This is a genomic window from Rhizobium sp. BK418, from assembly GCF_004341105.1.
Taxonomy (GTDB): Bacteria; Pseudomonadota; Alphaproteobacteria; order Rhizobiales; family Rhizobiaceae; genus Rhizobium.
In genome coordinates, this window is record NZ_SLZK01000001.1 from 1,119,331 (window position 1) to 1,175,350 (window position 56,020).

General features: G+C 61.3%; 53 protein-coding genes. 21 read left to right on the forward strand and 32 right to left on the reverse strand.

Going from position 1 to position 56,020, the window contains the following annotated elements:
- Positions 1–141 precede the first annotated feature (141 nt).
- Positions 142–669 (reverse strand): DUF4142 domain-containing protein, encoded by a 528-nt coding sequence (locus EV281_RS05665; protein WP_132651915.1) that lies wholly within the window; start codon positions 667–669, stop codon positions 142–144.
- Positions 670–757: 88 nt separating this feature from the next.
- Positions 758–1,342, reverse strand: coding sequence for a glutathione binding-like protein (locus tag EV281_RS05670; RefSeq protein ID WP_132651916.1), 585 nt, complete (start codon positions 1,340–1,342; stop codon positions 758–760).
- A gap of 113 nt (positions 1,343–1,455) precedes the next feature.
- On the opposite strand from EV281_RS05670, the gene EV281_RS05675 reads away from it, so the two are divergent.
- On the forward strand, positions 1,456–1,836 hold the full coding sequence (locus EV281_RS05675; protein ID WP_132651917.1) for a helix-turn-helix domain-containing protein: 381 nt from the start codon (positions 1,456–1,458) through the stop codon (positions 1,834–1,836).
- A gap of 112 nt (positions 1,837–1,948) precedes the next feature.
- Here EV281_RS05675 and EV281_RS05680 read toward each other — a convergent pair whose 3' ends face one another.
- The gene (locus tag EV281_RS05680) at positions 1,949–3,187 is read right to left on the reverse strand and encodes an alpha-D-ribose 1-methylphosphonate 5-triphosphate diphosphatase (protein ID WP_132651918.1); all 1,239 of its coding nucleotides are present in this window, start codon (positions 3,185–3,187) and stop codon (positions 1,949–1,951) included.
- Positions 3,166–3,579, reverse strand: coding sequence for a hypothetical protein (locus EV281_RS05685; RefSeq protein WP_132651919.1), 414 nt, complete (start codon positions 3,577–3,579; stop codon positions 3,166–3,168). The genes EV281_RS05680 and EV281_RS05685 overlap by 22 nt, the downstream gene beginning before the upstream one ends.
- 301 nt (positions 3,580–3,880) lie before the next feature.
- Here EV281_RS05685 and EV281_RS05690 point away from each other — a divergent pair, with 301 nt between their 5' ends.
- On the forward strand, positions 3,881–6,004 hold the full coding sequence (locus tag EV281_RS05690) for a M10 family metallopeptidase C-terminal domain-containing protein (RefSeq protein WP_132651920.1): 2,124 nt from the start codon (positions 3,881–3,883) through the stop codon (positions 6,002–6,004).
- A 133-nt stretch (positions 6,005–6,137) separates the two neighbouring features.
- Here the strand turns inward: EV281_RS05690 and EV281_RS05695 are convergent, their stop codons facing one another.
- Positions 6,138–6,476 (reverse strand): hypothetical protein, encoded by a 339-nt coding sequence (locus tag EV281_RS05695; protein ID WP_165911841.1) that lies wholly within the window; start codon positions 6,474–6,476, stop codon positions 6,138–6,140.
- Positions 6,477–6,718: 242 nt separating this feature from the next.
- On the opposite strand from EV281_RS05695, the gene EV281_RS05700 reads away from it, so the two are divergent.
- Positions 6,719–7,669, forward strand: coding sequence for a PHB depolymerase family esterase (locus EV281_RS05700; protein WP_132651921.1), 951 nt, complete (start codon positions 6,719–6,721; stop codon positions 7,667–7,669).
- Between the two features lie 31 nt (positions 7,670–7,700).
- On the opposite strand, the gene EV281_RS05705 is transcribed toward EV281_RS05700, so the two are convergent.
- A complete protein-coding gene (locus tag EV281_RS05705; protein ID WP_132652024.1) occupies positions 7,701–8,141 on the reverse strand; it encodes a hypothetical protein in 441 nt (146 codons plus the stop codon).
- Positions 8,142–8,461: 320 nt separating this feature from the next.
- On the opposite strand from EV281_RS05705, the gene EV281_RS05710 reads away from it, so the two are divergent.
- Complete coding sequence (locus EV281_RS05710; RefSeq protein ID WP_132652025.1) at positions 8,462–9,523, forward strand: class I SAM-dependent methyltransferase; 1,062 nt, start codon at positions 8,462–8,464, stop codon at positions 9,521–9,523.
- A gap of 392 nt (positions 9,524–9,915) precedes the next feature.
- Here the strand turns inward: EV281_RS05710 and EV281_RS05715 are convergent, their stop codons facing one another.
- Positions 9,916–10,635: a DUF1236 domain-containing protein gene (locus EV281_RS05715; protein WP_132651922.1), complete on the reverse strand. Its 720-nt coding sequence runs from the start codon at positions 10,633–10,635 to the stop codon at positions 9,916–9,918.
- 184 nt (positions 10,636–10,819) lie between these two features.
- Here EV281_RS05715 and EV281_RS05720 point away from each other — a divergent pair, with 184 nt between their 5' ends.
- Positions 10,820–11,023, forward strand: coding sequence for a hypothetical protein (locus EV281_RS05720; RefSeq protein WP_132651923.1), 204 nt, complete (start codon positions 10,820–10,822; stop codon positions 11,021–11,023).
- Between the two features lie 152 nt (positions 11,024–11,175).
- On the opposite strand, the gene EV281_RS05725 is transcribed toward EV281_RS05720, so the two are convergent.
- The 4 genes from EV281_RS05725 to EV281_RS05740 form a co-directional block, all read right to left on the reverse strand.
- Entirely contained in the window at positions 11,176–11,382 is a 207-nt protein-coding gene (locus tag EV281_RS05725; RefSeq protein WP_132651924.1) for a hypothetical protein, read from the reverse strand.
- Between the two features lie 38 nt (positions 11,383–11,420).
- Positions 11,421–11,663, reverse strand: coding sequence for a 30S ribosomal protein S21 (gene rpsU / locus EV281_RS05730; RefSeq protein ID WP_132651925.1), 243 nt, complete (start codon positions 11,661–11,663; stop codon positions 11,421–11,423).
- A 28-nt stretch (positions 11,664–11,691) separates the two neighbouring features.
- Positions 11,692–11,982, reverse strand: a complete 291-nt coding sequence (locus EV281_RS05735; protein WP_132651926.1) for a cold-shock protein — start codon at positions 11,980–11,982, stop codon at positions 11,692–11,694.
- A 133-nt stretch (positions 11,983–12,115) separates the two neighbouring features.
- Positions 12,116–12,325: a cold-shock protein gene (locus EV281_RS05740; RefSeq protein WP_132651927.1), complete on the reverse strand. Its 210-nt coding sequence runs from the start codon at positions 12,323–12,325 to the stop codon at positions 12,116–12,118.
- Positions 12,326–12,739: 414 nt separating this feature from the next.
- Here EV281_RS05740 and EV281_RS05745 point away from each other — a divergent pair, with 414 nt between their 5' ends.
- Positions 12,740–13,252 carry a GNAT family N-acetyltransferase gene (locus tag EV281_RS05745; protein ID WP_132651928.1) on the forward strand — a complete coding sequence of 171 codons (513 nt, stop codon included), beginning with the start codon at positions 12,740–12,742 and terminating at the stop codon, positions 13,250–13,252.
- Between the two features lie 21 nt (positions 13,253–13,273).
- Here the strand turns inward: EV281_RS05745 and EV281_RS05750 are convergent, their stop codons facing one another.
- On the reverse strand, positions 13,274–13,687 hold the full coding sequence (locus tag EV281_RS05750; protein WP_245508221.1) for a hypothetical protein: 414 nt from the start codon (positions 13,685–13,687) through the stop codon (positions 13,274–13,276).
- 461 nt (positions 13,688–14,148) lie between these two features.
- On the opposite strand from EV281_RS05750, the gene EV281_RS31555 reads away from it, so the two are divergent.
- The 3 genes from EV281_RS31555 (at position 14,149) to EV281_RS05765 (ending at position 16,094) form a co-directional block, all read left to right on the forward strand.
- The gene (locus EV281_RS31555; protein ID WP_245508222.1) at positions 14,149–14,403 is read left to right on the forward strand and encodes a hypothetical protein; all 255 of its coding nucleotides are present in this window, start codon (positions 14,149–14,151) and stop codon (positions 14,401–14,403) included.
- Between the two features lie 207 nt (positions 14,404–14,610).
- Positions 14,611–14,985 (forward strand): hypothetical protein, encoded by a 375-nt coding sequence (locus EV281_RS05760; RefSeq protein ID WP_132651929.1) that lies wholly within the window; start codon positions 14,611–14,613, stop codon positions 14,983–14,985.
- Positions 14,986–15,299: 314 nt separating this feature from the next.
- The gene (locus EV281_RS05765) at positions 15,300–16,094 is read left to right on the forward strand and encodes a phosphodiester glycosidase family protein (RefSeq protein WP_132651930.1); all 795 of its coding nucleotides are present in this window, start codon (positions 15,300–15,302) and stop codon (positions 16,092–16,094) included.
- Positions 16,095–16,185: 91 nt separating this feature from the next.
- On the opposite strand, the gene EV281_RS05770 is transcribed toward EV281_RS05765, so the two are convergent.
- From EV281_RS05770 to EV281_RS05780, 3 genes are all read right to left on the reverse strand, one after another.
- The gene (locus EV281_RS05770; RefSeq protein WP_132651931.1) at positions 16,186–16,446 is read right to left on the reverse strand and encodes a YMGG-like glycine zipper-containing protein; all 261 of its coding nucleotides are present in this window, start codon (positions 16,444–16,446) and stop codon (positions 16,186–16,188) included.
- Between the two features lie 463 nt (positions 16,447–16,909).
- Positions 16,910–17,458 (reverse strand): isochorismatase family protein, encoded by a 549-nt coding sequence (locus EV281_RS05775; RefSeq protein WP_132651932.1) that lies wholly within the window; start codon positions 17,456–17,458, stop codon positions 16,910–16,912.
- A gap of 138 nt (positions 17,459–17,596) precedes the next feature.
- The gene (locus tag EV281_RS05780) at positions 17,597–18,505 is read right to left on the reverse strand and encodes a DUF1003 domain-containing protein (protein WP_132651933.1); all 909 of its coding nucleotides are present in this window, start codon (positions 18,503–18,505) and stop codon (positions 17,597–17,599) included.
- Between the two features lie 337 nt (positions 18,506–18,842).
- On the opposite strand from EV281_RS05780, the gene EV281_RS31050 reads away from it, so the two are divergent.
- Both EV281_RS31050 and EV281_RS05795 read left to right on the forward strand, forming a co-directional pair.
- Positions 18,843–19,229, forward strand: a complete 387-nt coding sequence (locus EV281_RS31050) for an oxidoreductase (RefSeq protein WP_165911842.1) — start codon at positions 18,843–18,845, stop codon at positions 19,227–19,229.
- Between the two features lie 200 nt (positions 19,230–19,429).
- The gene (locus EV281_RS05795) at positions 19,430–19,936 is read left to right on the forward strand and encodes a BA14K family protein (RefSeq protein ID WP_132651935.1); all 507 of its coding nucleotides are present in this window, start codon (positions 19,430–19,432) and stop codon (positions 19,934–19,936) included.
- Positions 19,937–19,997: 61 nt separating this feature from the next.
- On the opposite strand, the gene EV281_RS05800 is transcribed toward EV281_RS05795, so the two are convergent.
- Together EV281_RS05800 and EV281_RS05805 are read right to left on the reverse strand one after the other, a co-directional pair.
- Positions 19,998–20,189 (reverse strand): DUF6494 family protein, encoded by a 192-nt coding sequence (locus tag EV281_RS05800; protein WP_132651936.1) that lies wholly within the window; start codon positions 20,187–20,189, stop codon positions 19,998–20,000.
- A 247-nt stretch (positions 20,190–20,436) separates the two neighbouring features.
- Positions 20,437–21,399: a LysR family transcriptional regulator gene (locus EV281_RS05805; protein ID WP_245508223.1), complete on the reverse strand. Its 963-nt coding sequence runs from the start codon at positions 21,397–21,399 to the stop codon at positions 20,437–20,439.
- Between the two features lie 55 nt (positions 21,400–21,454).
- Between EV281_RS05805 and EV281_RS05810 the strand changes: the two genes are divergently transcribed.
- Entirely contained in the window at positions 21,455–22,315 is an 861-nt protein-coding gene (locus tag EV281_RS05810; RefSeq protein WP_132651937.1) for an NAD(P)H-binding protein, read from the forward strand.
- A gap of 303 nt (positions 22,316–22,618) precedes the next feature.
- On the forward strand, positions 22,619–23,245 hold the full coding sequence (locus EV281_RS05815) for a class I SAM-dependent methyltransferase (RefSeq protein WP_132651938.1): 627 nt from the start codon (positions 22,619–22,621) through the stop codon (positions 23,243–23,245).
- Positions 23,246–23,466: 221 nt separating this feature from the next.
- Here EV281_RS05815 and EV281_RS05820 read toward each other — a convergent pair whose 3' ends face one another.
- Together EV281_RS05820 and EV281_RS05825 are read right to left on the reverse strand one after the other, a co-directional pair.
- Positions 23,467–23,889, reverse strand: a complete 423-nt coding sequence (locus tag EV281_RS05820; RefSeq protein WP_132651939.1) for a very short patch repair endonuclease — start codon at positions 23,887–23,889, stop codon at positions 23,467–23,469.
- The gene (locus tag EV281_RS05825) at positions 23,886–25,385 is read right to left on the reverse strand and encodes a hypothetical protein (protein WP_132651940.1); all 1,500 of its coding nucleotides are present in this window, start codon (positions 25,383–25,385) and stop codon (positions 23,886–23,888) included. The genes EV281_RS05820 and EV281_RS05825 overlap by 4 nt, the downstream gene beginning before the upstream one ends.
- Before the next feature lie 147 nt (positions 25,386–25,532).
- Here EV281_RS05825 and EV281_RS05830 point away from each other — a divergent pair, with 147 nt between their 5' ends.
- The 3 genes from EV281_RS05830 to EV281_RS05840 are packed head-to-tail and all read left to right on the forward strand — an operon-like array spanning position 25,533 to position 29,656.
- Positions 25,533–27,818: a sensor histidine kinase gene (locus EV281_RS05830; RefSeq protein ID WP_132651941.1), complete on the forward strand. Its 2,286-nt coding sequence runs from the start codon at positions 25,533–25,535 to the stop codon at positions 27,816–27,818.
- 3 nt (positions 27,819–27,821) lie between these two features.
- The gene (locus EV281_RS05835) at positions 27,822–28,952 is read left to right on the forward strand and encodes a hypothetical protein (RefSeq protein WP_132651942.1); all 1,131 of its coding nucleotides are present in this window, start codon (positions 27,822–27,824) and stop codon (positions 28,950–28,952) included.
- The gene (locus tag EV281_RS05840) at positions 28,949–29,656 is read left to right on the forward strand and encodes a hypothetical protein (protein WP_132651943.1); all 708 of its coding nucleotides are present in this window, start codon (positions 28,949–28,951) and stop codon (positions 29,654–29,656) included. Before EV281_RS05835 ends, EV281_RS05840 begins: the two co-directional genes overlap by 4 nt.
- Positions 29,657–30,898: 1,242 nt before the next feature.
- Here the strand turns inward: EV281_RS05840 and EV281_RS05850 are convergent.
- From EV281_RS05850 to EV281_RS05870, 5 genes are all read right to left on the reverse strand, one after another.
- Positions 30,899–32,362, reverse strand: a complete 1,464-nt coding sequence (locus tag EV281_RS05850) for an HlyD family type I secretion periplasmic adaptor subunit (protein WP_132651945.1) — start codon at positions 32,360–32,362, stop codon at positions 30,899–30,901.
- Positions 32,359–34,503, reverse strand: a complete 2,145-nt coding sequence (locus EV281_RS05855; RefSeq protein WP_132651946.1) for a peptidase domain-containing ABC transporter — start codon at positions 34,501–34,503, stop codon at positions 32,359–32,361. The genes EV281_RS05850 and EV281_RS05855 overlap by 4 nt, the downstream gene beginning before the upstream one ends.
- Before the next feature lie 120 nt (positions 34,504–34,623).
- Positions 34,624–34,932 (reverse strand): hypothetical protein, encoded by a 309-nt coding sequence (locus EV281_RS05860; RefSeq protein WP_132651947.1) that lies wholly within the window; start codon positions 34,930–34,932, stop codon positions 34,624–34,626.
- A gap of 73 nt (positions 34,933–35,005) precedes the next feature.
- Positions 35,006–36,238, reverse strand: coding sequence for a GTP-binding protein (locus EV281_RS05865; RefSeq protein WP_132651948.1), 1,233 nt, complete (start codon positions 36,236–36,238; stop codon positions 35,006–35,008).
- A 126-nt stretch (positions 36,239–36,364) separates the two neighbouring features.
- On the reverse strand, positions 36,365–41,665 hold the full coding sequence (locus tag EV281_RS05870) for a DUF4082 domain-containing protein (protein WP_132651949.1): 5,301 nt from the start codon (positions 41,663–41,665) through the stop codon (positions 36,365–36,367).
- A gap of 305 nt (positions 41,666–41,970) precedes the next feature.
- On the opposite strand from EV281_RS05870, the gene EV281_RS05875 reads away from it, so the two are divergent.
- Together EV281_RS05875 and EV281_RS05880 are read left to right on the forward strand one after the other, a co-directional pair.
- Positions 41,971–42,390, forward strand: coding sequence for a DUF982 domain-containing protein (locus EV281_RS05875; protein WP_132651950.1), 420 nt, complete (start codon positions 41,971–41,973; stop codon positions 42,388–42,390).
- Positions 42,391–42,503: 113 nt separating this feature from the next.
- The gene (locus EV281_RS05880; RefSeq protein ID WP_132651951.1) at positions 42,504–42,695 is read left to right on the forward strand and encodes a hypothetical protein; all 192 of its coding nucleotides are present in this window, start codon (positions 42,504–42,506) and stop codon (positions 42,693–42,695) included.
- Between the two features lie 16 nt (positions 42,696–42,711).
- On the opposite strand, the gene EV281_RS05885 is transcribed toward EV281_RS05880, so the two are convergent.
- The 8 genes from EV281_RS05885 to EV281_RS05920 all read right to left on the reverse strand — a co-directional run bounded on the left by EV281_RS05885 (position 42,712) and on the right by EV281_RS05920 (position 51,328).
- Positions 42,712–43,779, reverse strand: a complete 1,068-nt coding sequence (locus tag EV281_RS05885) for a dienelactone hydrolase (protein WP_132651952.1) — start codon at positions 43,777–43,779, stop codon at positions 42,712–42,714.
- 241 nt (positions 43,780–44,020) lie between these two features.
- Entirely contained in the window at positions 44,021–44,764 is a 744-nt protein-coding gene (locus tag EV281_RS05890; protein WP_132651953.1) for a glycerophosphodiester phosphodiesterase family protein, read from the reverse strand.
- A gap of 32 nt (positions 44,765–44,796) precedes the next feature.
- Complete coding sequence (locus tag EV281_RS05895; RefSeq protein WP_132651954.1) at positions 44,797–45,675, reverse strand: ABC transporter permease; 879 nt, start codon at positions 45,673–45,675, stop codon at positions 44,797–44,799.
- Between the two features lie 111 nt (positions 45,676–45,786).
- A complete protein-coding gene (locus tag EV281_RS05900; RefSeq protein ID WP_132651955.1) occupies positions 45,787–46,716 on the reverse strand; it encodes an ABC transporter permease in 930 nt (309 codons plus the stop codon).
- Between the two features lie 11 nt (positions 46,717–46,727).
- On the reverse strand, positions 46,728–47,711 hold the full coding sequence (locus EV281_RS05905) for an ABC transporter ATP-binding protein (protein WP_132651956.1): 984 nt from the start codon (positions 47,709–47,711) through the stop codon (positions 46,728–46,730).
- On the reverse strand, positions 47,708–48,724 hold the full coding sequence (locus EV281_RS05910) for an ABC transporter ATP-binding protein (protein ID WP_132651957.1): 1,017 nt from the start codon (positions 48,722–48,724) through the stop codon (positions 47,708–47,710). The genes EV281_RS05905 and EV281_RS05910 overlap by 4 nt, the downstream gene beginning before the upstream one ends.
- An 80-nt stretch (positions 48,725–48,804) precedes the next feature.
- Positions 48,805–50,439 carry an ABC transporter substrate-binding protein gene (locus tag EV281_RS05915; protein ID WP_132651958.1) on the reverse strand — a complete coding sequence of 545 codons (1,635 nt, stop codon included), beginning with the start codon at positions 50,437–50,439 and terminating at the stop codon, positions 48,805–48,807.
- A 169-nt stretch (positions 50,440–50,608) separates the two neighbouring features.
- The gene (locus EV281_RS05920) at positions 50,609–51,328 is read right to left on the reverse strand and encodes an HAD-IA family hydrolase (protein WP_132651959.1); all 720 of its coding nucleotides are present in this window, start codon (positions 51,326–51,328) and stop codon (positions 50,609–50,611) included.
- 85 nt (positions 51,329–51,413) lie between these two features.
- Here EV281_RS05920 and EV281_RS05925 point away from each other — a divergent pair, with 85 nt between their 5' ends.
- From EV281_RS05925 to EV281_RS05940, 3 genes are all read left to right on the forward strand, one after another.
- The gene (locus tag EV281_RS05925) at positions 51,414–52,349 is read left to right on the forward strand and encodes a sugar-binding transcriptional regulator (protein ID WP_132651960.1); all 936 of its coding nucleotides are present in this window, start codon (positions 51,414–51,416) and stop codon (positions 52,347–52,349) included.
- A 189-nt stretch (positions 52,350–52,538) separates the two neighbouring features.
- A complete protein-coding gene (locus tag EV281_RS05930) occupies positions 52,539–54,245 on the forward strand; it encodes an adenylate/guanylate cyclase domain-containing protein (RefSeq protein WP_132651961.1) in 1,707 nt (568 codons plus the stop codon).
- A 488-nt stretch (positions 54,246–54,733) separates the two neighbouring features.
- Positions 54,734–55,843, forward strand: coding sequence for a sulfite oxidase (locus tag EV281_RS05940; protein ID WP_132651962.1), 1,110 nt, complete (start codon positions 54,734–54,736; stop codon positions 55,841–55,843).
- Positions 55,844–56,020: the final 177 nt, after the last annotated feature.

The window sequence follows — 56,020 nt, forward strand, 5'->3', positions numbered from 1 at the left end:
CTAGTATTGACCGCAATACACAACGGCCGAAGTCGCCGGCAGACCGACGACAGCTCGGCGCGGTCTCTCTTCACGAGCGAGAAGGGTACGGGGCGGGAAGGATTAGGGCCGGATCTCTATCCCGGCCCCTCACCTCATGCTTTACTTGTTCAAATCCTTCGCCATCTGCAGGTGATGTTCCAGCGCCGGGCGCGTTTTGGCGGCCCAGGCCTTCAGCTCCGCATTCTCGCCCTCATCGCCATAGCGCTTGAAGAGATCGACGGCGTCCTCATGGGCGTCTTCCTGGTCGGAGTGATATTGCTTGGTGAAGTCGTCGCCCTGCAGGCTCTTGAGCTTGTCGAGCATCGACTGCTGCCCCGATGTCATCGTCGGCGGGATCGTCGCATTCACCTTGCCGCCGGAAACCAGCGCCTTCAATTCCTCCGTCGTTTTCTGATGATCCTTGACCATCTGCTCTGCGAAAGCCTTGGTCGGCGCATCGGCGCGCTCGATCGCAAGCTTGCTGGATTCGATCTCGAACATGTCGGATGTCGCGGCCTCTGCCACGAAATCCTCCGTCTTCGGCGCGACGCCGAGGACGGAATTGACACCGGTTTTTTCCGCCGCCGTCTGCGCAAGAACGGGGGATGCGACGAGCATGACAAGTCCGGCAAGAATGATAGGCTTCATGATTGTTCTCCTGATGGGCGCGCCGTCAAGCCAACAATCCACGCGAGCAAAAGTTCCTCATGTCTGCAAATGCCGGAAATCTCCGCACTCAGCCGAGCCCTTCCTCGGCAAGGGCCTGGATCACGGAGGGCAGTGCCCGCATGCGGTCGAGAGACCTGCGAAGCCTGTCCGGCAGCTCGACGCCGCTCCTCGGTGCAACCATCAGCACCCAGAACAGATAACAATCGGCGATCGTCAACTCGTCGCCGACGAGGAATGTCCTGTCACCCATCTGATCGGCGAGGATGGCGAAGGCCTGCGCGAGCTTTTCGCGGGCACGCGCCTTCTCCGGCTCCGGGAAATCCCTGAAGAACGGCTGGTAGCGGGGATGGATCTCGGATGACATGAAGGCAAGCGCTTCCAGCACCCGCCATCGAAGAAGACGATCTTCAGGCAAGAGCCTGCCGCTCGTCTCGGCGATATAGTTGAGGATGACCTGGTTCTCGGTCAGGACCGTTCCGTCCTCCAGCTCGAGGGCAGGAATATAGCCTTTCGGATTGATCGAGAGGAAATCGCGGCCGTCCTGCGTCTTCTTCCCATGATTGATGCTGATGAGCCGGTACGAAAGCCCGGCCTCGATGAGCGCGATATGATCGGCAAGGCTGCAGGCGCCCGGATAATAGATGAGGTTCATGGTGGTCTCCCGGTGGTGACCCGTCTCGGCGAGACCAGGTCCGGATTGTTGACCACAGCCATTTATGTGACCTAAAAATGCCCGTCAAAAGCATATCTTTGGGAGTTGGTCAGATGGATATGACTGGCAGGCCGACGGCAACCGACTGCAAAGGCGTCAGCGAAATTCTGAGCCGGGTCGGCGACAAGTGGACTATCCAGGTGGTGGTCGTGCTTCGCCGGGACGCTCAAAGGTTCAACGGGCTCAAGCGGCAGGTGAGCGGCATCTCCCAACAAATGCTGACGCGCACGCTGAAGACGCTGGAACGCGACGGCATGATCGAAAGAACCGTCCGCCCCAGCACCCCGCCGCAGGTCGAATACAGGCTGACGCCGCTCGGGCACTCCCTGTCGGAAACCGTGCGGCAGCTTGCCGACTGGGCGGCTGAAAACCGGGGAAATATTGAAGACAACCGCCTGCGCTACGACACCGACCACGCCGCCGATCAAGCATGAGCGGTCCGCGACGGCTGACGCCGCCTGCGTGACGATTGCCAGCCGGACAGGCTCACGCATCGCTGCGAGACCGTCGCGACCGGAAACGAATCCTGGCGCTTCGTCGCCGCTATCAGGCCATTGCCGGCTCGCCGGCGGGCGCAGCGCGATAGGCTTCGCGGCCGCCGACCCAGGTGCGGCGAACGGCAGGCGCGCCACCCTCCGGCCAGTCGACCAGCACCAGATCCGCCCGCTTGCCGACTTCGATCACGCCGCGATCGGCAAGGCCGGAAGCGAGCGCCGGATTGCCTGAGACGAGCGGCCAGAGCGCATGGAGCGGCGCCACGCCATCGGCCTTCAGCCGTGCGAGGCCAAGCAGCATGGCCGGATAATAATAGTCGGAGGCGAGAATGTCGCAGAGCCCTTCGCGGATCATGTCGGCCGCCCCGATCGAGGCGAGATGACTGCCGCCGCGCGTGGCGTTCGGTGCGCCGAAGACGATGAAATCGCCGGCATCGCGCGCGGCCCGCGCCACCCGCCGGTTCATCGGGAATTCCGAGATCCGCGCCCCGCGCTGGCGGAAGAAATCGCGCGTTTCGATCTGGCTGTCGTCATGCGAGAGCATCGGCGCGCCGGCAGCCTTTCCAAGCGCGGCCACCTCTTCGATCGCCTCGGGCACCTGCGGGCGGAGCGCCCACATGTCCCGCACCAGCGCCACCATGTCGGCGACCGGGATTTTCGCCCGTTTGGCCCGCTCGCCCATCTTCTCGGCGAAGGCAGGCGTTGTCGGATCGACTGTCGGGAAGGCCGGATCGAGGTCGAAGGGCCGTTCCTGCAATGGTATCGAGGGATGCAGCATCACCATCGACGTGTGGTCGTTGAAGGCGATCGACGGCAGGCGCGGACCGGCAAGCGCCTCGCGAATGAGGTCGATCGCCTCGAAGCAGAAGGTTTCCCAGCGCAGCTGCACGCGATTGTCCACCGTCAGCCGCGGGGTCAGCGCATCGAGCGCCCGCACGATGGCATAACCGGTTTCGACCGAGCGCAGCCCCGGCTCCCAGCTCAGCGTCAGCGCATGATAGGCGGTGGCAATGCCGTTGGCGGCAAGCTGGCGGTCGGTTTCGAGCAGCGCGGCAGCGACCGGCAGCATGGTGCCCGGCCGCGGCATGACCTGCCGCTCGAAGGCGTCGCCATGAATATCCACGAAAGCCGGCCCGAGCAGATGGCCGCGTCCGTCGACGATATCGGCTCCGTCGCGCGCGCCGTCGATCGCGGAGATCCGCCCGTCTTCGACGCGCACGGAGGCGGCTTCCAGACGATCGCCGAATACCACGGTGGCGCCCTCGATGATCACTGGCCTGTTGTTCTGCATGGGTCTGGTTCCAGAAAAGAGAGATGCGGGCAGCCATATCCGCCGAGACGCCGCTGACCGGCTGCGCCGGCGCCCGCTTCTAACCAGCCCATATGACAAATTTGCGAACGTTGCTGTGCATGGATGGACATTGATTTGGAAAGACCGGGAGTTTGGAAAAATCGGCGGCGACAGTGACCTTTCGAGGCCGGCGCGGCGCTTGCCGGATGGGTTGAGCGGGGAGAGCAATTTGACGGGTAATCCGAGCGCAGTGATTCGTTCCGTGCGACGATCAATGCCCCTCCATTGCCGTCTCGATTGGTGCCTATCGTAAGGCGAGGCTGCCCAAAATTGTTAAAAATCTGAAAAAATGTCGATTCCTCATTTGGCGTGAGAAATCCGGTCGCGCCCATCAGATTTTCCTAATGTTTTCAACGGACGCTTGTCGCAATAGTTGCGAAAAGATTAATTCGCGGAGTACGAGACATTTATACTGCCCCATTTTGGGCAAGTCCAATTTCCGCAAATATTTCAAAACGTAACTTCGGAGTGATTTGGATAATGTGGCAGCAATAAGGCTATGATTTCTCAAGCACTTACTGCCCCGTTGCTGTTGCGCCCTCGAAATTGTCGCCCTATAAACCGCCGCCGTAACGACTGATTAACCAAAAATACTAATCAGCAAACACAACGCTAAGGTTGAGGAACAAGAACATGACGACATACTACGTATCAACGGCCGGCAGTAGCGGCGGCAACGGCAGTACCTCGTCTCCCTTCCGCACTATCAGCGAGGCGATGTCGGCTAACCTGAAGCCCGGCGATGAGGTCGTGGTGAAGGCGGGGACATACAACGAGAGCATCAACATCGATAAGAGCGGCTCGGCGGCAGGCGACATCACGCTGCGCTCGGAAGTGCCCGGTGGGGCGCTGATCCGGCCGCCCGCAGGCTCGTACAACGCAATCAGCGTCAACGCCAATTACGTGACGATCGACGGCTTCGACATCAAGGGTGGCCCCGGCGACGGCATCGAAGCGAACAACGTCCATCACGTCTCCGTGCTCAACAACAAGGTTCACGATGCCGGAGAGTCTGGCATTCAGTTCAACGGAGCAGACTTCGTCAGGGTCGAAGGGAACGAGACCTACCATAACGCGTCATCGGGCTGGTTCTCCGGCATCTCGCTCTACGAGAACCGGAACCTTACCGGCGATACCTCGAACACCGGCTACCGGAACATCGTGCGCAACAACATTTCGCACGACAACGTCACGAAGTCGGGCGAGCACACCGATGGCAACGGCATCATCATCGATGATTTCCAGAGCACCCAGACGAGCGGTCATCCGAACTACACGTTCAAGACCCTGGTCGACAACAACCTCGTCTACGGGAACGGCGGCAAAGGCATCCAGGTAACCTGGAGCGACTCCGTCACTGTGTCGAACAACACCGCGTACCACAACAATCAGGACCCGCAGAACACCGGCACCTGGCGCGGCGAACTCAGCAACTCGGCGTCGAGCAACAACACCTGGGTCAACAACATTGCCGTAGCCGACCCGTCGGTGAACAAGAACAACACGGCGATCGATAACACGTCGACCAACGGCTACGTCAACAGCAACGTCGTCTGGGCCAACAACACCACCTACAACGGCACCGCCGGCCAGGCTTCGGTCAAGACCGACGGCGGCAACGCGATGCCAAGCACGGCAAACGGCAACCAGCTCGGCGTTGACCCGAAATTCGTAGGCGCAGCGAACGGCGACTTCCACCTCGCCTCCGGTTCGGCGGCGATCGACCACGGAACCAGCAAGTACGGCGTCAGCTCGGTCGACCTCGACGGCGACCATCGCGTCGTAGGAACCGTCGATATGGGTGCCTACGAGTCGGGCTCCAGCTCGGCACCGTCGACGCCAACCACGCCGCCGACTTCGGGTACGCCAACCACGCCACCGACGTCGGGAACGCCAACCACACCGCCGACTTCGGGTGAACCAACCACACCGCCGACGTCGGGAACGCCGTCCACGCCCCCGACTTCGGGAACGCCGTCCACGCCGTCTCAGCCGAGCACGCCGACCACGGGGACGAAGGTCTATACCGGCACCAGCGGCAACGACACCATGCCGCATACGGGCCAGGCCAATGGCGGCAATGAAACCTGGAAGGGTCTCGGCGGTAACGACGTGTTGAAGGGCGGCGCCGGCGCGGACCTGCTCGACGGCGGTAGCGGCAGCGACACGGCCACCTATGCGGGCTCCGCTGCGGTCAAGGTCAACCTGGCGACTGGAGCTGCATCGGGCGGGCATGCCGCCGGCGACAAGTTCGTCAGCATCGAGAACCTGACTGGCTCCAGCTACGCCGACGTGCTGACCGGCAATACCGGCCACAACGTTCTCAATGGCGGAGCCGGCGCGGACAAGCTGGACGGCGGCGCCGGTGCTGATGTCATCGTTGGTGGTGCCGGAAGGGACGTCATGACCGGCGGCTCCGGCTCGGATGTATTTGCCTTCAAGGCATCGTCTGAAGCCGGCCGCGGAGCGACCCGAGACTTCATCACCGACTTCCGGCACGGCGTCGATAAGATCGACCTCTCGGCGATCGATGCGAACGGCTCTGCGAAGGGCGACGGAGCCTTCCATTTCCAGGCGCAGGAAAACGCCACGTTCGACCATAAGGCTGGCGCGCTCGCCTGGCACTATGACGACAGGGCTGGAACCTCGAACGACTCTACCATCGTCCAGGGCGACCTGAATGGCGACGGCGTTCATGACTTCGAGATCCAGCTGCACGGCCTCGTCCACCTGGGGTCAGGCGATTTTCTCCTGTAATCATACCGGTTGTGGCGGTCGTCCGATCGCCACAACACTTCCAAGACTGTTCTGTTATCCGGGTGGGACCGCACTTGCTTTTGGTTCCACCCGGATAAAGCCCCTGATGGACTCCCTGAGCCTTGCCGAGGGATCAGGTCAAAAAGGGCATGATGTCCACGCCGTCGCCGGGAAAGACGGTAATGTGGGGGTGGTCGATGAAAAGCCTTGCGGCGGCATCGGCGGTTTCCGCCTCAACCACCAGATAGCCGCAGAATTGGTTTACAGCCTCAGCGACGCCGTCCTTGGTGACGCGCGTTGTCTTTCCCACCATGCCGCCCCGATCAAGGATAAACGCAGCGTTTCTTTCCTCCCAGGCCGTCCACTGTGCAATGCCGATGGTATCGACAGCATCCTGCTCGGCTTTAGGCAGACTTCGAAAAGACGCAAGGTCTTCGGGCTCCATGGTGTAAACGGCAAGGAAACGGGGCATGCGTCACCTCTACGATCGTTAATGGGTGTCAGCTTAGATGTCGCGCATCGGAATCTGCCACGATACATGGAATAACCGCTTCTGACCGCCCAAAACCATCATTCAATGATCCGGACTTCAATATCCGCTCTACGCCGGTAGTGACATCACACCTATGGGAGCGACTTCTTTCGATCATTGCCAGCAGTGCGGAATGACTTATGCTCCGCCGCTGTATTTTCATCAGAAAGCGGTGAGATCCAATGTTCTGCGCATTGCGACGCCTGCCATTTGCCGCCTTCCTCTCTCTCCTCGGCTGGACATTTCTCCTCGGCCTGACGGCCGCCCATGCCGATGAAATCCTGACTTACAGTTGGCAGGGAGCAGACCGTACGGCGATCCTGCATATTCCCAAGGGAGCGGCCGGTCGCCCTGCCCCTGTTGTCATCGTCATGTACGGGTCCGACGACAAGGCCGTCAATTTCCAGAAAAACAGCGGATTTGATGCGGTCGCCGATCGCAATGATTTCATCACCCTTTATCCAGAAGCGATCGATGGCGCCTGGAACATCAAATCGAGAAGGCCTGTCATCAATGGCGAGCCGGTCGACGACATCGGCTTTTTCCGCACCATGATCGACGATCTGGTGAACCGGAAGATTGCCGACGGGACAAGGATCTATGCCACCGGCTTCTCCTTCGGCGCGCTGATGACCTATACGCTCGCCTGCGCGCTTCCTGACAGGATATCGGCGATTGCGCCCGTCGCCAGCGCGATCAACGAGAGACAAGTCGAAGACTGCAAGCCGGGTCACCCCATGCCGGTCATGATGGTGAACGGCACGAGCGACGACGTGCAGCGCTACGATGGCTATATCCGGTCCTTCGGAAGACTGCTGTCAGTGCCGGAGGCGACGGAATACTGGCGGCGGATCGACGGATGCACCGGGGAAAATGTCACACCGCTGCCGCATCTCGAGCCGCATGACCTGACCCGCGCGAGCCTGGTTCAGTGGACCGGCTGCCGGCCGGGGACCGCGGTTCAATTGTATCGCATCGAAAACGGCGGCCATTGCTGGCCCCGTCTCGCGAGATCCGATACCGGCTCCGGCAACGACGATCCGGTCGATGGCCCCCGTTTCGGGGGATGCAGCAACGATATCGAGACGGCGGTCGAAGTATGGAACTTCTTCAGACAGTATCACGGCGCATGATCGAGACATGCCGCAAGGCCGAGCGGCGGCCTTACTTCACGCTGATGCTCATACCGCTGATATCGGCGTTGACTTGCAAGCCGACCTGCCTGCCCGTCAGTTCGAGTTGGGCGCCCTTGTTATTGGTCATGACGATCACCTGGGCTCCTTTGCCGACCGCGCCGCCACCGCCCGCCGCACCGTAGACACCCGTCACATCCTGAGCGCGGCGAATGTTGCGCACGGTACCCTGGAAATAGGTCTTGGAAGCACCGAAGGCGAGGCCGCCCGAGATGCCGCCGATCGTGATCGGATATCGGCGACCATGGAAGGTCAGCGTACCGTCGCCGCCGGAGCCGCCGACGAAGAAGGCAGCCTTGTAGACGGAAAAGCGGATCGTACCGCTGTCGGCATGCGCGGCGCCGGCAAAGCCAACTCCCGCGGCGGCGATGGCGGCAATGGCTGCTGAACGAAATCTGGACGAAATCATGATGACAGGCTCCTCAAAAAGCACCGCTGGTCCCGTCAGCCGGGGACTCAGCGTCAACTCGATGTCATAGCTCGAACAGCCTCGCACGTCATTAGTTCCAAGGTACAGGGAGACGGCTCACCGACCGTTTCGCTTCATGCCGTCAAGAATTTTCGAAAGCCGGAGGTCGCGTGTTTCCAATCACCCGCCGCCCTGCAATCACCCGAATGCATGATTGACTGTCCCCCGCCCCGGCCTAAAATCCGCGCAGGTCGATCCATCGGGCTGGGGCGCGCGCATCTATGGAGGGTGCCATGCAGAATTCCGATAGGCAGAAACCTGAAATGCAGCAGCCTGACATGCAGAAAGTCGATGCACTCGTCGGCCGTCTGGTGGGCGATCTCGGCGCCAGCGTATCCGGCGTGCTCGTCGTGCTCGGCGATCATCTCGGCCTGTTCAGGGCGATGATGGACGGGCGGCCGCGCTCCTCGATGGAGCTTGCGGAAACGACGGGGCTCACCGAGCGCAATGTGCGCGAATGGCTGGCGGCGATGGCGGCTGCCGATTACATCACCTATCACGAGGCCTCGAACAAATTCGCCATGACGCCCGAACAGGCGCTGGTCTTTGCCAATGAAGACAGCCCCGCCTTCTTCGGCGGCGCCTTCGAAATCGTCCAGTCGATGTGGATGGACGAGCCGAAGGTGGAAGACGCCTTCCGCACCGGCAAGGGCCTCGGCTGGCATGAGCACAGCACCTGCCTCTTCCGCGGCACGGAGCGCTTCTTCCGGCCCGGCTACAACAGCCATCTCGTCGAGGAATGGATCCCCTCGCTGCAGGGTGTCAAGGAAAAGCTGGAACGCGGCGCTGAAGTCGCCGATATCGGCTGCGGCCACGGCGCCTCGACCATCCTCATGGCGAAGGCCTTCCCGAACTCGCATTTCCACGGCTTCGATTATCATGGCCCCTCGATCGAGCGCGCCAGGCTGGCCGCCAAGGAGGCAGGCGTCGAAGACCGGGTGAGCTTCGAAAAGGCCTCGGCCAAGGAATTCCCGGCCGGCAATTACGATCTCGTCGCCATGTTCGACTGCCTGCACGACATGGGCGACCCTGTCGGCGCCGGCCAGCATATCCGCGAGACCATGGCCGAGGACGGCACCTGGATGATCGTCGAGCCCTTCGCCCATGACGGGCTGAAGGATAATCTCAATCCCGTCGGCCGCGTCTATTACGGCGCCTCGGCGATGATCTGCACCCCGGCATCGATGGCCCAGGAAGTCGGCCTCGGGCTCGGCGCGCAGGCGGGCGAGATGAAACTGCGCAAGGTGGCGATGGATGCCGGCTATCACCACTTCCGCCGCGCGAGCGAGACGCCGTTCAACATGATCTTCGAGGTTCGGAACTGAGTTGGGAGTTTGGATCGAAGATAGTAGGGCGCGGTCATCTTGACTCCCTCACTCCTGTGCTTGTCAGAGGAATCTAGCCTGCCCAACTCCTTGGGCAGGAAAGATTCTTCGTTTCCGTGAGTCATCCTTCGCGCCGCCGGCTCGCATAGATACGAAGCCCGAAAAGTAGTGTGGACCGTCGTGAAGACCCCTCCCCAACCCCTCCCCACAAGGGGGAGGGACTAACCCGGAGCACCACTTCGCTCCTTCGGAAATGTCGAATACGGCGAAACGGGTGCAGCAGGTTAGGTCCCTCCCCCTTGTGGGGAGGGGTTTGGGGAGGGGTTTTGGGGAGGGGTTTGGGGAGGGGTTGGGGAGGGGTCTTCCTTTTGTCATTTTCATCTGCGGTCGACCTAAGCCGCGATGATATAGACGATCTGCAGACTGCTCGGATCGACGATGACGATCCGGCCGTCCGCCAGCACGAAGTAGCGATAGCCCTTGTACTCCGGCACGATCTTGACGATGCGCGCCGGCAGGGTCGCAAGGTGGACCTTCTTCGGCACCGCTGTTCCGACGGCGATGTCGAAATCCGTCTCCTTGACGGGGGCGACGTGAACGTCCTTCAGGCTCTGGCGAATTTCGGTCTGCTGTTCCGTCGTGATGTTGACATTCGCCGTGGTGTTCGACGTCTGGTTCTTGGTCGTGGTGCTGCCCGTCGTTTCACCGCTGGGCTGCGTGGTCGACTTCTGCTGCGTCATCGAGCTGCCGGAATTCTGTTGCGATCCGGGTTTTTTTATCGTGGTTTCACCCGATGCCTGGCCTGTGATGGTTCCGCCGGCCGAGGGATTGGTTTTCGGGGGCTGCTGCGCGTTCTGCTGCATCTCCGTGCCCTTGCCCGAATTCTGCTGTACCTGTTTGCCCTTCTCGGGTGTCGGGCAGCCGCCCGATGCATCGGGTGTCGGGCAAGCCGTCGTGCCCGACTGCGGCTGACCGGATTGCGACTGCCCGGGATCGGATTGCGGCTGGCCGCCGCCCTGCATGTTCTGCTGGGCCGAGGTCGGGAATGCGGCAAGCGGCGACACGCTGATCGACAGGGCCGCCAGCATCATGGTCAGATGAGTGGTTTTCATGCTGAATCTCCTCGGAGTACGGGCGCGCCATACCATCCGCGTCGTCACCAAACCGAAAAGCAGAGCAACTGTTCCCGACGCCGGGAACTAATTCGAAAGAACTTAAGTCTTCTTCCAATATTAAACTGCAACGAGGGAACAATGATCAGTCATGCCGGTTATAATCGCAGCAAAGGATAAGGCCATGACAAAGGTCCTACATTCACGCCCGATCATTATCTCGTCAGATCGTCTTGACGACTGCAAGGAATACCTCGGAGACGAATTTCATCTGATGATCGATCATGCCCTCAGCGTCGGTTGGTCCCTTGATGAGGTTGTCGTCGCCCTCAGCGGCCTTGCAGAGGAGGAAATCTCGGTGCCGGAGCGTGCGGTCACCCTGCATTGAAATCAACAGACAGAAAAAAGGCCGGGGCTATGAAACCCGGCCTTTCTGCGATTGCAATGGTGTGAGAGGCCCCGACCCATCCTCCGGCCTCGTCAGTCCGAAGACGAGCAAGATACGCGCCGCGGCAAGGCCGCAGTGCCTCACCCGGCTAGCTAGCGCTTCTTCGCTGCCTTGACCTTTTTCACCGGTGCCTCGGGAACCGGCTGGGCGAGCCTTAGGGCGCGCAGCTTTTCCGTCTTCTTCTGCCGGGCGGCAACTTCGCTGGCGAGGATGTCCCTGGCAACCGAGGTCGTCTGATCGGCCTTCGCCTGCGGCGAAAGCTTCTCGGGCTTGAAGAATGTGTTTTTCGTCTCGGTCATGTCGCCTCCTTTTCAACGGATCCCTGACCGGGAAAGCCTCAGCGGCCGCGCGCAATCACCTTCTTCTTCGGCGCCGGCAGCAGGCCTTCGCGCTGCGCCTGTTTGCGGGCGAGCTTACGGGCGCGACGGATGGCTTCGCCCTTTTCGCGGGCGCGCTTTTCCGACGGCTTCTCATAGGCGCTGCGTTCCTTCATTTCCCGGAACACGCCTTCGCGCTGCAGCTTCTTCTTGAGCACGCGCAGCGCCTGCTCGACGTTGTTGTCTCGGACGAGTACCTGCAAGTTTTCTCCTTAATCAGCGCTGTTGCTGTTACTTCCTGGTGCGGATCGAATTCGAATTGATCCAGCTCGATGTCGAACTCTCGGGTGCCGCCCGCGCCTGGGATGGCGGGGACGACGAAGGCGATGCAAGCCCGTCTATATCATCCTGGCGGATGCTGCGCTCGAAATTCTCGCTCTGGAACCGGACGCGATAATGGACGAAGCCCTGCGCAGCCGGCAGAATGGATAGGACCTTGCCGGAGCCGGAGGGCTGGGCGCTGCCCAGTACGCCATGCTTCAGCACGACTGTATCACCCGGCCCGTAACGACGATATGTCATGTCGTCCTATTCCTCGTGAAATGAAAAATAAAAGGCCGGGACTGCTCCCGACCTTTCCCGGCCAGCACCTGGCCCTCGTCATCGGCCTCTGCGCGCCAGTACATCCGTGGTCGCGCGAAACCGTGACTTATCCTCAGACAGCCCGCAGGTTGTCGGCCGAGCTCTTGCCCGAGCGGCGATCCTGCACGATGTCGTAGGTGATCTTCTGGCCATCGGCCAGCGAGCGCATGCCTGCGCGTTCGACTGCGGAAACATGGACGAAAACGTCCGTGCCACCATTGTCAGGCTGGATGAAACCAAAACCCTTGGTAGCATTGAACCACTTGACTGTACCTGTATTCATAACGATCTCCTTTCAAAGCAACCGTTTAAATTCCCGCGATACCCTGCGAGCTTGGGGTCGATTATTTGGAAGGAAATCTGACGAGAGCAAAACGCTCTTGAATGACGTCACAAGCAATGGTCGATCAGCACAATATAAGGTCAATTTTAGATTTGGCAACAGACGTAAGCGGAAAAACTTCGAATCGGCTGTAGGTTTTTTCTATAAATGACTCATTTTTCGGGTTGAATTATTCGCGCAAGACGAGCGGCGGCGGCCGGTGTGTCCCATTATATCCCCGCGCAGCACAACCATAAAGACCGATCACCCCTGCCGGCAGCTCGCCGCTCGCACAGCATATGGCCTTACACCCGGCGGCGATGTAGAAAGCATCTGCGCCCTCGGGCGCCACGATCGCAAGCCACTGGAACCACCATGCCGACGAAGCCGGTTGAACACGCAGTCAAGATCCGCCCTGCCATATCAGGCGACATGGAAATCCTCGGCAGCTTCGGCGCCATGCTCGTGGCGCTCCATCACAAACTGGACAGCAAGCGCTTCATCGAGGCGGCAAAAAGCACGCCCGCGCGTTATGCGCATTTCCTTGAAAGCCAGCTCGCCCGGCCCGAGGTCATCGTCATGGTCGCCGAAGAGAACGGCGCCCTGCTCGGCTATGCCTATGCGGAGCTGGAAGGCTTCGACTACATGGCCCTGCGCGGACCGGCCGGCGTCATCCACGATCTCTTCGTCGATCCGGGCCGCCGGCGCGAAGGCGTGGGCAGAATGCTGCTCGAAGCGGCGATGGCCAGGCTGCAATCCCTCGGCGCCGACCGCTTCGTGCTCTCGACCGCCCACCGCAACGAGACCGCCCGCAGCCTCTTTGCCGCCATAGGCTTCCGCCCGACGATGATCGAGATGACCCGCGAAGCGGATGAGGCGGCCGGCTAAACGCCCGCCCGCCCTAACCGCCTAGTTCAGCACCAGTACATTGAACGTGGTGTCCTTGATCAACCCGTCGCCGTGAGGAGCCCGCAGGACAAACTTGTCTTTGCCGGTATATCCGCCCTTGGCGGTGTAATAGAGAACGAGACCCGGTACCTCGACATTCCGGCAGTGGGCATACGATCCGCTCGCATCTGGAAATATACGCTCACGCGCAATCTCGACACGACCGTGCTTCGGAGCCTCGACGATGCGGGTGACCGGCACATCTGCCAGCTTGCAGTTATTTTTGATGTGCCAGTGCTGACCGAGCTTCGACCGCACCCCCGTCATGACCGTTCTGGATACGGATTGCCGTTGATAGCTGTCGGCCGCCTCCGCCGGACCGGACGCGCTTGCGGCCAAAGAAACGAGAGCCAGAGTTGCAATGAACTTCTTCACGATATCTTCTCCTGCGTGTGGCCACTGGCGTAGCCGAACCCTAGGGAAAGTCAATTCTGAATTGTGAAATTGCGACTTGCCGTAATGTCGCAGATTCAGCCGGAGCGAAAGAAGACAGCTGTTACAGCAAAGTAACGGCCAGTAAGACAGCCCCTTCAGAAAGATCAGCCGGGCGGCCTCTTCCGCCATCGACCCGCCATTTTCTGCAATCATGCCTAGAAGCGGCCGGATTGGTGCATTCTTTCAAATGGGTTTTCGATGAAGTCATGTCATGTTGCAGCCGCAGTCTTTGCATCGCTTTTCCTGGAGCTGACAGCCTCGGAGGCTCTCGCTTGCAGTTGCGCTAAAATGTCTGAAGAGCAACAATACTCCGACGCCGATCTCGTGGTGAGAGGCCGCATGAAGCTGGTGACTTACGGCGTCGAGCTGCCGGCTCCCAAGGGCGAGCGCCGCCACCAAGGATGACACGCGGCGATTTCGAGATCGAGAAGGTGGTGAAGGGGAAGTTCAAGGACAAGACCCTATCCATCTACACGGGCACCGGCATGGGCGATTGCGGCCGGCTCGACGCGTTCCTGGGTGCTGCCATCTATTACCATGACGACAAATTCGCCGTCTGGGAATTTGGCCTATCGAAAACCGACTATGACGGGCAGACCTATTATTCCACCAGCATCTGCGAATACATGAAACCGCCCACACCGAAGCAGAAGTGAACCTCCGGCGCCCTCTACCGGTATCACGCTACCGGTCTGCGGCATCCGGACGCTCGCCTATATGCGCCATTGCGAATAAAATTGTGCAGTGGTGCTTTCGCGCCTTGCTCTTGCCTCCGGTTGGCGATTTTAGGGAACCTCCGGCTGCATGGAGAATTCATAGGATGACGCACCCCTCGCCCCTTCCTCATATGGCAGGAGTGGACCATGGCAAAGGTAATTGAGTTCAAGGCCATCCGGGCGCTCGCCATTGCGCTGAGCGCCGCCCTGCTCTTCGGCGGCGCCGCCAAATGGCCCGCCCTGCCAAGCTCGGGCTACCTCACCGGCCGGGGTGCCGCACCCGAAGATGTCGATAACGGCACCGCGGTCTTTGCCACCGGCCAGGATGGCGAAGCCTACGGAAAACCCCTCGGTATCGAAATCCCGCAATACGGCTATTTCCGCCAGGAAAACAAATATGTGATCATCCTGCAGGCCGAGAAATATGATGGCAAGAGCATCATCGGCGCCGAGACGTTCGACGGCGAGAAAGTGGTGGGCCTGCTCGACGAGTTCGACCTGCTGGGCGTTCAGGCAAAGTAGTTCTCGTGCGCGTGATCAGCAAAGATCGCACACGACGCGGTCGGTCGCGTCTCGCAACCCCCCTCCCCAACCCCTCCCCACAGGTGGGAGGGGCTAACCCGACGCGCTGCCCCCGCTCCTTCCGAAGCGTCGAAATGACTGTGAGCGGGTGCGGCAGGTTAAGCCCCTCCCCCTTGTGGGGGTCCGAAGGACGGATCGAGACCCGTGGCTCGATCCCGGTCACGGTTGGGGAGGGGTTTGCGGCGATATCTTAAGCCGAAGAGCGTTGTGCATGCAGCCCCCTTGCCTGTAACGTCACGCCGTCAGGAGAATCCATGCCTCGCAACCTATTCGCCCTCATCCTGCTGCTCGCCGGCACCTTCGCCGCCGAAGCGCAGGCCGCGGATGCCGGCAGCGCGCCCGCCCCTTCCCAGCCCTGTACCCGCCAAACCTTCGAAGGCGCCGCCTATATCGTCTGCAGCGTCGATCCCGCAAAGGCGGATCTGCGCCTGTTCTGGAAGGATGCCGCGGGAAAACCCTACCGTGGCTTCTCAAATCTCGCCGCTGCAGTCACCGGGCAAGGACATCGGCTCATCTTCGCCATGAATGCCGGCATGTACCGCGAGGATTTCACGCCGATGGGGCTTTACGTCGAAGATGGCGAGGCGCTGATACCGGTCAACAGGGAGGCGCCGCCGAAGGTTTCCGGTCCCGTGCCGAACTTCTTCAAGCAACCGAACGGCATATTCTATCTCGACGAGACCGGCGCCCGCATTATCCCGACTGCGGATTTCCTGAAGCAGAAGCCGAATACGCGCCTTGCCACGCAATCAGGCCCGATGCTGGTCGTAGAAGGCAAGATCAACCCGATCTTCATACTCGGCTCGACCGACCGCACGCGCCGCAACGGCGTCGGCCTGTCAAGCGATGGCACGCTCCGCTTCGTCATCAGCGAGGACAGCGTAAACTTCCACGATTTCGCAAGGCTCTTCCGTGACGAGCTGAGATGCGAAAACGCCCTCTTCCTCGACGGGGGAAACGGCACCGGGCTCTACAATCCGGCCCTCGGCCGCAACGACACATCCTGGCACGGCGGCTACGGGCCGATCCTGGGGCTGGTGGAGGACTAGGCGGCTCCAGCGCAGGTCCAGAGTGGTTTTGTAAGGGTATCGCTCTGAAACGCGTCGTCGACGGCCGTTTTCAAAGCAGCGCATTCGCAGTTTATCGAGGGCAAGCCGCGACGAAACGTCGACCATACCGATCCCGATAATAACACTCTCCGGGTTGCCCCGCGACATTGCCAATCACAGCGCCTGCAGCACCGCCGATTGCCGCCCCGACAGCGGCGCCACGCACGTTATTTGTCACCGCGCCGCCAACCACGGCGCCTGTGGCAGCACCGATTCCGGCGCCTTGCTGTGTTGGAGTGCAGCCTGCAATGATTGCCCCGCTAAGAAGCAAAAAAGTTGAAACATAACGCATCGCTTTTTCCTTCCAGGTTTACGCCGTTGATAGGGGTGAAAGCGCAAAGTATCGCATCTGCTGCATCAGCTTTATCGAAACCAAGCACTATGAGTTCAGACATAATTCCTGCTTGATCGACCGCATATCGAAATAGAGCCGGTCTCGACCACGTCCAGAGGGGCAGACTACCTTTCGTTGCATTTTGCGGCACTCTACTATCGAAATCCCCGGCATCGGGTCGATTTTGGCCATTCAATGGAGCAACTTACTGATGTTCAGAGCGATAGACTCTTGGATGGCAGGGATGAGCCCTTGTCGACGTCGACTAACGGCGTGACAATCAATTAGCCGTCGTATGGCAAAGTCGGCCCTTTCCAGAGCAATCCACCAGAAGCGTGCACCGGCTTTGCGTTCACAAACGCGTAAAAACAATGAGATCTAGCATTTTCGTGATCTGAAATGCGCCAAGCCTTACCCAACGTCAGGCAGGCTGCATCGCCACCAGTTGCCGCGTCTCGACGATCTCGGCGAAATCGGATTTGAGATGCGCCATCGTCACGTCGAAGATCGTCCGGGCCGAAAGATCGGCATCCGGCAGGTCGAAACCGAGCACGGCGTCCCTGACGACGCTCATCCTGAAGCCGAGATCGGAGCCCGCCCGCACCGTCGTATTGACGCAGAAGCCGGCGACCGCGCCGACCACCACCAGGTCCGTGATGCCGACCTCGCGCAGATAGCCTTCGAGCTCCGTGGAGGCAAAGGCCGACGAGGTGGATTTGATGAAGACAGGCTCGTTATCCCGCGCTTCGGCGCAAGGCATCGGCCGGCATCCCGGCGCATCCTTGTGGAGCGCCGATGCCGGATCGGCGTCGACATGCCTGATATGGATGACCGGCTTGCGGGCGGCGCGGAAGGCGGCAATGAGCGCGGCGATATTCTCCCCCGCCTCGCCGTTCACACGCTCGCGGCCGGCATCGAGCCGTTCCTGCATGACCATCTGCATGTCGATGATGAGGAGTGCAGTCGTCATGGTCGATGCCCTTCAGGTTCGGTGGCTGACGCTCTCGTAATGTAATTTCAGCTTTACCATTTGCAGCGCAGCAAGTCCCTCCCGAAATATCGCCAGGGGCTGAGGTAATGCGGTTGTGATCGACGCAGCCGCCATCCACTATCCTTCCGTCTCCTCCGCCGCAGGCTTGCCGCTGAAGAGGTTCTTCAGCGCATTGGTCTTGGATTTCTGCGCCTTGCTGAGCTTCAGCGCCCGATTGGCGGCCTTGGCCTGTTCCAGCATCATTTCGATCTGGATCTGCTGGATCTCGGTCAGCCTTTCCCACTGCCGGTTCAGGAGGTGATCGACCTTTTCATGCAGGTGGCGGATTTCCAGTTCCGCCTTGAGGTTGACCTTGTAGTCGTTGAGCGCCCTGAGCCGGTCTTTCGCTTCCTGGCGGCGCTGGCTCATCATGATGATCGGCGCCTGCAGGGCGGCGATGGTGGACAGGATGAGGTTCAGCAGGATGAAGGGATAGACGTCGAAGGCGTTCTTCTCGCCGAGAACAAGGTTGATCCCCATCCAGACGGCGAGGAACAGGCAGAAGGAGATGATGAAGGTCCAGCTTCCGCCGAAGGCCGCGACGATATCGGCGATACGATCGCCGAGCGAGCGGTGTTCCTCGTAATCCTCTTCGATGTTTTCGGCAAGCGTGTCGTGGCTTTTCAGGCTCTCGACGACCTCATCCTCGAGGTTGGAGAGCTCGCCGCGTTCGTCGCGCAGCAATTCGGCGATGTACTGGCCGCGATAGTCGTCGATCGTCTTGCGGCTGATATAGTCGTCCGAGCGGATGCCGGGATGTTTCTGCCGCACGAAATCGGCAAGCGCCGGGCGCAGATCGTCGAAATGGATGGCGTCCTTCTTCTTCAGTGTGTGGCCTGTGATCGCATCCACCAGCTTGACGGACTTTGCCTTGGCCTGCGCCAGGCTCTTGGAATAGTCGTCCATCTCGACCGTGGCGGCCTCGCCGTGGCCGGCATCGAAGTCGACGATTTCACCCGTCAAATCCAGGGGCTTCTCTTCTGCCATCTGCTGATCCTCGCTGCCGATTTTGGCCCGTTTAGCCATCAATTCGAACAGGATTGTGACATGGATTTCGCCGCAAATTGAGAGGCGTGATGGCCGCTCCGCCCGAGCAGGAAAAGGCCTGGCGGCACCGGCATCAATGGCGATGAGACGCGCGGCATGTGTCAACCGGGGACGCGCCGAAGAAGGGTCACAGGACGACGAGTCCGCGCGTTCGGCCCCCCTCATCTCTGTACGGTAGCGCACCCTTCCCGCCCGGCCCGCAAAAAAAACGGAACATCGGCAACCCCATCAGGTTGATGGCTCTATCACCAACGTCCAACAGCAAAGGCGGAAGCCAATGATCTCAAGAATTCTCGCAACCTCGGCCCTTGCCCTGGCCCTGGCGACCTCGGCCATGGCACAGAGCTCCGGCACCTCCGGCGGCACGTCCGGCAGCGGCACATCGGGCAGCAGCGGCACCTCGGGCAGCAGCGGCACCACCAATGGCAACAGCAACGGCACCGGCAGCAACATGAACGGCAGCGGCACCAATGGCAGCGCGACGGACAAGAACGCGACCGGCTCGGTCAACGGCGCGGGCAATCCCTCCAGCGGCACCAGGACTCCCGGCGCTTCCGGCGGCGACCCGAATGACTGCCAGCGCACCACCAACAGCGGCACCGGCAACCCTGCGCCGACACCTTCGGTCAACTCGATCCAGCCCGACGCCGCCAACGCCTGCTGATCCTCCCTCGGCAGCGGCCACCGGCTCGCAGCAGATGAGACTTTGCTGCGAGCCGGTGTGCATCTGAGCTGGTGGCAAAGGGCGGCGGCAATCGACATGCGCCCTCCCGGAACACGCCGTCAGCCGCGGAAATCGAGTGCCACGTCGCCTGTTCCGCGCTATAATGATCGCCTGCGATGTAGACGAAAAAGGTGAAGCCAATGAAGAGGTTGGCAATCGTTGCCTTGTCGCTCGCGACGGCGCTGACGAGCGCCCCGCCGGCCCTGGCGTTTCCCGCCATTGCCGCCCCTGATGTCGTAGCACAACAGGCCCGGCCACTGCAGGCCCAGCCCGTGCGCTACCGTGGCGGTTATTATGGCGGCTATTACGGCGGATATTATCACCATCATGGTGGCGACGGCTGGGGCTGGGCGCTCGGCGGCCTGGCCGCAGGCGCGATCGTTGGCGGACTGCTCGCGCAGCCCGGATATTACGGCTCCGGATATTATAGCCCCGGCTACTACGAAGGTCCGTATTTCGAGGGTCCGTACTACTACGGCTCGACGCTATATTACGCGCGACGCTATTACTATCGCCCGACCTATTATGGCGGCGATGATGCACATACGCGCTGGTGCTATGCGCGCTACCGGTCCTACAGGGCTTATGACAACACGTTCCAGCCCTATTACGGCCCGCGACAGGAGTGCGCCTCGCCTTACTATTGATGCCCGCAGGGACCGATCATTGCGTCACGGCGGGACACGCCGCGTGATCGCTTCGCTTGCCCTAGGGAAGTTCGATTTCACCGTCCACCACGTGGTTGAGGCCGGTGCTTTCGGCCGTCAGCGTCATGCGGACCTTCAGCTTTTTGCCTCTGATGTCCCCGTCGCGCACCGTCTCCTCGATCTTGCGCTGTGAGGTCACGCCGACTTCCTTCAGGAACTTGCGGATCGACATGTTGAAGGCGTCTTCGCTCATGGTGAAACCCTCTGCATCCGGAAGGGATATTGTAAGCGAAGGCGCGCAGTCGGGAAAGCTGGATGGGGCGTGCGGTGCGAATAATCGACTCGCCGAATCTCCAACAGGTCTGGGGGTGCCGCCGTTGACAGCGCGCCCCATCCCTTGGCGTGCGCAGGTTGCCCCTCGCCTGTACGTCGCCGGCTGGATCGTCAGCGCAAGCGGAATGCAATTGCGCTGTTGACCGAAGCGGACGCGGCGTCCCCATTCAGACCGTCGTGGCCTCGCTGCGACAGACATCGATAAACGCACGTAGCGCCGAGGAAGTGAAACGGCTCGGATAATATAGCCGAGGCCCCTCCAGCTCAGCCCACCAGTCGGGCAGTACAGGAGTGAGCGTTCCGGCCCGGAAGTCGCTTTCAAGCCAGTTGCGGAAAGTGCCGATGATGCCCAGTCCTGCTCGCACGTAGTTCAATCCCGCGTTCAACGCGTTGGCGCTTAGAACAAGGGAGGTCGTAAACTCTACTATGTTTGCCGTTTCGTCCCCACGCCGCAACGACCAGGGAATGAGCATCCCGTCGGGCAGTCGATATCTGATCGCACGATGGTCGGTCAGCTCCTGCGGGTCTCTAGGCAGTCCGTGCTGCTTCACATAGGAGGGCGACGCGGCAAGCGCGATCTGCTGCAGGCGAGGACCGATCGGGAGGGAAATCATGTCCTTTTGGATGGAATCGCCATAACGGATGCCTGCATCACATCCCGCCGCGATGATGTCGACAAGGCTGTTCTCCACCACGATCTCGACCTGTACCTTCGGGTGCCTTCGCTGCAATTCAGCGATCAGCGGCGGGAGGATATCCGGAACAACCGCACCCGGAACGTTGAGTCTCAGGTAGCCCTGTATGTGGTCCGCCGAATTCGCCGCCTCGAAACAAGCTGCGTCCATTTCGGTCATCAGGGGCTGAATGCGTTCCGCCAGCCTGTGACCTTGGTCCGTGGCCCGGAGACTTCGGGTGGTACGCAAGAGAAGCGGCACGCCGAGTTGCTTCTCGATCCGCGAAACCGTGGTGCTGACTTTCGAAGGCGCAATGCCCAGCCGCTTCGCCGCTGCGCGGAAGCCGCCCTCGTTCAACACGGTGAGAAAGACCTGGAGATCGTTCGGCGACACATTGTTCTTCATGCAGAACAGGCTATTCGAAATCGAGCGGATTATCAACGAAAGGAGTACCAATTAAGTTCCTTCCGTGCTCGCTATCCGGCAGGTGCGTCAACAAGGGGAATATGCCATGTTCATCGTCACGGGCGCTTCCGGCAAACTCGGCCGCAAGATTATTGAAAACCTTTTGCTTCACTTGCCTGCCACAAGCATTGGAGCAAGCGTCCGTGACCCGTCGAAGGTGGCAGATATCGCGGCAAGAGGCGTGCGTGTGCGGCAAGGCGATTTCAGCGATGCCGTGAGCCTGCGCGACGCCTGGGCAGGCGCCAGGCGACTTCTCCTGATTTCCTCCAATGCCGCCGCAACAGGTGGCGACCCGTTGGAGCAGCACGCGACTGCCATCCGCGTAGCGCGAGAAATCGGCGTCGAGCGCATCTTCTACACCAGCCAGATATCGAGCGCTGCGAGCTCTCAATTTCCACCCGGCAGATGCCACGCAGCGACGGAAGAGATGCTAGCACGGTCAGGATTGGCCTGGACTGCCATGCGGCACGGCTTTTATGCCGAAAGTGCGCTGATGATGAACAAGCGCGGCTTTGAAGCCGGCTCTCTGGAAGGACCAGAAGATGGCCCGGTTGCATGGGTAACTCACGATGACCTCGCTGCTGCAGACGCAGCGCTGCTGGTCGGGAGGGAGGATATTGATGGCCCGACGCCGCCCCTGACGGGAAGCGAGACCCTTGACCTTGCCGGTCTTGCGGAAGTAGCCGGAGAGCTGCTGGGTAGGCCTGTATCAAGAACGATTGTGAGCGAAGAGACCGTGAAAACCAGAGCGTATGCCGCAGGCGCGCATCACGGGACAGTCGCTGTAATGCTGGGATATTACCGCGCGGCCCGTGCGGGAGAATTCGCAGCCACCGATCCGGCACTTGCCCGGATACTGGGACGGGCACCCGAGACCATGAGGGAGTTCCTGAAGGCAAACCTTTAGCGCGGTTTCGTTCCCCGACCGACTGCTCGTTGCCTCCGGTATAGGCGCATCAGCGACGTGACGGCGCCGCTGGGACGGAATCCGCTTCCAGGCAAATGGGAAACGCGGCCTCAAGGCGGAGGCCGAATGGATCGCGTTGCCACCCGGCTGCATGGCAATCGGTGGTCGTGTCTCCGATCATTTCTGCTAAAGTCGGAACGCAAATTCGCCCGCGATGTCACGACTGCCGAAAGTATGAAGGGCGCAGCCGGCTGATGGGCCTCTCGCTCATCGGGCCGCTTGTCTTGAAGGAGGAGCGCTACGATGAGCACCGACCGGGATACCGTGCACTCCTATGATGCAGTGGCGGCGCAGTACGCTGCCGAGGCTGCCGCGATGCCCGAGTGGGTCGCCACCGAGATCGATGCGTTCGTGGCCGGGTTGGGTGGCTCAGGCAGGGTGCTGGAGATCGGAAGCGGTGGCGGGCGAGATGCACTTGAGCTTGAGAAGCGGGGCATCAGCATCCGGCGCACCGACATTTCGAAAGGCTTCGTCGAATTGCTTCGCGACAGTGGCTTCGAGGCCGACCTGCTCGACCCGCTGACCGACGACCTGGCCGACCCGCAGCGTCCCGGCACGCGATACGACGGGATCTGGGCCTGCGCCTGTCTCATTCACGTGGCCCGCGACGATTTAGGCACGGTGCTTCGACGGCTTGCCGAGGCGACCCGCGCCGGAGGCCGGCTGCACGCCTCGGTGCGAGAGGGCGATGGCGAGGACGTATCCACCCACGGCGGCGCTGCAGCGCCTCGCCGCTACGTCGAAACCTACTGGCGCGAGCCCGCCCTGCGATCCGCACTCACGGACGCCGGCTGGATCGTCAGCGAGATACGCCGGTGTGTCGGGAAGCCCAATGATTGGTGGCTGAGCGTTCGGGCGAGCCGGGCGTGACGCCCGCAGATGACGGAGATGGGTAACGCCGCTTCTCCCTCCAACCTCACGCACCTGTCCCCCCCAAAAAAGGTCTGGGGGCAGCGCCGAAAACCTCGGTATGCCCTCATCCCTTGGCGTGTGTAGGTGCCTCTCGCGTCGTCCAGAGAGGGTAGAGGTGAGCTGACGACCGTGAAGCCATAAAGCGTGGCGGCAGAGGTATGTTGCTGCGGGTCCCCACCTTACCGGGACAGGAAGGTGTACAACTGCTCTGTTAGGCGATCCGAGTCTGTAATCTCGCACTCCCAGATCACAAGAACCTGCCAACCAAGTGTCTCAAGCGTCGCCTGGCTCCTTTCATCTCTTCTCACATTGTCGTTGAACTTTCTTTGCCAATATTCAGCATGCGCCTTAGGCGTAGTGGTCCGGGCACATCCCGAATGTCGATGCCAAAAACACCCGTGCACGAAGATAACCTTGTTGAGTCGAGGAAAGACGAGGTCAGGAGTGCCAGGTAACGCTCGAACGTGAAGCCGGTACCGATAGCCCAACCTGTGGACCGCGCGGCGTACCAACATCTCGGGTTTACTGTCAGTGGCCTTAACCCTCGCCATCAAGCGGCGGCGCGATTCAGGCACATCCGCAAATAGATCACTTTCTTTCATGACAGAGATGTAGTGCCAGGTGCAAACCCGAACAAACCCTCAAAACTCCTTTCGAATTCGCGTGGCGTCTCGCCACTCAAGCCCTCACGATCCTCACGAGACAATGAAGACCATCGAGGCAGAGGCGTTCTCATTAGAAATCGCTTGTAGAAACGCATCCAGCCTTGCTTGAGAGCCGGTGCCTCGGCCTTTGCGGTTATCTCAAGAAGGCCACTGTTCAAAACACGTTGGAGAGTTTCCACAGGCCACTCCCCCGGCCAGATCGCATAAATGGAATGCGCCGGAATTCCTCCTGTTCGATCGAGGGTGACAAAAGGCTTGTTGCACAGTTCAGGCATCAGAAGCTTAGGACCGATCGACCAAAGCGCGGGAACTGCATCGATCGTCCGCCAATATTGCTCTCTCTCTCTGAACTGACTTCTTTGGCTCAGTACCTCTCGCCGCCTATTGAACCATGCTCTGAAACCGGGCCACCGCAGAGGATCGATTAGAGCGCCCTGCCGATCATACGGCACAATTACCCGCAACCGCGCGGTATCGACGGCCAAGCCGACCAAATCCTTTCTTTCAAGGAATGGACGAACGAGTTCATCCTCGACTTCGCTGATGTCTTCAGGATCAAGTATGAATGTTCGGCCAGCACCGAGGGCCGGACCAACACGAACTGTGCACCCGGCCTCCTGGAGGCTTCCATGCCGCGAGAGGAGATCGCGCTGCATCGCTTGAGCTTTTTCTCTCTTGTTTGACGACTGCTGATGAGCTGAACTGCCGCTTGGTGTTAACAAGACGATCGCGCTGTAAGCGCCCACCGTTTTCAGAAATGGATCGGATGGGCGCTCGTCGGCCACTGTGATGGTCCATCCTCGCGATTTAGTGTCTTGAAGAAAGGCTTCTCCGTATTGCGCAAACATCCATCTATCGCTGGTCAATGCTGCGATGGAACCGCCTTCGCTCGCCCATTCTTGCATTTTATTCAGGAATGCAACCGACAGATCACCTCGGGTGCTTACGCTCGGCAGGTTTTCGCGGTAGACACTTGCCAGGATGGCAGGAACGTTCTTCCAGCGAACGTAGGGCGGGTTTGCCGCAACGTGAGTGGCGCGCCCGGGGTTCTCCAAGAGAAAATCCCGCTCGCACACCCATTCTAAGACAAGTTGGTCGGCGAATTGTGGAGAAATGCTCTCCTCGATCAGTAATTTTCGAAGTAGCCGCCGCACAGTCGCTACGGCCACCGGATGGAGCTCGAAACTCCTGATCCGTGGTTCGAGATCGCCAAAGGAAGGTATTCGACCGTGAGAGCGAAAAGAATAGAGAAGGCGACGAACTCCTTCTAGGAGGATTGAGCCTTCCCCGGCACAGGGTTCGAGGAGAACCGCTTGCGAGAGATCCGCGTTTGAGGTCCAGCCAATCAAATCGAGCAAGCGAGCCGCAATTGGGGCCGACGTGTATATTGCGCAACGATCGTGTAATTCCTCTATCGCTGCGTGCAGTTCCATTCATTCGTCCTCTGGCAATTTCCCTTCACTGCTTATAACAATACCGTTCGCCGAAGGGCAGTTAGAAAAACCGTTTATATAGCCGAGGGTTGAATAAATGTTGAGCGTCCAACGGACATACCTTTTGACCTCTCGGATGTCTTTCAAATGACAGGATTCAGCGTCGATACCAAGCTTTTTCAAGAGCTCGGCGAACTGCTGGTCTCGAAAGAGAGCATCGCCCTCGTCGAACTCATCAAGAATGCCTACGATGCCGACGCAACTGTGGTGACCGTCACGGGTGTCAACATCGGCGACGCAGAGCATGGCCAAATCATCGTGGCCGATGACGGCGTCGGTATGGACGGCGGTGAGTTTCGGCGCGGCTTCCTGACCATTGCAGGCCGAACGAAGAATAGCGGTGATCGTCGGTCGCCCGTTTTCGGGCGTCGATATACAGGTGAAAAGGGGGTCGGCCGCCTTGCTTCCCACAAACTCGGCGTGGTGGTCGAGGTTCAGTCACGCAAAGCGGGGCCTACGCAAAGAGGTGCAGCCGCCCTGCCATCCGCCGTTTCGGAGGTCAATGCGCACATAGACTGGGCCGCGATAGAGGCGCTCGAAACGCTCGATCAGATACCGACCTCCGGAGCGGTGACCGTCGTCGAAAGCTCGAAGCCCACAAAGCCCGAAAGCGGAACGACGCTGACCATCGCGCCCCTGCGAACCGCCTGGTCCGGCCGCATGCGCACCAGCTTCCTTCAAGAAGCTGCCACGCTTGCGCCCTTGCCCGTAACCTGGAAGAAATTGCCAGATGGCGTGGTGGCCGAGAAACTGCTGTTCGATGCTCTTCCGATCCGCGACCAACAGTCGAGCGATCCGGGTTTCGAAGTCATCTTCGGCGGAGATCTGAGCCTCGGCGATCAGCTTTTGCCGGATGATGCGGCAGCAGCCAACTGGATTGCAGAAATTTCATTTGATCGGGACAGCGGAAAGCTTGCTATCGCACTAGCGCCTACCGCAAGGGAGCTTCGAGACGCGCCGAACGCAGAAGGATTTCGCTTTGAAAAGCTTCTCGGAAAGAATGCCGGGCCATCTTTCAGCGCACGAATTCTCCAGCTGTCAAATAATTCCTGGACGGAGGAAATCTCAGGAGTCCGCCTGTTCATGGAAGGCTTCCGAGTATCCCCCTATGGCGAACCGCGAAATGACTGGCTGGGATTGGATAATGACTATCTCTCGCGTGCAAAGCGCGCTCTGACGGGGCTGGCAAGGCTTGATGCCGATCGTGTTCCAGAGGGTCTCGACAGCGAGGGACTAACGACCCAGGGTAATAAAAACTATCTGGGGGCTGTTTTCCTGCACAGGTCTAGCAGTCCGGGCCTCGAGATGGTCGTGAGCCGCGAAGGCTTCCTGCCTGGAGCAGCCTTGGACTTCATCGCCGACTGGACGCGTGTTGCCATTGATTTGATTGTTAGATTCAAATCGCTGGCGCGGAACAAGCCTAAAGAAGTGCGAACACAAGAGCGGCTTGCTCAGAGAACTGCGGCAAATAGATCAGATGTCAACGAGACACCGACTGCGCTGCGCGTGCGGGAAAATGCGATGGAGGTCGAGCGCAAGTTTGTCAATATTGCGCAAGCGGTTGAGCGCAATGATTTTCAGGCGGCGGCACGAGAGGCTAAGGAACTGCAACCAAGCCTGAGCGAGATCCGGGATATGGCCGATCAATTCGGTAGCGAGGCGGTGCAGTGGCGTGTTCTGGCCTCGCTGGGGACGGAGCTCGCGGCCTTCGTGCACGAGATCAATGCCGTTGGCCTTCAGATATCCGTCCTGGCGCGCGATCTGGAAGACGCCCTGACGATGGACGATCTCGCCCGCACGCGCGCATCGATCCGCAAGGCGAGGCAGCGCGCACTGGACCTCGCCGATCGCATACGGCGAAATGCGACCTATCTGGTCGACGCGACAAGCTTCGAAGGACGACGCCGGCGGGCACGGATATTGCCGCGCGAAAGCTTCGAAGCCGTCCGGCAGTTCTTCGGCTCCAGGATTGAACAGAAAGGCATTACGGTCGTCAACGACATTCCGGCAGACTTCCGGACGCCGCCAATGTTCCCGTCGGAAGTGTCGGGCATATTCACCAACCTCCTGTCGAACGCGGTCAAGTTCACGGATGTCGGGGGTCGGATCGAGGTCACTGCACGGGAACGCGGCGGTTTCTGCGAGGTGCAGATGAGCAATACGGGCGTGGCGGTAGATCTCTCCCGCGCCCGCCGGTTTTTCGAGGCGTTCCAGTCCACAACGGAGCGTCCTGATGCCGTCCTCGGGCAGGGTATGGGAATGGGCCTTACCATCACCCGCGCCTTCGTCCAGGAATATGGCGGCGAGATAGATTTCGTCGCACCTCCGCCTGGTTTCGCAACATCCGTCTGTTTAAGAATTCCCGTTAGGTAATCCATGCCCGATATCATTTATGTTGATGACGAGCCTGAAGAATTTCTCAGTGAAGCTGAGGCAATTCGCGGTAGAGTTAAGGACGTAAAATTTCAGAAGAATGAAAGCCTCGATGAATCGTTCGAAGACGCTAAAAATGCGGCTCTCTGGCTGTTTGATTTTTACTTGATCGACCCAGACCACGGTGATTACCGCGATGAAAATGGTCTTAGTCTTTTCCAGAAATGGAAAGCTGCCATGGGAGGGCGACCAACCACGGTGGTAGTCAGTAATGCGCTTGAACGAGCCATTGGGGAACCTCCTGGACGTGAAGAGCGGCGTCACGTGATCGCACAAAAGCATGGCGTCGAATGGCTCGGACCAAAAGACCCTGACACAGCCGATCGCATCAATCAGTTGGCTGATGCCTCTCTAAGCATTGGGGAAAGTCTTGAGCTGAGCTCTTCTGGAAGTGGAGAGCCGGGGGTTGTAGATCTTCGCAACCTTTGCGTCGCCGTCCTTCGTGCGCCTGAGACGGAAGATTGGTCGGAGAGCGCTATGCGTCATATCGACCGTGCGCGGCCACCACGCGAGGTGTCTACACCGTCAGATACGCTCAAAGCTCAGGTTGTGATTGGCTGGCTGCTCGCGCACGTCCTCCCTTATCCATCCTTCTTGTTAACCGACAGACAGGCGGCGCTGCGCCTACAGATTACGCCTGACAGTTTCAGAAAGCTCGTTGAAACGGTGGGAACCGATGGTAATGGGGGAGCGCATCAAGGGAAGCTTCTCGCATCCAGATACGAGGGGCCGCTTTCACGTTTCTTGGGGCCAAGATGGTGGCGCGCTGGCATTGATGACCTTGCATGGCACCTGTCACAGGACGCAGCCGGATTTCAGGCTGCCTTGGAGGCCCTAGCCGGGACTGGCGCCATCAAATGGCTCGAACAGTCGGAACCAGTTCTGGTCTCTGACGCAGACCTGATCGAGACCGATGAGATTGCAGAAGCCAAGGACTGCGTCCGGGTGACTGATGAAGATTTCCCTGCGGGCATCGATCCTGCTTGGGTACGGATAGATGAAGCGCGTTCAGACAAAAAGCTGGCTGCCAAAGTTATCTATGAAGATCGCGAGCTTCTGGACGACGAAGAATGAAAATTAACTTGCAGAATTATCGCCAGGAATTTGACCATTGGATCAAAGCGTTTGATCCCTTTGTTGATCACGCGTCCAAGTCCGCACTACCTCAATTACATTCACGCCTGGAGGACGGCATAGATAACAAGCGAGATTCATTCATATGGGAACTGAAGAAACCTGTTACTACAATTGTGGCTGAATCTTACGACAAAAAAGAGGAAAGCGGCTCCCACCCAATTCGCATTGATTGGAAGTTCAAATCAGTGTTCGAGCGCTGCGAAGATACAAAAAAGAAAAAGATTTGGCCGGTGAAAGAGATGTGTACGCATTTCAATATAAATGACGCTTCCGGCGGCGATGAAATAATGCATTTTCATGTAGACTTGAAGAACGATAATCAATTAGGGCCCCATGTTCATTTTCAATTCTCTGAGGAATACATGGAGAAAAATGTCGGAGTGCGGCTCGCTGTCCCCCGCTTTCCGCTCGCAACTGTATTGCCGACTGATTGTATGGACTTCGTGCTGTCAGAATTTTTTCCACACCGATGGCCCCAATCGCAGTCAGGAGCGCATGGGCTAAAGAACCTCCGCGAAGCCCAGCGTAGGCGGCTCGAAAACATGGCTATGGCTGTTGCAACGCTTTGGGTAAAGAACCCAAATCGGACACCGGTGTCCATCACCCAAGACTACCACCTACCCGATTTTGTTGTTGCCTGATGCGCATTATCAGTCTGTTTAGCGGTGCAGGTGGTTTCGAAGCGGGCTTCGGCGAGACACATGAAATCCTTCTCTTGAACGATGTTGCGATTAGTGCCCAGGACGTCCTCAAACACCGCTTTCCCGACGTTCAGCTTATCAAGGACATACGAGACATTGAACCGGGCGACGTTAGCTCCGCCGATGCATTAATTGCAGGTTTCCCTTGCCAAGACATCTCCATTGTCGGTGGACAACGTGGCTTAGCAGGGACGCGATCGGCTTTGGTGGAACATGTCTTCCGTCTCGCTGCTGCGACACGTCCGTCGCACATGATTCTAGAGAATGTACAGTCGATCCGCTTCGTACACGGCGGACGAGTTCTTTTCTACCTCATGCACGCTGCGGAACAACTTGGGTACTCTTGGGCATATCGCACGTTGGACAGCAGAGCGTTTGGACTGCCTCAGCGACGTCGACGCTTTTACTTCATTGCATCACGAGATTCGGATCCAGGTGATGTGCTTCTTTCGGATGCTGGTATTCCTCTGCCTGCCAACTCGCTGGACCAATCGTTGCCAATTGGCTTCTACTGGACGGAAGGTAGGAGCGGCCACGGCTTGACCGCCGATGCGATACCGCCGTTAAAGACCGGGTCGTCAATCGGGATCCCTTCGCCGCCTGCTGTCTTGTTTCCGGATGGTAGCGTTAAAGTTCCGACAATTGAGGCGGCTGAGAGATTTCAGGGGTTCCCAGAGGGCTGGACGGAAGCTGCGCCAGCGCGTCTTCGATGGGGACTGGTTGGCAACGCAGTGAGTGTCCCGGTAGTCAGATGGATCTCTGATCAAATGAATTCTCCTGCACCATGGGACCGCAAACTTTCTTCACCTATGCCGGACCGACCTATGTGGCCTTTGGCAGCTTGGGGAGATGGGCGAGGGCTACGTCTTGCCGTCAACGTCCAAGAAGCGCCGAGTTCTTATGAAATCGGGCGAATATCTCATGGCCGTTACAAATGGGCAGATTTGTCGGATCGTGCTCTTAATGGCTTCGTAAGTAGGGCTCGCCAAAGTCGATTACGGTATCCTGAAGGCTTCCTAGAACGCCTTGAGGCCAGACTACAATAGTTGTTGACAGCAGCTTGGGGACCTGCCCCCCAAACTCCCCCCAAAAAACAGGTCTGGGGGCGCTGCCGGTGACAGCGCGCCCCCATCCCTTGGCGTGTGCAGGTTGCCCCTCGCCTGCACGTCGCCGGCGGACCCCTCAGTTCGGCTCCCTGATCGCATCGTCCAGGCCGCGCAGGAGCGGATAGAGGAAATACGACATCACCGTCCGCTTGCCGACCTTGATTTCCGTCGACACGGTCATGCCCGGCAGCAGCCTCACCGGCACGTCCGAAGCGTTCAGCCTCGTGTCCGCGAGCAGGATGCGAGCCTTGAAGAAGGGCGCGGCCGGCTGGCTGGGCGTGGCGGTCTGTTCCTGCTGCTGACCGGACATGAACGTGTCTTGGCTGATGGTCCTCACCTCGCCGGAGGCGGTGCCATATTTCTGGAAGGGATAGGCATCGAGCTTAATGCGGGCTTCCTTGCCGACGGCGATGCGGCCGATGTCGCGGGTGTTGATCGACACTTCCGCTTCGAGCGGCACGTTGATCGGCACCAGCGTGACGATCGGTTCGGCTTCGCGCACGACGGAACCGATGGAGCGCTGGGCAAGATCCAGCACGACGGCGTCGGCGGGTGCCGTCAGCGACACCATGTTGCGGCGCAGCTCCATCTTCTTCAGCTCTTCATCCGCCATGTCGCGCTGTCCGCGCAGCTCCACCAGCTGTTCCATGGCGGCACGGCGGAAATCCTCGATGAAGGCCTGGCGGTCGGCGCGCAGCTTGGCATAGGCGTGTGCGGCCTCGTCGGCCTTGCCGCGCACGGCGGTCAGATCGGATTCGACGTCGAGGCGGGCGTCGCGCGAGCCGAGCATGGTGATCAGCGAGCCGCTCTGCTTGTCGTAGAGCCGCGTGCGCGCGCCCTCGATCTGCGAGAGCGTGTCGCGCCGGTCGACGAGCACGGCCTCCTGGTTCTTCGCGGCGGTTAGCGCCGCAGACTGGCCGGCGATCTGCTGGTCGAAATTCTGCAGCTGCGCCGTATAGAAGGCATGCCGCTGGGTAAAGAGCTGCACCTGCAGCATCTCGTCGGCCGTATTGCCGGCCAGGACAGTGTAGTCGTTGCCGGCAAGCTCCGCCTCGATGCGCTTCACCTGGGCATCAAGCGCCACGAATTTCGCGTGCTGCTGGTCGACATCGGCCTGGCTGAAGGTTGCGTCGAGCGTCGCCAGCGTCTGGCCGGCATGCACCACCTCGCCGGCCTTCACGTCGATCGTGCGGATGATCGAGGTTTCCAGCGGCTGGACGACGATGGTCGGCTGGGTGGTGACGAGCTTGCCGGGCGCGATCACCACCTCGTCTATATCGGAGACGGAGGCCCAGATGATGACGGAAGCAATCAGCGCCGTCACGCAATAGAGCGTCATGCGCGCAATGCGCGGCGGGGCGCGTTCTTCGAGCTCGACGGCATCGGACTGGAATTCCGCGATGACAGGCGGCAGCGGCAGGCGGGCGACGAGCTGCCCGCTCCTGCCCTGCGCCCCCCTGTCAGAAGCGCCCTTGCCCGAGGGACCATTGTCTGGGGCTGCGGGCAGGTTTTCGCTGGATTTTCTGACGTGCGCGTTCATGCGACCTGCCTCATCTGTTGTGCCCAGAGATGACGGTAGGTCATGCAGCGCGACACGAGCTGGTCGTGCCGGCCGATATCGGCGACCTTGCCGCGTTCGACGACGAGAATGGCATCGGCATCGACCAGCGTCGAAAGCCGGTGCGAGACGATGACGACGGTGCGCCCGGCGGCGATGCGGCTGAGATTCTCGCGGATGATCGCCTCGCTGTCGGGATCGAGCGCGCTCGTCGCCTCGTCGAAGATCAGAAGCTTCGGATCGGTGATCAGTGCGCGGGCGATTGCCAACCGCTGCTTCTGCCCGCCGGAAAGGTTGGCGGCGTTTTCTTCGAGCATCGTGTCGAAGCCGCGCGGCAGCCGCTCGATGAATTCCTCGGCACCGGCGATGCGGGCGACCTCCATGATCTCCTCGATGCTGGCATCGGGCTTGGCGGCGGCGATATTGTCGCGCACCGTGCCGCGGAACAGGAAATTATCCTGCAGCACGACACCGATGCTGGTGCGCAAATGCACGAGGTCGATCTCGCGGCTGTCATAGCCGTCCATGCGCACCAGCCCTTCCTGGCTCTGATAGAGCCCCTGGATGAGCCGGGTAATGGTCGTCTTGCCCGAGCCGCTCTTGCCGACAACGCCGAAGACCGAGCCTGCCGGAATGGCGAAGGAGACATTATCGAGCGCCGGCGGCCCGTCCGGAGCATACCGGAAGGTGACCCGGTCGAACTCGATGCGGCCATGCAGATGCGGCCGCACCCCTCGCCCGCGCCCGGCCTGTTCCGGCCGCTGGTTCATGATCTCGCCGAGCATGCGCACGGAAAGCGCCACTTCCTGATATTCGTGCACCATGGTGACGATCTGCACCAGCGGCCCCGAGACGCGGCCGGCAAGCATGTTGAAGGCCACCAGCGCGCCGATCGTCATCGAACCGCTGAAGACATCGAGCGCGCCGAGCCCGATGATCGCCACGCTCATCAGCTTCTCCAGAAGCCCGGTCAGCGACTGGGCGATGGTCGAGATCTTCTCGACCCGGAAACGCACCGAGATCGACTGGGCCGAATAATCGTCCCACACCTTGCGCTGGCGCGGCTCCAGCGCCAGCGATTTGACGGTGCGCATGCCGTGCACGGTTTCGACAAGCAGAGCCTGCCGGTCGCCTTCCGCCTGGTAGAGCGCCTGCAGGCGGCGCTGGAACGGCCCGACGAGCAGCATCACCACAAGCCCGACGAGAGCGGCGAAACCGAGCACCACCAGCGTCAGCTTGACGCTGTAGAGAAGCAGGATCGGCACGAAGACGAAGAGCGATACGCCATCGAGAAGCGTCAGGAACAGCCGACCGGTCAGGAACTCGCGGATGCGCCCCGTCTGCTGCATATGCTTGACGAGAACGCCCGCCGACGCCTGCTCGAAAAGCGCGATCGGCAGGTTGAGCAGATGGCCGAAGGTGCGCGTCGCCACACGGATGTCGATCCTGTTGGTGGCGTAGAGCAGCAGATAGCGGCGCAGGAAGCTGAAGGTCGCGTCGAAGACGAGCGCCACGGCGATGCCAACAGTCAGAACCGTCAGCGTCGCATAACTCTGATGCACCAGCACCTTGTCGATGACGAGCTGGAAGAACATCGGCGTCGTCAGCCCGAGCCCATAGAGCACGAAGGCTGCGAGCGCGACATCGCGGAAGAAGCTGCGCTGCCGGATGATTTCGGGAATGAACCAGCGGAAGCCGAAGGGCCGATCCTCGTCCGACATGCGGAAGTTCCGCTTCAGCAACACCACCGATCCGAGCCAGGCCTTGCAGAACTGCTCCTCGTTGAGCAGCATGATCTCCGGGCGCTCGGCGAGCGGATCGAGGATGCGGATCCGCTCCTCCTCCCCGCTTCCCTGGGCGCCGGCAATCACCACCCAGTTGCCGTTGTCGAGCTCGGCAAGGGCCGGAAACGCCTGACCGAGCGCCATCAGCTCGCGCCAGGTGATCTTCAGATGCGTGGCCCTGAGATTGGCATCCTTGGCCATGCGCAGCAATTGCCGCACGGCCACCGGATCGTTGCCGACGGCATAATCGTGCTGCAATCGCTCAGGCGAAAGATCGACGCCGTGATGACGCGCGACGAGTGCGAGACAGTGCAGATTGGTATGCAGAAAACCACTCATGGCCCACCCGAAACAATACGAGACCGAGGCTTGGATTCAAAAGCACCGGAGCGTCGCTCCTCGTGCGTCCGAATGGACGCACGACGCTCCCATGGGCGCCGCGCGCGCCCACGGCTGCTGTCAGTTGAAGTTCGGCGAAGCGTTCGAAGCGCCGGCCTGCGTCGCCTGAATATCGGAAGCGGCAGCAGCCGACATATCGCCGATGCGGCGGACCGCACCCGCCTCGACCAGCCCGCCGAGCGCCTTCTGCATGAGATCGACCGCATTGGCGAAGGCATCCACCGGCATGATGACGCGCTGGCGGAAAACCGGCTTCGGATTGTTGTTGGCGTCGCGGTCGGTCGCCGAAAGCGACATCAGGTCGATGCGCACGATCGTTCCCGTGATGGTGATTTCACCGATGCCATCTGCATAAAGTTCGCTGCTCATTGTTCTCTCCTCTGGTTGATAAGCAAAACACGTTCACCCTTGAGCCGACGCGTCGGGCTAGCCGAAAACCGCTTCATGCTTTTCGGACCGATACGTGCATATCGTGCCGCCACGCCGGAAACGGGTCGCGAAGGCCGACGGCGGTCTGCGGATCGAAGCCTGTTTCCTCCCCGGTCAGGCAATCGTCGAGCGCGGCGCTGATCGCCTGCCGATCGAAGCCGGAGCCGATGAAGACCAGCTCCTGGCGGCGGTCGCCCCAGACATCGTCCCAATGCCGGTCGATGAGCTGGCGGAACTGCGGAAAGCGCGGCCATTGCACCTTCGGCACCGAGGCCCACCAGTATCCCCTGGTCTCGATGCGGCATTGGGTGCCGGCGATCGACAGCAGGCCGATCTCGTCCGGCCTCGTCGCCAGCCAGAAATGGCCCTTGGCGCGGATGAGGCCCGCCCATTTCCGGTCGAGGAATTCCTTCAGCCTCGAGGGCTCGAAGGGCCGGCGGCTGCGATAGACGAAGCTCGAAATGCCGTATTCCTCGGTCTCCGGCACATGGTCGCCCCAGCCGTAAAGCTCCTTGTGCCAGAACGGATGGCGGGCGGCCTTCGCCTCGCTGAAGAGGCCGGTATCCATGATCGCATCCAGCGGCACCTGGCCGAAGACCGCCTCGATGACACGGGCATCCGGATTGAGCGCCGCAACGACCCGGCGAACCTCGGCAAGGTCGGCGCAGGACACATCGCCTGCCTTGTTGACGATGACGACATCGGCAAATTCGATCTGCTCGACCAGCAGTTCCACGAGCTTGCGCTCGTCGTCCCCGTCCCGTCTTTCACCGCGATCGGCAAGGAATTCGGCGCTCTGGTAATCGGCGAGAAGATTGACCGCGTCGACGACGCAGACCATCGTGTCGAGCCGCGCGACATCGCAAAGGGCCGCCCCGCTCTCGTCACGGAAGGAGAATGTGGCTGCGATGGGCAGCGGTTCGGCGATGCCGGTGCCCTCGATCAGGAGATAGTCGAAACGGCCGGCGGCAGAGAGCCGCCGGACTTCGCTCAGGAGATCGTCGCGCAGCGTGCAACAGATGCATCCATTGGTGAGTTCTACCAGCGTCTCGTCCGTGCGCGAGAGGTCTGCACCCCCCTCGCGCACGAGATCCGCATCGATGTTGACCTCGCTCATATCGTTGACGATGACTGCAACCCGACGCCCCTCTCGATTACTCAGTACATGATTGAGCACAGTCGTCTTGCCGGCGCCGAGAAACCCGGCGAGAACCGTTACCGGCAATCTGTTGTCTGCACGCGCCATCGATACTCTCACTCATTACTCGATGCTTGGCCTTACATCCTCGCGGCCTCTGGAGCGCCGCACGGCGCTCCATTGTTTTCGTGCAATTCCGGACGCAAAACCGCGACGCGCTTTTGCTGGAATGCTCTAGGCCGCGAGCTGCGGTTTGAACGCTACATCCACATAGTAGTTGGTGTTGTTGTAACTGGCGGTCGGGAACAGCCCGGCCGACCCATAGGCATAGACGCCGTTATTGCCGGCAGGCGCCTTGAGATCGCCATTGGTCACATCGCTGGCGAAGTAGTTGCCGGTTGCCGAATAGTTGCCGTTCGTAGAATAGGAGACGACGTAGGTCGTATCCGCCTGGATCGCCACTTGCTGGGAAAGTGACGCAGTCTGCCAGCCGCTGGCCGTTTCATTGCTGAATGTGACGCTGCCGAGAAGCGTGCCCGAAGCGGTCCAGAGATAACCGTTGTGCGGACCCGTATTGTCGGCACCCTTGTAGAAGCGGATGCCGGTGATCCAGCCTGCCGTATCGGCCTGGAATTTCATGCCGAGATTGATCGGCTGGTTGTCGTTGGTGGCGACGATATCCGGCGTCGCATTGGCGGCAAAGAGGTTCTGCTCGGCCGCCGGATCGTTGACGGTGAGCGAGACCTGGGCCGATGCCGTGCCGCCCTGGCCGTCGGCGATGGAATAGCTGAAGCTCGCCGGCCCGGAATATCCGGCGTTCGGCGTAAAGGTGATGGTCTGCGCCTGGCTGTTGAACGTCACCGTTCCGTTGACCCCGCCGCTGGCGCCGGTGATCGTGAGCGGATCGCCATCGGCATCCGTGTCGTTGGCAAGGAGCGCCGAGGCATGGATGGTGATCGGCACGCCCTTATTCGTCGAGAAGCCGCCGTCATTGGCCGCGACCGGAGCGACGTTCTGCTTGACCTGATAGACCACGTCGACCCAGTAGTTGGTGGCATTGTAGGAGGCGGTCGGGAAGAGGCTGCTAGAACCATAGGCATAGAGGCCGTTGCCGCCGCTCGAAGCGCTCGACGGCGCCGTCAGCGAACCGTTCGTATGATCCGTGCTGAAATAGTTGGCCGTTGCCGAATAGAAGCCGTTGGAATGGTAGCTCGCCACATAGGTGACGCCGGCCGAAACGGTGATCGGCTGGGCGAAAGTCACCGTCTGCCAGCCGCTTCCCGTTTCGGCGGTGAAGGTCGCCTGCGCCAGCAGCTGTCCGCTCGCGGTCCAGAGCGAGCCGACATGCGTGCCGGTATCCTGCGCGCTCTTGTAATAGCGCAGGCCGGTGATCTCGCCGCGGGCGGACGCGATGAACTTGACGCCGAGCTCGACGGACGAATTGTCGGCGGAGGCAGACGCCGGCGCATCGGAGGCCGCAAACAGGCCGGAACCGCCGGGCTGCGCCCCGACATTGAGGCTGACGGTGGCCGACGCCGTGCCGCCATGTCCGTCCGAGATCGAATAGGAGAAGCTTGCCGCGCCCGTATAGCCGGTCGTCGGCGTGAAGGTGACGGTATTGGTCTGGCTGTTGAACGTCACCGTTCCGTGCACCGCCCCGTTGACGCCGGTGATGCTGAGCGGGTCGCCATCGGCATCGGTATCGTTTGCCAGCAGGCTGGCTGCGGCGATCGACAGCGCCGTGTTGGTATAGGTCGTAAAGCCATTGTCATTGGCCGCGACCGGCACCGCGTTGCCCGTCGACTGGTTGTAGACGACATCGACCCAGTAATTCGTCGACTGGTAGGTCGATGTCGGGAAGGCCGTGCCGCCCACCGCGTAGACGCCGTTGCTGCCGGCAAGTGCGGTCAGCGAGCCGTTGGTATGGGCTGAGGTGAAGTAGTTTGCCGTCGCCACATAGCTGCCAGTCGTGTGGTAGGAGGCGACATAGGTCGTGCCCGCCGTGATCTGCAGCGGGCTCGCGAAGGTCGCGGTCTGCCAGCCGGAGAGCGACTCGTTGGTGAAGGTGACGGTAGCCACCAGCGTGCCATCGGCCCTCCACAGAGAGCCGGTATGCACGCCGGTATCGCCGGCAGCCTTGTAGAAGCGGATGCCCGAGATCGTGCCGTTTGCGGAGGCGACGAACTTCATGCCGAGTTCCATCGGCGTATTGTCGTTGAAGCCGCCCCCCGTCGGCCCCTCGCCTGATGTAAACACCGTCTCGCCGGTCGGTCCCTGCTGGACGGTGAGGCTGACATTGCCCTGCGCCGTGCCGCCGCGTCCGTCCGACAGGGTATAGGTGAAGCTTGCCGGGCCGGTATAGCTGGCGCTCGGCGTGAAGATGACCGTTCCGTTCTGCTTGTCGAGAACGACCGTGCCGTGCAGCGCATTGCCGACACCGGTGATGGTGAGCGCATCGCCATCGGCATCCGCATCGTTTGCCAGCAGCGCGGCGATGGAGACGACGAGCGTCCCGTCGTGGGAAATCACGAAGCCGCTGTCGGCGGTCGCGACCGGCTGGCTGTTCGGGCCGGCATCGAAGACCACGTCCACCCAGTAATTGGTGCCGCCGGGGCTCTGGCCGGGGAATGTGCCTGGCGTGGTGCCGTAGGCGAAGACGCCGCCGCCATCGACGGCCTTCAGCTGGCCGCTGGCATAGGGCTCGGTGAAATAGTTCTGGCTGAGCGAATAGTAGCCGTTGCTGTGATAGGAAGCGACATAGGTCGTGCCGGCCTGAATCTGGATCGGGCTGGAGAACATCACGGTCTGCCAGCCCGACAGCGATTCCCCTGTCGATACCCCGGTCGCCAGCAGCGTCCCGGTGCTGGTCCAGAGGCTGACGACATGTTCGCCGATATTATAGAAGCCCTTGTAGAAGCGGATGCCCTCCACCAGGCCTGCCTTCGTCGCCTGGAAGCGCAGGCCGAGCTCGACGGAATCGCGATCGACGGCCGTTTCGACCGCAGGCTTTTCCGCCAGCGTCCAGAGTCCCTGCGTGTCGGGCAGCGTGACGGTAACCTGCTTGCCGGCCGACGGCGCCTCCATATTGACGCTATCGTCGACGGCGCGCGACAGGATCGTATAGGTGCCGCTTGCCTGGACGACCCAGTTATAGCTCCAGTTCTCGCGGCCCGTCGCCTTGAACCAGTGCTGGCCGCCATCGGTGGAGACCTCGACGCCGGCAATGATGCCGCCCCCGAAATCCTGCGCCGTGCCCGTGATCGTCACATGCTGCCCTTCGAGGAAGCTTGCGCCGACGATGGGCGAGGTAATCGAGGAGGTTGGCTTCAGCGTGTCGGTCGATTGGGTGGCGAGGATCAGGCTCGCATCGAGCGTCGTCGGCTGGATGCCCATGTCCGCGAACATGTTGACCATCGCCTGCTGCACGTTGCGATCGGTCGGCGTTGCCGGCCCCTGATGCTGATCGTTCAGCCCCCAGGACCAGAAGACGGTGCCGGCGCCGAAGACGAGCGCGCCGCTTGCCGCCCGGTACATGGTGAGGCTGTGGGTCGCCACCGCATCGCCGACCGTCGAGCCGTAATCGCGCAGATAGGTATTAACCGCGACCGAGGAGAGAGACAGGTTGATCAGTCCAGCCGGACGGAATCCGTTCTCGACATCGGAATCCCATTCGTAGCCGAGCAGGTTCTGCACCAGATTGTAGGTCTCGCCCGGCTGAAGCTCTGCCACATCGGTGTTGCGCCAGAAGCGCAGGTTCGAATAGTCGTAGGGGATGGAGATCGTATCCTGGCGGTAGCTGTCCACCTGGAACATCGTGCCCGTCAGCGAATTTTCCGGCTCCTGCCCCGGATCGGCATAACGCGGATCGCGCCAGGTGCCAGTGCCCACATTGCTCGGGTCCGTGCTCGTGCCGTAGGTCTCCTTGTAGCAGACCATGGTGCGGTAGGCCTGGCCGCTGCCGTCGATGCTGCTTTCCCAGCGGACTTTCCAGTAAACCTCGTTACCGCTCCAGAAGGCGAGGTTCACGCCGGCATCGCGCGCGGCTTCCACATTGGTGCGCTGCTCGGCCGACCAGTATTCGTCATGGCCGACGGACAGGAAGGCCTGATGGTTGAGCAAGAGGTTGCCGCTGCGCGTCGCATCGACGCCGGAAATATAGGAAACGTCGTAGCCGTTCTGCTCCAGCCATTGGATGGCCGAATGCTCGACGCCGAAGACGAAATCGTGCGAGCCGCCGACCGGGCTCGTATTGGTGATGATCGGGCGGTTGTAGCTGATCGCCGAGGCCCGGCCGATGGCCTGCAGGCCGCAGCTGCAGTTCGGCGGCAGGTAGCCGATCATGTTTGCGGGATCGACCGGGACATCGCCGTAATAGAGGCTGGCGCCGCCCCAGGCATTATAGGCCTGCCAGGTCGTGTCCGAGGTCTGGAAGACGATATCGCTGTGCGAGGAGTCGTCGCGCACGACGAAGGGGATGATGCTGGCGTCCTCGGTGCCGTCCTCGCGCACCAGCTTGGCGAAATAGACGCCCGAGACGGCATCGTCGGGGATCTGCCAGCTTGCCGAGACCGACCAGTTGCCGCAGTCGATGAGGCCGAGCGACATGTCGACGATCGGATGCGGCTGGATCTGCGCCGTGGTCAGCTGCTGCTCGATCGAGTCGACCTTGCGCGCGCCTGCCCCGCCGTAATAGCCCATGCGGTAGATGTCGATGCGGTAATGGGTGGAATCCGTGGCGATCTTGAAATCGACCGTCCCGCCGATATTCGTGCTGATTTCGGTGGCAAAGCCCTGAATGGTGCCGTTGCCGTCGCCCTCGAGGCCCCACTCGCTGATCGGGTTGCCCGTCTTCATGTTCTCGAGCGCGATCTTGTTGAGCGTGGGCGCAGCCGCAGGCGTCGTCGTCGTATTGAGCGTCGCCGTGGCCACCGGTGTCGCGACGGACGTGCTGAGGTTCGGCTCCAGCGAGATGGACGCGATCGAGGTCTGAAGGGCGAGCGGTGTCGTGCCGGTGGAAAGGCTGAGCGGCGCCACGGTCTGGGTGCCGGTACCGGTATTCGTACCGCTGCTCGTATCGGTCCCGGTACTTGTCAGCGTGGGCGCGGCAGGCAGCGTCGCGGCCTCCTGGGCCGGATCGGGGCCGAGCACGGTGCGCTGCAATGTCGTGGCAGGCGCCTGCAGCAGCGATGTGGCCGACGCAGTCTGCAGAACGCCATCGGTCGCCGGCGCCGGTGTCGCCGTCGAGGGTGCGGAGGACGATTGCCCGCTTCCCGACAGCCCGGCGCCCGGTGACAGCAGGGAAATGGGCGACGTGACCGTATCGATTGAGGAGGATAACGGTAGCGCGCCGCCCTGGCTGGCAAAACTCTGCGAACCGCCGCCAATGCCCGTCGAGGAGACGAAAGCGGCGGTTCCTATCACTGCGCTCCAGGTGGCTGGAGCCGGACTTACGCTCAGAATTCCGCCAACGGTACTGAGATACGAGTCATTCGTGACCTGAATTCTACGCTTCAAGGACGCCCTCCCCTTCCGCAACTCCGGCTCTTTTCGGCCGTTATTACAAGACCTTCATTCTTGCACCTTTCGCGAGAAAACGGACGACAGCAATCTGGGGTATGGGGGTGGTACCCCCTACGCCCATATGATGAAGCGCTCCGCATACGGCCTTTCCTCGGCGCGGTCGCCGCCGCAATAAAGGGTGGTGAAACCCGTGCCGTATGGCCCCCTCATCCGCCTGCCGGCAGACCGCCCGAACAAGAATCCATCGCCGTCAGTGGAACTTCGGGCCGAATGTCCGGTTTGATTCCGTAAGATCACAACTCAGCATGAGGAGGCGGCAGATGATCTCTCAACATCATTCATCGCCGGTACCTGGTTCGGATGATGCGCGTTGCGCCGACACGCCCGAGGCCGACCGTGATCGCGAGGAAGCACGGGCCTGCGCCCAGCGAGGCTTTGAGGCTCTTCGCAATGGAAAAGGCCAGGATCGGGCGATACGAGAACGAAGGATACAGTCCCCCGCCGACGCTATAACGTGGTCGGTTCCGGTCGCCGTTCGAATTGGCAGCGCTCCGTCCGAATTCGTCCACGGCCCGCTCGAAGCAATTCGCTACCTCGAAGGCCGGTGGCCGGCGGTATCAGGCCCATGTCTGGACGTTGCGAGACGACGATGCGTGGAGGCCATGAACCAGATGGAGCACGCAGAGGCCGCCAGGGACGCATTCATTGCGGCGGCGTCCGAGGCGGACGTGTTGGCGTGATGCGATGAACCGCGCCGACGCCGAGGGTTATCCGATGCCCTAAGGCCTGAAACCTATTTGCCATTGTCCCGGCGAGACGGTCATGGCGCCTCGTTAAAAGGAAAGGCACTCACATGGCAAGCAAAGACAACACATCCGACAACACGGTCGGCACCGACCCGCACTCCAAGCCCGCGCGGATCCGTCAATCGAGCGAACAGGAAGCGATCCGACCCGACATCAATGACAAGGATCTCCTTATGCCGGTGGGCAAGCCCGGCGTCAGGGTGAAGGAGCGGGAAGACAAAGGACCTGCTTCAAAGTAACCGCTCCTGCGATCCCTCAGCGACCTGGCGATGTTTTAAGCCTTTGATCGAAGGCCTTGATGACCATATCGATCAATTCTCGATGGATTTCGAGGCGCGAGCGCCCATCGCTGTCTGAGCAAATGGGCTCGTCGATATCTGCGGATTTGGCCATCTCGGCCGCATCGGGTTTGCACATTCCGAAGATGCTATAGTGGCTTGCATTCCCTACTACGGAATACATGCCCTTCGGAATTGCCTTTGCAATTCCCGAGGCGAGTACGGTCAGGGGGATCGCTCCGGGCTTGCCAAGGTTTACGATCTCGACGGGGATCGAAACCTTGGAAAATGGTTCTGTCTGAAAGACATCGACCGGCGCTGGGTCGATTGCCATCGCAAACTCGATCCGCTTGTCCCGATTGTCGCGATCGGCGAGTTTCATATCCATGGCATGAAGATCGACGCCACTTTGCTTTACCCATCCGCAAAGCGAAGGATTCCGAGCGCCGTCGTCACAGTAACCCGCCAGACGGATTGGATCGATACGACCGCCAGCCAAAGCCAGGGCTGTATTGCCGCCCATCGAAAGCCCAAGCACACCTGTCCTTCCCGGCTCGATGTGATCCCCGAAAAGCGGCTGCTTTTCCAGCGCGTCCAATGTTGCACTGATATCGGCAGGCCTTAGCCAGAGCTTCATCGTTTCGGCTGCCGACCTGTGGGCCCCTCCGTTTCCGACATGAACAGGCGCTGCCACGATGAACCCCTGCCTTGCCAATGGCGTTGCAATCCAGCTCATGGCTTCAGGAGTTCCCCCCAAACCAGCGCCATGAGAGAGCAAGATCACGGGATATCTTGCGTGCGCGACAGGCGCGTCGAGCATGGCGTCCGTTCCGACAAAAAATCGACTTTCGCCGAGCGTGACAGGCTTGCCGCCGGCATCTGCCGGATACCAAACGATCACAGGGACATCTGTGCCTCGCTCTTTGGAAGGCGCCGTGGTCTGCCGCACGCCGACAAAATCACTCGCAGCGGCTGAATGCTGCGCCATCGCTGCGGGAAGGATGCCGGCACAGACCATTGCAGCGATTTTGATCAACGCTTTCATCGAATCTCCTCGTATCGGTGGGTTATGCCCCAGCTTGTCGCGGATCGAGGAGCGACACGCCCTGAATCACGATTTCGAACGTCCAGGATCACGATTGAGGTCGGCCGATGGCTGGGCAGACAGCACGGCGGCGGCGACCCGACGACAAGGCATCGTCATTCAGAGCGGGTGGCGGTAGCTGCGCGATGATGCATGCCTCGCCCTCCTCCCGCCCTGCGGGAGAAGGCAATCTCGCATCCGCTCAGGCAGCGAGGCCGGCGCGCAGGTTTAGGGCGAGGTCCGGACTGTCGGAGGTCAGGCTGCCGATGCCGCGCGCGAGCCAATGGCGGATGCCGGCCTCGTCGTTGAGCGTCCACACACAGAGCCGCTCCATCGGCAGCCGGCTGCGGATCATGTCCCATTCCGCCTCCATCAGCTCGTGATGGATGGCGACGATCTCCACCAGCCCGTCCACGCGGTCGATGAAGGCGGCAAGCCCGCCCTGTTTCTCGGCCCAGGCGGCATTGACGGAGACGAGGCGTGAAACCTCGGGCGCATGGCGGCGGCAATCCTCCAGAACCGACGTGTCGAAGGACGTCAGATAGGAACGCTCGCCGACACCGAAGCGGGCAAGCTCGGCTGCGACGCGCGCGGCGATCTCGGGATAAGGCGTGCCGGTCTCGTCGATCTTGATCTCGACATGCAGGTCGATGTCCCTGTTTGCGGCAAGCACCCCGAGCACTTCGGCAAGCGTCGGGATCGCCTCATCAGTGCCTTTCAGCAGGGTCGCCTTGCGGGCCTCGACCGAAAGATCCTGCACGGGGCCTGAGCCTTCGGCGGTGCGCTCCAGTGTGGCATCGTGGATGACGACGAGTTCGCCCGCGCGCGTCAGGTGTACGTCGAACTCGATGGCGTCGACACCGAGCATGATGGCGTTGCGGAAGCCGGTGAGCGAGTTTTCGGGCCAGAGGTTGCGGGCGCCGCGATGGCCGGTGATATCAGTCATGGAATATCCTTCACTATATCGATTTCAAGGCATTAGCGGATGGTCGGGTCGAGCTTGTCGCGCAGCCAGTCGCCGACGAGCGAGATCGACAGCGTCGTCAGCATGATGACGACGGATGGAGCCAGCATGATCCAGGGCGCGCGCGTCAGATATTCGCGCCCGAAGCCCACCATGTTGCCGAGGCTGGTTTCCGGCGGCTGCACCCCGAGGCCGAGGAAGGAGAGACCGCTTTCCATCAGGATGATCTCGGGGAAAGTCAGCGTCATGGAGACGATCAGCGTCGAGGCGACATTCGGCAGGATATGATGCAGGTAGACGCGCGCAGGCGTGGCGCCAAGCTGCACCACTGCCGCCGCATAACCCTGCGCGCCGGCGGAAATCGCAAGGCCGCGGGCGATGCGCGCATAGCGCTCCCAGCCGTAGAAACCCATGAGGCAGACGAGCAGCAGCATGGAGGAGCCGAAGAAGGCGAGCACCGCCAGCGACATGATGAGGAAAGGCAGCGCCGCCTGGAAATCGGCGAGCATCAGCACGAGATGTTCCACGAAGCCGCGGAACCGCGCCGCCAGGAACCCGAGCAGCGTGCCGAAGACGGCCGAGAGGATCGTCGCGCCAAAGGCGATGACGAGCGACACGCGGATCGACTGGATGAGGCGCGAAAGCACGTCGCGGCCGAGTTCGTCCGTGCCGAGCAGATGCTTGAACCCGCCCGGCGCCGAAAGCCGGCTGCTGAGATCCATGGCCGTGATGTTGAACGGACGGATATAATCAGCAAAGACGGCGGTCAGGACCATTGCCGCAAGCCACAGCAGGCCGAACGCCACCGACAGCGGCAGGTTGCGGCGCAGGAGGGAGACGAGGCGGTTGGGCTTTGCGGAAGCCGGCGTGGCGGCGAGATCGACAGTTGCCATCGGTTTTCTCCTAGAGCAATTCCAGCAAAAGTGTGCAGCGGCTTTGCGTCCGGAATTGCGTAAAAACAAAGAGGTAGAGCATTTCGCCATTCGAAGAAAAACGGAAATGCTCTAATGTCCGGCCGCGTGCGAGCGAAGGCGCGGATCGAGCCAGCCGTAGAGCAGATCGACGACGAGGTTCGAGACGACCATGGCGACGGCGATGATCAGCAGGATGCACTGGACGACGGCAAGGTCGCGATTGGTGACCGAGACCACCAGCAGGCGACCGATGCCCGGCCAGGAAAAGATCGATTCCACCACGACCGCACCGGCAATCAGCGAGCCGACCATGAAGCCGACGATCGTGACGATCGGCACCGCCGCATTGGGCAATGCATGGTTCCAGACCACGTCGCGCCAGGTCAGCCCCTTGGCCGAGGCGGTGCGAATATAGGGCTGGCCCATCACCTCGATCATGGCGCTGCGCGAAAAGCGGGCGAGGATGCCGATGCCGCCGATGCTGAGCGTCAGCGTCGGCAGGATGCCGTGCACCCAGGTATCCTGCCCGCCGGACGGCAGCCAGCCGAGGATGACCGAGAAGATCAGCACGAGCACCAGGCCCATGACGAAGGATGGAATGGTGAAGCCGAGAACGGCGAGCAGGATGACGCCGCGGTCCGAAAAGCTCTGCCGGTGCAGCGCCGCATAGACGCCTGAGGGAATGCCGAAGACGAGCTTGAGGATAAGCGCCGGCACCGTCAGCTGCAGCGTCGCCGGCACGCGTTCCAGCACCAGATCGAGCGCCGAAGCCTTGTCGCGCATCGAGACGCCGAAATCGCCCGTGAAGATCGACCTGATATAGGCGAGATATTGAATCCAGAGCGGCTGGTCGAGGCCCCATGCCTTGCGGAAGGCATCGACCGCCTCCTTCGGCACGTCAGGCCCGAGCATGACGGTCGCGGGATCACCCGACATGCGCAGTACGACGAAGGCGAAAGTGACGACCGCCATGATGGTGAGGATTGCACGGAACAGGCGCACGAGAACGAAACGGATCATGGAACCCTCCCCTATGCCGCGACCGGCCTGGTTTCGCCCGCCACGACATGGCAGGCGGCGGTACGGCCCTCGCCGATGCCGACAAGTTCCGGCACGACGGAACGGCAGATCTCGCGCGCCAGCGGACAGCGGGGGTGGAAGGCGCAGCCGGAGGGGCGGTTCGCCGGGTTCGGCGGCTCGCCCTGCAGGATCACGCGGCCTTCGAGCCGTTTGCCGGGGATGGGCACGCTGGACACCAACGCCTTCGTGTAGGGGTGCTGCGGCGCCCGGAAGATGGCGTCGGAGGAAGCCTCCTCGACGATGCGGCCGAGATACATGACCGCGACACGGTCGGCGATATTGCGCACCACCTTCAGGTCGTGGCTGATGAACACCATGGCGATGCCGTTTTTCTCCTGCAGGTCGCGCATCATGTTGACCACCTGCGCCTGGATGGAGACATCGAGCGCTGAAACCGGCTCGTCGCAGACGATGAGCTTCGGCCGCGAGGCGAGCGCCCGGGCGATCACCACACGCTGGCGCTGGCCGCCTGAAAGCTCGTGCGGATAACGGTCGGCCTGGTCGGCGCGCAGGCCGACGGCCCGCATCAGTTCCGTCACCCGGTCAGCCTGATGCGCTCTTGGGATGAGCTTGTGGATATCGAGCGGCTCGGCGATCTGCTTCGCTATCGTCACGCGGCGGTCGAGTGCGGCGAGCGGGTCCTGGAAGACGAGCTGCATTTTTGCGCGCAGCGCGCGCCATTCCCCCGTGCTGCGCGCCGGCATCGGATGTCCCTGGAAGCGCACGCTGCCTTCCTGCGCATCGTCGATGCCGAGCAGCATGCGCCCGAGCGTCGATTTGCCGGAGCCGGATTCGCCGACGATGCCGAGCGTTTCGCCCGGCGCGACCTGGAGCGAGACGCCGTCGACGGCGCGCACCGGCGTCGGCCGGCCGAAGAGGCCGCGGCGGATCTGATAGATGCGGACGAGATCCCGGGCTTCGATGAGCGGCGTCATTGCAGCAGGCCCTCAGTGATACGGGAGGTCAGTGTCTCGGCGGCAGCTGCGACCGGCACCGGCCTTATGCAGGCGAGCTTGCGGCCGCCCTCGAGCGAAACGAGCGGCGGGCGCTCGCTCCCGCAGGCCTCCACGGCGCGCGAACAGCGCGGCGAGAAGGAACAGCCCGCCGGCAGATCTTTCGGATTGGGAACGGTGCCGGGAATGGGGATCAGCCGTTCGCGGCCGCCATCAAGGCGGGGAATGGCGTCGAACAGGCCGCGGGTATAGGGGTGGCGCGGCTCGGAGAACAGCTGTTCGACACTGCCCTCTTCGACGATGCGCCCGGCATACATGACGCAGACGCGCTCGCAGACCTGGCTGACGGCGCCGAGATCGTGGCTGATGAAAACGGTCGCCATGCCGGTTTCGGCGCGAAGGCGGATCAGGAGATCGAGGATCTGCGCCTGGATCGTCGCATCGAGCGCGGTGGTCGGCTCGTCGGCGATCAGAAGGTCGGGCTCGCCGGCGAGCGCCATGGCGATCATCAGGCGCTGGCACTGGCCGCCGGAAAACTCGTGCGGGTAGAGATCGAAGCGGCGGCGCGCATCGGGAATGCCGACCATGTCGATCAGCCTGAGCGCCTCGGCCTTTGCCGCGTCGCCCCTGAGCCCGCGATGGACCGACAGCGCCTCGGAAATCTGCCGGCCGATGCGCAGTACCGGATTGAGCGAGCTGGACGGATCCTGGAAGATCATGGCGATGCGGCTGCCGCGCACGCTTTCGAGCACGGTGCGCGATCCGCCGACGAGCTCGCTGCCTTCCAGCTTCACCGAGCCGGAAACACTGGCCTTGCCCGGCAGCAGACCGAGGGCCGCAAGCCACGTGACCGACTTGCCGCAGCCGGATTCGCCGACGAGGCCGAGCGCCTCGCCTTTGGCGACGTCGAGATCGATGCCGTGGAGAACCTGCACGCCGTCGAAGGCGACCGTCAGGTCACGCAGTTCCACGAGATTGGAGCCGGTCGCGCCCATTTTTCATCCCCGCTCTTCGTTGCATCAAAAACAGGATCTCCGGCAGCCCTTCAGCCGCCGGAGACCGAGTGACGAGCCGATCAGATCGACCAGTTGGCGGCGCGGAAGTCCATGGCGAAGGCCGGAGCGGCCTTCCACTTCAGCGACGACTTCATGCCGGTGAAGACGGCATTCTGGTGCAGGACCTGATAGACCGGGTCTTCGCGCTCGGCGATGTCAAGCATGCGGGCGATGGCCTTCTTGCGCAGCGCCCGGTCGGTCGAGGTTTCCATGACGACGGCGAGCTTGTTCATCTCCTCGTTCGTCCAGTCCTTCTTCTGCTGCACTTCGCCATTCGGGCCGAACTGCACGACCATCGGCGTGATCGGGTCGTTGATCGTGTTGGAGGCCGACCAGTCGCGCACGCCCTTGACACCGGCCGGGTCGTGGATCTGCGCCCAGTTTTCCTTCATCTCGATCTCGACATTGAGGCCGACCTGCTTCCACATCTCGACCATGATCTGGCCGTTGGCCGTCTGGTTTGTGTAGTAGTTGTTGAGCAGGCGGTAAGGGATCGCATCGCCCTTGTAATTGGCCTGCTTCAAGAGGTCCTTGGCGAGATTGGGATCGTAAGCCGGAGGCGCCCAGCCTTCGATGAACATGTCGGAGCCGCGGAAGGATTCGAACTGCAGGCCGGCCGGGATGACCGTCTTGCCGCCCCACAGCGCATCGACGATCGCCTGACGGTCGATGGCATGGGTCATGGCGCGGCGAACCAGCGGATTGGCGAGGATCTGGTTCTGGGTGTTGAAGACGGAGATGCGGTGGTTCCAGATCGTCGAGTTCTGGACTTCATAGCCCGGAGCGGCCTGGACGGCGGCAATCTGATCCGGCGGCAGGTCGCAGGCGAAGTCGTATTCGCCGGACAAGAGGCCGTTGACGCGCGAGGCGACCTCGGGAACTTCCACGAAGCGGATCTGCTCGAGCGGCGGGCGGCCGCCCCAATATTCGTCGAAGGCGAGGAGCGTCAGCGAAACGTCGGGCTTGTATTCGCCGACCATGTAGGGGCCGGTCGTGATCGGCTTGCGCGACCATTCGGTAAAGCTTGCGGCCTCATCCCAGGCGCGGCGGTTGGTGATCTGGCTGCCGCCGGAATAGAGGCGGCCTTCCAGCGTCACGTCAGGCGTCGTGTTGTGCAGACGCACGGTATACTTGTCGACGATCTCGATGCCGGCAAGCGCCGGCCACAGGCGACGGCCGACGCCGGGCACGGTCGCCGGCAGTTCCTTGGCGGTCGCAGGCTTGTGATCGGATTCGAAAATCGTCTTGCCGCCGGCAGGTTCGGTATTCCCGAACACACGCTCCCTGGAGAAGGAGAAGGCGACATCCTCGGCGGTCATTTCGTCGCCGTTGTGGAACTTGACGCCCTGGCGCAGCTTCAGTTCGAGCGTCTTGTCGTCGATGCGCTTCCATTCGGTGGCAAGACCCGGAACCGGACCCTGGTTGCCCATCCAGTCGCGCAGGATGAGACCTTCCCAGAGGTTCGGATAGAAGATGCGCTCGCCGACATTGGACTGCTCGTGATAGACGTCAAGCGAATTGTTGTTGGTAATCTTCTGCACCGCGATGGTGATGGAAGGACGTTTGGCCTGGCTGAAGGCCATGCGCGGCAGAATGAGCGTACCGGCGGTGGCGCCGAGAAGGCCGAGCGCGCCGCGTCGATTGATCGAAAGCATCGGAAACTCCTTGTGTCTTGACCGGCGGGCCCCCCGGCTCGCGGCCTTGGTTCTTAGGATCAGCTCCATGTCGCCCGAACGACGGCTTCATGAAGTTTCGGTTACATCTGCCCTTCGCGGGTGCCGCGAAGAGCCAGTCCAGCGCGCGAAAACCTCGGCCCGCGCGAGATCAGCCAGTGGTCTCCACCGCCGGTTTTCTTTCGGAAGACGCCCGCTCCTTTTCAGGGGGCAAAAGCCCCTTGAGCGCGATCGCCAGTTCCCCTGCTCCCTCGACCGTCTGCAGAGCGCCGGCCGCCTTCAGCGCCTCATGCCGTCCGCTGCGCGGATCGGCCGGATCGACGAAGCCGATCGCCGCCATGCCGGCTGCAACCGCACCCGCGATTCCGAGTGCGCTGTCATCGATCACGAGGCAGCGGCGCGGTTCGACGCCGAGATTTTCGGCGCAGAGCAGGAAGAGATCCGGAGCGGGCTTCGGTCTCGCCACCATCTCGGCGCTGTAGATATGCGGGGAGAACTCCGTCCAGAGGTCGAATAGGCCTAGGCTGCGGCGCAGCCGCTCCATGTCGCTGTTGGATGCGACGCATTTGCGCTGCTTGAGATCCCGCACCAGCTTTTCCATGCCGGCCATCGGCTGCAGCGAGCGGGAGAATTCCTCGTAGAGCGCGCTTTTGGCATCGGCAAAGACGCGGTCGGGATCGGCAAGGCCGAGTTCTTCCCTGCAGAGGCGCCGGCCCTCCTCCCCCGAAAGACCGGTGAAGCGGCGGTGGACCTCGGCATGGCTCAGGGGAATACCGGCGCGTTGCAGGGCCTGCGCCAGCGTGCCGCTGGCCACCGGCTCGCTGTCGATCAATACGCCATCGCAATCGAAGATCAGAAGTTCTATCGTCATGCTCAGCGCATTACGTTACATTTGTTACACCTATGTGATGTTTGTAACGCCACTGCATTTTGTGGCGCATTCAGGACAGGAATTTATGGAATCCCACGAGCTGAAAATCCGGGCGGCATGGCTCTACCACGTGGAGGGACTGACGCAGGCGCAGATCGCTGAGCGCATGAACCTCACCCGCCGCAGGGTGAACGAATATCTCGCCGCCGCCCTGGAGGAAGGCATCGTCAGGGTGAGCTTCGCCTCCCCGCTTGCCGCCGGGGTGGAGCTCGAATCGCGCCTGCAGGAGCGTTTCGGACTGGAGGCGGCGATCGTCGTTCCGACCCCTGCCGATCCGCAGCTTCTGCACCAGGCGCTCGGCCGTGGTGCCGCCGCCTATCTCGACCGGCTGATTGCGGCCCGCAGGCCCCGCTCGATCGGCGTCGGCTGGGGCGCGACGCTGAGGGAAACCGTCACCCATATGACACCTGCAAGCGAGCCTGACATCGAGGTGCGTTCGATGATGGGTGGGCTGACGCGCGGTTCGGAGATCAACACGTTCGAGATCGTGCGCGCCTTCGCGCAGGTCCTGAAGGCGCAATGCCATTATTTCGCAGCACCGATCTATGCCGAGAGCCCGCAATCGCGCGAGGCGATCATCTCGCAATCGGTTTTCGAGCGGATCTTCCGGCAGACCTGCGAGGTGGATATTTCCTTTCTCAGCGTCGGCGACGTGACACGCCAATCCCTCCAGGTGCGCTACGGCCTGCCGCCCGGAACCGATGTCAGCGACCTCATCGCCGTCGGCGCCGTCGGCGATCTGCTCGGCCGCTATATCGACGCCGAGGGCCGCCTCGTCGCCCATCCGCTGAACGCCCAGGTGCTCGCCCCCGAACTTTCCGACTACCGCAAGATCCCCTGCCGCATCGTCGCCTCCGGCGGCGCCCACAAACACGCCATCCTCAGCGCCACGTTGCGGTCGGGACTGGCGACCGCGCTGGTGACGGACGAAGAGAGCGCGAGGGCGCTGCTGGCGGGCTGATGGGGTGGGATGTGCCCGCCGTAGGATGATGGCGGCGGGCCGCGCATCGCCCGCTTTGCGCCAATCAGAGACATTCGCCAAGCCCCCGGCCGTGGCCAATATGGGAATCGGATGCGGCCTCTTACCACTTGTTGACTCACCCGCGGTTGAACAATAACTTGCTAATTTGGTCGTTGGGCTTGTCCTCACATGACGGATCAATCTCTTCAGCGTCGCCTTGCCGCCATCGTCGTTGCCGATGTGGTGGGATATTCGCGCCTGATGGAGGCTGATGAAGTCGCAACGCTTGATAACCTCAGGGAACTGCGTGCTGACATTATCGAGCCGGCCGTGGCGCGCCACAAAGGTCGCATCTTCAAGGTCATGGGCGACGGATTCCTGATCGAATTCGGCAGCGCGGTGGAAGCGGTGGCCGCAGCGTTGGAAATGCAACGGGCCACCGCAGCTGTCGAGGCTTCCGAAGACCGGCGCCTGCTTTTGCGTATAGGCGTCAACCTGGGAGATGTCATCGACGACGGCTCGGACGTCCTCGGCGACGGGGTCAATGTCGCGGCGCGCCTCGAAAGACAGGCCGCCCCGGGAGGCATCTGCATCTCAGCCAGCGTTCACGGCGAGATCGTCGGCAAGATCGACGACCGGTTCTTCGATGCAGGCGAACGCTACCTGAAGAACCTGACTCGCCCGGTCCACCTGTGGCATTGGCCGGATGCGCTGGAGAGCACATTGCCGCTGCCCGAATGTCCCTCGATCGCTGTATTGCCGTTCACGAATATGAGCGGGGATGAGACGGACGCGCCTTTCGTCGACGGCTTGACCGACGACCTGATCACCGATCTTTCCCGTACGGCCGGCCTGTTCGTCATCGCGCGCAATTCCGTATACGGCTACAAGGGCAAGGCGGTCGACGTAAAGCTGGTCGCCCAGGAACTCGGCGTCCGCTACGTCCTCGAGGGAAGCGCCAGACGCGCAATGGGCCGTGTCCGCATCAATGCCCAATTGGTCGACACGCTTGGCGGCCGGCACTTGTGGGCCGAGCGGTTCGACAGGACGGTGGAAGATGTTTTCGAGTTGCAGGATGAAGTCAACGCCAAGATCGTCGAGGCCCTCGTCGGCCGGCTGACCATCCCGGTTCAGCGCAATCGGCCGAAGAACTTTGAGGCATACGATCTGTGTGTACGCGCCCGCCTCCTGACGGAAGAGTCGCCGCAGACCGAGCGTGAGGCCTATATGCTGCTCCAGCGCGCGGTTCAGCTCGAGCCATCCTATGCCGAGGCGCTCGGCCTGCTCGCCTATAACCGCTGGCTGGCCTGGACGCATTTCGGCGAGCCCGAAGATCCGAACCGTCAGATGGCGGTGACATCGGCGCAGAAGGCAGTCGAGCTCGACCCCAACGATGCCGGCTGCCGTTACGTGCTGGGGACCATTCTGGCCTATGAGCGGCGATGGGAGGAATCTGAGGCCGCCTTCTCCACAGCCCTGGAGCTGGACCCCAACCACGCCGACACCTGGGCCGCCATGTCGGACGTGTCCGTGCTGGCCGGCAGGATTGCCGACGGACTGGCGCAGATCGAAAAAGCTCTGCGGCTCAATCCCTATCCAGCCTGCTGGTATCTTTGTCATCTCGGGCAGGCGCAATACGCTGCGCGTGACTATGAGGCGGCGAAAGCGACACTCCGCAGGGAAGACACCTATCGCACCAACTCCCGCAAATTCCTGGCTGCGACGCTTGCGCAGTTGGGCCACCATGACGAAGCGCGGCGAGAAGCGGAACTGTTCCTGATCGCCCACCCTCATTTCACGATCGGCCACTGGGTCAGCTCCCAGCCGCTGCGCGATGCATCCGTACGCGACCACTTTGTCGACGGCTTCCGAAAGGCCGGCCTGCCGGAGATGTGACAGGGGAACAATCGCGCCTGTGAGGACGGCGACCAAATCACCATCGATGCCCGTCGGCAACTTCTGCAGCTCGACGTCCCGATGAGGAGATTGCGAGACGCGAAGCCTCTGGAGCCAGCCGAAACCGCGCTACAGGCACGGCGTCCTCGCCAAGTTCGCTGCCTTGGTCCAACTCGCGAACGAAGGAGCGGTGCGGCATTCCCTCTTTTCGGTTCGCCGGCATTCCGATAATCTGGCAGCCTAATCTGATTGGCTTTGTTCTCAGTGAGTTGCATGTGGTGGCGCCATCATGGCCCGTGACGAGATCGCGAGGGCCGATGCTAAGGATCCGAAGCGCGAAGGACGGAAGTATCCGCCAGCACTGACTCCACGTGAGAAATTCAATCTAATCAAGAAGTCGTTCGGGCAGAGCGATGGCTTCGGTTAATTGCTGACCTGACCCCAAATCCCCCAGATCTAGGTAGAGCCCGAAAGGGAAGACGAGGAAGATGCCGACACCACAGCAACCCGGTCTGATAGTTCGACAGAAATCCCCACAAAACATCGAGTTTCCGTTTGCTTCGCTCTCCGATTGGCTGATCCCAACCGAACTGTTCTTCGTGCGAAACCATTTCCCGTCGCCCAACCTCGATGCGCGAGACTGGAAATTGCGCGTTGGCGGGGCGGTGGAGCGGCCGATCGAACTTGACCTCGACAGCATCAAGGCGATGCGGAGCACGACTTTGACCGCCGTCGTCGAGTGCGCAGGCAACGGGCGCGTCTACTATGAGCCGCCGCGGGAGGGGTTGCAGTGGCAAAACGGAGCCGTCGGCAATGCTGCGTGGACAGGTGTTCTCCTGCGCGAGATTTTGGAAATGGCGGGCGTCAAGCCAACCGCATGCGAGGTTCTGCTCACAGGCGCCGACAGCGGCGTCGTCGACTCGAACAAGAAAACGGCTTCTCCCGGCCCCATCGCGTTTGCGCGCAGTTTGCCGCTTGAGAAGGCCATTGCCGACAGCACGATCCTTGCCTATTCGATGAATGACGAGCCGTTGACGCGCGATCACGGCTATCCGCTGCGCGCGGTCGTGGGTGGCTGGTTCGGCATGGCCTGGGTCAAGTGGATCACGCATATCACGGTTGTGGAGCAACCGTTCCTTGGCTACTGGCAGGCGCGCGACTATTTCCGTTGGGAGCGCAGCCTCGGGGAACCCACGCTCGTCCCCCTTGCGCAGATGGAGGTCAAATCGCAGATCGCGCGTCCAGTACAGGGAGCGCAACTCGTCGTCGGCCAACCGTACCGGATTTTCGGAGCCGCCTGGAGCGGAGAGGCTGCTATCCGGCAGGTGCAGGTCTGTACTGGAGATGGCAGGGGCTGGCGCGAGGGAAGGCTCCTCGAAACAGAACGTCCCTTTGCATGGCGCTTGTGGGAGTACATGTGGACCCCTGAAGAAGTGGGGCAATATACACTGCGATGCCGCGCAACCGATGCGGCGGGCTGCGTGCAGCCCGACCACCAGCGTTCCGACTGCGAGAGCTACGTGGCCAACTGGATCGTTCCGGTGGAGGTTACGGTCGTTCCCGAGCCACAGACGTACGAGGAGGAATTCGTGATCTGATCCCCGCATGGGGCGGAATGGCGACTTGGCGCAACTGCCTGAGGGCGAAGCTCGGGCCGAGCTCGATGGACAGCTCGGCCGCCAGAATCGCCTGGCCGGCCCTGCCCATATAGGCCGACACGATCGCCAGCGCATAATGCGCATAGGGATTGCGAGCGTCGAGATATATGGACTGAT

What these genes read in the sequence shown, in the direction of transcription:
- EV281_RS05665 (WP_132651915.1), bottom strand. Translation starts at nt 669, where the DNA reads ATGAAGCCTATCATTCTTGCCGGACTTGTCATGCTCGTCGCATCCCCC.
- EV281_RS05670 (WP_132651916.1), bottom strand. Translation starts at nt 1,342, where the DNA reads ATGAACCTCATCTATTATCCGGGCGCCTGCAGCCTTGCCGATCATATC.
- EV281_RS05675 (WP_132651917.1), top strand. Translation starts at nt 1,456, where the DNA reads ATGGATATGACTGGCAGGCCGACGGCAACCGACTGCAAAGGCGTCAGC.
- EV281_RS05680 (WP_132651918.1), bottom strand. Translation starts at nt 3,187, where the DNA reads ATGCAGAACAACAGGCCAGTGATCATCGAGGGCGCCACCGTGGTATTC.
- EV281_RS05685 (WP_132651919.1), bottom strand. Translation starts at nt 3,579, where the DNA reads ATGGGCGCGACCGGATTTCTCACGCCAAATGAGGAATCGACATTTTTT.
- EV281_RS05690 (WP_132651920.1), top strand. Translation starts at nt 3,881, where the DNA reads ATGACGACATACTACGTATCAACGGCCGGCAGTAGCGGCGGCAACGGC.
- EV281_RS05695 (WP_165911841.1), bottom strand. Translation starts at nt 6,476, where the DNA reads ATGCCCCGTTTCCTTGCCGTTTACACCATGGAGCCCGAAGACCTTGCG.
- EV281_RS05700 (WP_132651921.1), top strand. Translation starts at nt 6,719, where the DNA reads ATGTTCTGCGCATTGCGACGCCTGCCATTTGCCGCCTTCCTCTCTCTC.
- EV281_RS05710 (WP_132652025.1), top strand. Translation starts at nt 8,462, where the DNA reads ATGCAGCAGCCTGACATGCAGAAAGTCGATGCACTCGTCGGCCGTCTG.
- EV281_RS05715 (WP_132651922.1), bottom strand. Translation starts at nt 10,635, where the DNA reads ATGAAAACCACTCATCTGACCATGATGCTGGCGGCCCTGTCGATCAGC.
- EV281_RS05720 (WP_132651923.1), top strand. Translation starts at nt 10,820, where the DNA reads ATGACAAAGGTCCTACATTCACGCCCGATCATTATCTCGTCAGATCGT.
- EV281_RS05725 (WP_132651924.1), bottom strand. Translation starts at nt 11,382, where the DNA reads ATGACCGAGACGAAAAACACATTCTTCAAGCCCGAGAAGCTTTCGCCG.
- EV281_RS05735 (WP_132651926.1), bottom strand. Translation starts at nt 11,982, where the DNA reads ATGACATATCGTCGTTACGGGCCGGGTGATACAGTCGTGCTGAAGCAT.
- EV281_RS05740 (WP_132651927.1), bottom strand. Translation starts at nt 12,325, where the DNA reads ATGAATACAGGTACAGTCAAGTGGTTCAATGCTACCAAGGGTTTTGGT.
- EV281_RS05745 (WP_132651928.1), top strand. Translation starts at nt 12,740, where the DNA reads ATGCCGACGAAGCCGGTTGAACACGCAGTCAAGATCCGCCCTGCCATA.
- EV281_RS31555 (WP_245508222.1), top strand. Translation starts at nt 14,149, where the DNA reads ATGACACGCGGCGATTTCGAGATCGAGAAGGTGGTGAAGGGGAAGTTC.
- EV281_RS05760 (WP_132651929.1), top strand. Translation starts at nt 14,611, where the DNA reads ATGGCAAAGGTAATTGAGTTCAAGGCCATCCGGGCGCTCGCCATTGCG.
- EV281_RS05765 (WP_132651930.1), top strand. Translation starts at nt 15,300, where the DNA reads ATGCCTCGCAACCTATTCGCCCTCATCCTGCTGCTCGCCGGCACCTTC.
- EV281_RS05770 (WP_132651931.1), bottom strand. Translation starts at nt 16,446, where the DNA reads ATGCGTTATGTTTCAACTTTTTTGCTTCTTAGCGGGGCAATCATTGCA.
- EV281_RS05775 (WP_132651932.1), bottom strand. Translation starts at nt 17,458, where the DNA reads ATGACGACTGCACTCCTCATCATCGACATGCAGATGGTCATGCAGGAA.
- EV281_RS05780 (WP_132651933.1), bottom strand. Translation starts at nt 18,505, where the DNA reads ATGGCAGAAGAGAAGCCCCTGGATTTGACGGGTGAAATCGTCGACTTC.
- EV281_RS31050 (WP_165911842.1), top strand. Translation starts at nt 18,843, where the DNA reads ATGATCTCAAGAATTCTCGCAACCTCGGCCCTTGCCCTGGCCCTGGCG.
- EV281_RS05795 (WP_132651935.1), top strand. Translation starts at nt 19,430, where the DNA reads ATGAAGAGGTTGGCAATCGTTGCCTTGTCGCTCGCGACGGCGCTGACG.
- EV281_RS05800 (WP_132651936.1), bottom strand. Translation starts at nt 20,189, where the DNA reads ATGAGCGAAGACGCCTTCAACATGTCGATCCGCAAGTTCCTGAAGGAA.
- EV281_RS05810 (WP_132651937.1), top strand. Translation starts at nt 21,455, where the DNA reads ATGTTCATCGTCACGGGCGCTTCCGGCAAACTCGGCCGCAAGATTATT.
- EV281_RS05815 (WP_132651938.1), top strand. Translation starts at nt 22,619, where the DNA reads ATGAGCACCGACCGGGATACCGTGCACTCCTATGATGCAGTGGCGGCG.
- EV281_RS05820 (WP_132651939.1), bottom strand. Translation starts at nt 23,889, where the DNA reads ATGAAAGAAAGTGATCTATTTGCGGATGTGCCTGAATCGCGCCGCCGC.
- EV281_RS05825 (WP_132651940.1), bottom strand. Translation starts at nt 25,385, where the DNA reads ATGGAACTGCACGCAGCGATAGAGGAATTACACGATCGTTGCGCAATA.
- EV281_RS05830 (WP_132651941.1), top strand. Translation starts at nt 25,533, where the DNA reads ATGACAGGATTCAGCGTCGATACCAAGCTTTTTCAAGAGCTCGGCGAA.
- EV281_RS05835 (WP_132651942.1), top strand. Translation starts at nt 27,822, where the DNA reads ATGCCCGATATCATTTATGTTGATGACGAGCCTGAAGAATTTCTCAGT.
- EV281_RS05840 (WP_132651943.1), top strand. Translation starts at nt 28,949, where the DNA reads ATGAAAATTAACTTGCAGAATTATCGCCAGGAATTTGACCATTGGATC.
- EV281_RS05850 (WP_132651945.1), bottom strand. Translation starts at nt 32,362, where the DNA reads ATGAACGCGCACGTCAGAAAATCCAGCGAAAACCTGCCCGCAGCCCCA.
- EV281_RS05855 (WP_132651946.1), bottom strand. Translation starts at nt 34,503, where the DNA reads ATGAGTGGTTTTCTGCATACCAATCTGCACTGTCTCGCACTCGTCGCG.
- EV281_RS05860 (WP_132651947.1), bottom strand. Translation starts at nt 34,932, where the DNA reads ATGAGCAGCGAACTTTATGCAGATGGCATCGGTGAAATCACCATCACG.
- EV281_RS05865 (WP_132651948.1), bottom strand. Translation starts at nt 36,238, where the DNA reads ATGGCGCGTGCAGACAACAGATTGCCGGTAACGGTTCTCGCCGGGTTT.
- EV281_RS05875 (WP_132651950.1), top strand. Translation starts at nt 41,971, where the DNA reads ATGATCTCTCAACATCATTCATCGCCGGTACCTGGTTCGGATGATGCG.
- EV281_RS05880 (WP_132651951.1), top strand. Translation starts at nt 42,504, where the DNA reads ATGGCAAGCAAAGACAACACATCCGACAACACGGTCGGCACCGACCCG.
- EV281_RS05885 (WP_132651952.1), bottom strand. Translation starts at nt 43,779, where the DNA reads ATGAAAGCGTTGATCAAAATCGCTGCAATGGTCTGTGCCGGCATCCTT.
- EV281_RS05890 (WP_132651953.1), bottom strand. Translation starts at nt 44,764, where the DNA reads ATGACTGATATCACCGGCCATCGCGGCGCCCGCAACCTCTGGCCCGAA.
- EV281_RS05895 (WP_132651954.1), bottom strand. Translation starts at nt 45,675, where the DNA reads ATGGCAACTGTCGATCTCGCCGCCACGCCGGCTTCCGCAAAGCCCAAC.
- EV281_RS05900 (WP_132651955.1), bottom strand. Translation starts at nt 46,716, where the DNA reads ATGATCCGTTTCGTTCTCGTGCGCCTGTTCCGTGCAATCCTCACCATC.
- EV281_RS05905 (WP_132651956.1), bottom strand. Translation starts at nt 47,711, where the DNA reads ATGACGCCGCTCATCGAAGCCCGGGATCTCGTCCGCATCTATCAGATC.
- EV281_RS05910 (WP_132651957.1), bottom strand. Translation starts at nt 48,724, where the DNA reads ATGGGCGCGACCGGCTCCAATCTCGTGGAACTGCGTGACCTGACGGTC.
- EV281_RS05915 (WP_132651958.1), bottom strand. Translation starts at nt 50,439, where the DNA reads ATGCTTTCGATCAATCGACGCGGCGCGCTCGGCCTTCTCGGCGCCACC.
- EV281_RS05920 (WP_132651959.1), bottom strand. Translation starts at nt 51,328, where the DNA reads ATGACGATAGAACTTCTGATCTTCGATTGCGATGGCGTATTGATCGAC.
- EV281_RS05925 (WP_132651960.1), top strand. Translation starts at nt 51,414, where the DNA reads ATGGAATCCCACGAGCTGAAAATCCGGGCGGCATGGCTCTACCACGTG.
- EV281_RS05930 (WP_132651961.1), top strand. Translation starts at nt 52,539, where the DNA reads ATGACGGATCAATCTCTTCAGCGTCGCCTTGCCGCCATCGTCGTTGCC.
- EV281_RS05940 (WP_132651962.1), top strand. Translation starts at nt 54,734, where the DNA reads ATGCCGACACCACAGCAACCCGGTCTGATAGTTCGACAGAAATCCCCA.